51 protein-coding genes, 1 tRNA gene and 1 CRISPR repeat array (1 of these 53 cut by a window edge) are annotated in these 55,927 nt (G+C 70.2%); of the genes, 17 read left to right on the top strand and 35 right to left on the bottom strand.

All coding sequences use genetic code 11. The annotated features are described in order from the left end of the window. Positions 1-240: 240 nt before the first annotated feature. From cas2e to EOE48_RS24185, 14 genes are all read right to left on the bottom strand, one after another. Positions 241-531, bottom strand: a complete 291-nt coding sequence (gene cas2e, locus EOE48_RS24125) for a type I-E CRISPR-associated endoribonuclease Cas2e (RefSeq protein ID WP_127733439.1) — start codon at positions 529-531, stop codon at positions 241-243. Between the two features lie 16 nt (positions 532-547). Beyond that, positions 548-1,504: a type I-E CRISPR-associated endonuclease Cas1e gene (cas1e, locus tag EOE48_RS24130; RefSeq protein WP_127733440.1), complete on the bottom strand. Its 957-nt coding sequence runs from the start codon at positions 1,502-1,504 to the stop codon at positions 548-550. Then, the gene (cas6e, locus tag EOE48_RS24135) at positions 1,501-2,226 is read right to left on the bottom strand and encodes a type I-E CRISPR-associated protein Cas6/Cse3/CasE (RefSeq protein WP_127733441.1); all 726 of its coding nucleotides are present in this window, start codon (positions 2,224-2,226) and stop codon (positions 1,501-1,503) included. Before cas6e ends, cas1e begins: the two co-directional genes overlap by 4 nt. Continuing rightward, positions 2,223-3,011 (bottom strand): type I-E CRISPR-associated protein Cas5/CasD, encoded by a 789-nt coding sequence (gene cas5e / locus EOE48_RS24140; RefSeq protein ID WP_187371526.1) that lies wholly within the window; start codon positions 3,009-3,011, stop codon positions 2,223-2,225. Before cas5e ends, cas6e begins: the two co-directional genes overlap by 4 nt. Positions 3,012-3,040: 29 nt before the next feature. Further along, positions 3,041-4,081 (bottom strand): type I-E CRISPR-associated protein Cas7/Cse4/CasC, encoded by a 1,041-nt coding sequence (gene cas7e, locus EOE48_RS24145; RefSeq protein WP_127733443.1) that lies wholly within the window; start codon positions 4,079-4,081, stop codon positions 3,041-3,043. Between the two features lie 30 nt (positions 4,082-4,111). Further along, entirely contained in the window at positions 4,112-4,723 is a 612-nt protein-coding gene (casB, locus tag EOE48_RS24150) for a type I-E CRISPR-associated protein Cse2/CasB (protein WP_187371527.1), read from the bottom strand. Next, positions 4,720-6,390: a type I-E CRISPR-associated protein Cse1/CasA gene (gene casA, locus EOE48_RS24155; protein WP_210249595.1), complete on the bottom strand. Its 1,671-nt coding sequence runs from the start codon at positions 6,388-6,390 to the stop codon at positions 4,720-4,722. The genes casB and casA overlap by 4 nt, the downstream gene beginning before the upstream one ends. 215 nt (positions 6,391-6,605) lie before the next feature. Further along, positions 6,606-7,794: direct repeats of the CRISPR family, unit length 29 nt; unit sequence CGGTTCATCCCCGCGCCTGCGGGGAACAC. A 134-nt stretch (positions 7,795-7,928) separates the two neighbouring features. Beyond that, a complete protein-coding gene (gene cas3, locus EOE48_RS24160; protein WP_127733445.1) occupies positions 7,929-10,616 on the bottom strand; it encodes a CRISPR-associated helicase Cas3' in 2,688 nt (895 codons plus the stop codon). Positions 10,617-11,045: 429 nt separating this feature from the next. Next, on the bottom strand, positions 11,046-11,561 hold the full coding sequence (locus EOE48_RS24165; protein WP_127733446.1) for a hypothetical protein: 516 nt from the start codon (positions 11,559-11,561) through the stop codon (positions 11,046-11,048). 637 nt (positions 11,562-12,198) lie between these two features. Beyond that, complete coding sequence (locus EOE48_RS24170; protein ID WP_127733447.1) at positions 12,199-12,774, bottom strand: SRPBCC family protein; 576 nt, start codon at positions 12,772-12,774, stop codon at positions 12,199-12,201. A gap of 188 nt (positions 12,775-12,962) precedes the next feature. After that, positions 12,963-13,136, bottom strand: a complete 174-nt coding sequence (locus tag EOE48_RS29350; RefSeq protein WP_187371528.1) for a hypothetical protein — start codon at positions 13,134-13,136, stop codon at positions 12,963-12,965. Between the two features lie 71 nt (positions 13,137-13,207). Further along, positions 13,208-14,416: a PGN_0703 family putative restriction endonuclease gene (locus EOE48_RS24175; protein ID WP_127733448.1), complete on the bottom strand. Its 1,209-nt coding sequence runs from the start codon at positions 14,414-14,416 to the stop codon at positions 13,208-13,210. 643 nt (positions 14,417-15,059) lie between these two features. Next, positions 15,060-15,662, bottom strand: coding sequence for a hypothetical protein (locus tag EOE48_RS24180; RefSeq protein ID WP_127733449.1), 603 nt, complete (start codon positions 15,660-15,662; stop codon positions 15,060-15,062). Positions 15,663-15,789: 127 nt separating this feature from the next. Further along, positions 15,790-16,707, bottom strand: a complete 918-nt coding sequence (locus tag EOE48_RS24185; protein WP_127733450.1) for a WYL domain-containing protein — start codon at positions 16,705-16,707, stop codon at positions 15,790-15,792. Between the two features lie 137 nt (positions 16,708-16,844). Between EOE48_RS24185 and EOE48_RS24190 the strand changes: the two genes are divergently transcribed. From EOE48_RS24190 to EOE48_RS24200, 3 genes are read left to right on the top strand one after another with little or no spacing between them, the layout of a single operon-like run. Then, on the top strand, positions 16,845-17,993 hold the full coding sequence (locus EOE48_RS24190; RefSeq protein ID WP_127733451.1) for a patatin-like phospholipase family protein: 1,149 nt from the start codon (positions 16,845-16,847) through the stop codon (positions 17,991-17,993). A 3-nt stretch (positions 17,994-17,996) separates the two neighbouring features. Beyond that, positions 17,997-19,043, top strand: a complete 1,047-nt coding sequence (locus EOE48_RS24195) for a cyclic GMP-AMP synthase DncV-like nucleotidyltransferase (RefSeq protein WP_127733452.1) — start codon at positions 17,997-17,999, stop codon at positions 19,041-19,043. A gap of 52 nt (positions 19,044-19,095) precedes the next feature. After that, the gene (locus tag EOE48_RS24200) at positions 19,096-20,874 is read left to right on the top strand and encodes a ThiF family adenylyltransferase (RefSeq protein ID WP_210249596.1); all 1,779 of its coding nucleotides are present in this window, start codon (positions 19,096-19,098) and stop codon (positions 20,872-20,874) included. Between the two features lie 548 nt (positions 20,875-21,422). Here EOE48_RS24200 and EOE48_RS24210 read toward each other — a convergent pair. The 6 genes from EOE48_RS24210 to EOE48_RS24235 all read right to left on the bottom strand — a co-directional run bounded on the left by EOE48_RS24210 (position 21,423) and on the right by EOE48_RS24235 (position 25,895). Then, a complete protein-coding gene (locus EOE48_RS24210; protein WP_246154800.1) occupies positions 21,423-21,893 on the bottom strand; it encodes a hypothetical protein in 471 nt (156 codons plus the stop codon). Next, positions 21,890-22,324 (bottom strand): hypothetical protein, encoded by a 435-nt coding sequence (locus EOE48_RS24215; protein ID WP_127733454.1) that lies wholly within the window; start codon positions 22,322-22,324, stop codon positions 21,890-21,892. The genes EOE48_RS24210 and EOE48_RS24215 overlap by 4 nt, the downstream gene beginning before the upstream one ends. 147 nt (positions 22,325-22,471) lie before the next feature. Then, positions 22,472-22,954, bottom strand: a complete 483-nt coding sequence (locus EOE48_RS24220; protein ID WP_127733455.1) for a hypothetical protein — start codon at positions 22,952-22,954, stop codon at positions 22,472-22,474. 80 nt (positions 22,955-23,034) lie between these two features. Further along, positions 23,035-23,490, bottom strand: a complete 456-nt coding sequence (locus EOE48_RS24225) for a hypothetical protein (RefSeq protein ID WP_127733456.1) — start codon at positions 23,488-23,490, stop codon at positions 23,035-23,037. A gap of 114 nt (positions 23,491-23,604) precedes the next feature. Beyond that, positions 23,605-24,648: a hypothetical protein gene (locus tag EOE48_RS24230; protein WP_127733457.1), complete on the bottom strand. Its 1,044-nt coding sequence runs from the start codon at positions 24,646-24,648 to the stop codon at positions 23,605-23,607. Further along, complete coding sequence (locus EOE48_RS24235; protein ID WP_127733458.1) at positions 24,645-25,895, bottom strand: MBL fold metallo-hydrolase; 1,251 nt, start codon at positions 25,893-25,895, stop codon at positions 24,645-24,647. Before EOE48_RS24235 ends, EOE48_RS24230 begins: the two co-directional genes overlap by 4 nt. 110 nt (positions 25,896-26,005) lie before the next feature. Here EOE48_RS24235 and EOE48_RS24240 point away from each other — a divergent pair, with 110 nt between their 5' ends. Continuing rightward, positions 26,006-26,263 carry a helix-turn-helix domain-containing protein gene (locus tag EOE48_RS24240; RefSeq protein ID WP_127733459.1) on the top strand — a complete coding sequence of 86 codons (258 nt, stop codon included), beginning with the start codon at positions 26,006-26,008 and terminating at the stop codon, positions 26,261-26,263. Between the two features lie 74 nt (positions 26,264-26,337). On the opposite strand, the gene EOE48_RS24245 is transcribed toward EOE48_RS24240, so the two are convergent. The 3 genes from EOE48_RS24245 to EOE48_RS24250 all read right to left on the bottom strand — a co-directional run bounded on the left by EOE48_RS24245 (position 26,338) and on the right by EOE48_RS24250 (position 28,286). Next, a complete protein-coding gene (locus tag EOE48_RS24245; RefSeq protein WP_246154803.1) occupies positions 26,338-27,813 on the bottom strand; it encodes a site-specific integrase in 1,476 nt (491 codons plus the stop codon). After that, a complete protein-coding gene (locus EOE48_RS30405) occupies positions 27,813-28,094 on the bottom strand; it encodes a DUF6538 domain-containing protein (RefSeq protein ID WP_342791880.1) in 282 nt (93 codons plus the stop codon). Before EOE48_RS30405 ends, EOE48_RS24245 begins: the two co-directional genes overlap by 1 nt. A gap of 117 nt (positions 28,095-28,211) precedes the next feature. Then, positions 28,212-28,286 (bottom strand) — tRNA-Gln (locus EOE48_RS24250). 240 nt (positions 28,287-28,526) lie between these two features. Here EOE48_RS24250 and uvrA point away from each other — a divergent pair. From uvrA to EOE48_RS24280, 6 genes are all read left to right on the top strand, one after another. After that, on the top strand, positions 28,527-31,445 hold the full coding sequence (gene uvrA / locus EOE48_RS24255; protein WP_187371529.1) for an excinuclease ABC subunit UvrA: 2,919 nt from the start codon (positions 28,527-28,529) through the stop codon (positions 31,443-31,445). 424 nt (positions 31,446-31,869) lie between these two features. Next, positions 31,870-32,832: a transporter family protein gene (locus EOE48_RS24260; protein ID WP_127733460.1), complete on the top strand. Its 963-nt coding sequence runs from the start codon at positions 31,870-31,872 to the stop codon at positions 32,830-32,832. 186 nt (positions 32,833-33,018) lie between these two features. Further along, positions 33,019-33,987, top strand: a complete 969-nt coding sequence (locus EOE48_RS24265; protein ID WP_127733461.1) for a S1C family serine protease — start codon at positions 33,019-33,021, stop codon at positions 33,985-33,987. A gap of 454 nt (positions 33,988-34,441) precedes the next feature. Next, positions 34,442-34,591 carry a DUF1127 domain-containing protein gene (locus EOE48_RS24270; RefSeq protein ID WP_127733462.1) on the top strand — a complete coding sequence of 50 codons (150 nt, stop codon included), beginning with the start codon at positions 34,442-34,444 and terminating at the stop codon, positions 34,589-34,591. Positions 34,592-34,763: 172 nt separating this feature from the next. Next, positions 34,764-36,182 (top strand): methylenetetrahydrofolate--tRNA-(uracil(54)-C(5))-methyltransferase (FADH(2)-oxidizing) TrmFO, encoded by a 1,419-nt coding sequence (trmFO, locus tag EOE48_RS24275; RefSeq protein WP_127733463.1) that lies wholly within the window; start codon positions 34,764-34,766, stop codon positions 36,180-36,182. 27 nt (positions 36,183-36,209) lie between these two features. Further along, positions 36,210-37,412, top strand: coding sequence for a glycosyltransferase family 61 protein (locus EOE48_RS24280; RefSeq protein WP_127733464.1), 1,203 nt, complete (start codon positions 36,210-36,212; stop codon positions 37,410-37,412). 7 nt (positions 37,413-37,419) lie between these two features. Here the strand turns inward: EOE48_RS24280 and EOE48_RS24285 are convergent, their stop codons facing one another. From EOE48_RS24285 to yajC, 5 genes are all read right to left on the bottom strand, one after another. Beyond that, a complete protein-coding gene (locus EOE48_RS24285) occupies positions 37,420-38,298 on the bottom strand; it encodes a phytoene/squalene synthase family protein (RefSeq protein ID WP_127733465.1) in 879 nt (292 codons plus the stop codon). Between the two features lie 10 nt (positions 38,299-38,308). After that, complete coding sequence (locus EOE48_RS24290; protein ID WP_127733466.1) at positions 38,309-38,698, bottom strand: Mth938-like domain-containing protein; 390 nt, start codon at positions 38,696-38,698, stop codon at positions 38,309-38,311. 7 nt (positions 38,699-38,705) lie between these two features. Next, positions 38,706-39,656 carry a protein translocase subunit SecF gene (gene secF / locus EOE48_RS24295; RefSeq protein ID WP_127733467.1) on the bottom strand — a complete coding sequence of 317 codons (951 nt, stop codon included), beginning with the start codon at positions 39,654-39,656 and terminating at the stop codon, positions 38,706-38,708. Positions 39,657-39,740: 84 nt separating this feature from the next. Then, positions 39,741-41,348 carry a protein translocase subunit SecD gene (gene secD / locus EOE48_RS24300; RefSeq protein ID WP_127733468.1) on the bottom strand — a complete coding sequence of 536 codons (1,608 nt, stop codon included), beginning with the start codon at positions 41,346-41,348 and terminating at the stop codon, positions 39,741-39,743. Positions 41,349-41,401: 53 nt separating this feature from the next. Beyond that, a complete protein-coding gene (gene yajC / locus EOE48_RS24305) occupies positions 41,402-41,737 on the bottom strand; it encodes a preprotein translocase subunit YajC (RefSeq protein ID WP_127733469.1) in 336 nt (111 codons plus the stop codon). A 217-nt stretch (positions 41,738-41,954) separates the two neighbouring features. Here yajC and EOE48_RS24310 point away from each other — a divergent pair, with 217 nt between their 5' ends. Next, positions 41,955-42,860 (top strand): ATP-binding protein, encoded by a 906-nt coding sequence (locus EOE48_RS24310; protein WP_127733470.1) that lies wholly within the window; start codon positions 41,955-41,957, stop codon positions 42,858-42,860. Positions 42,861-43,076: 216 nt separating this feature from the next. On the opposite strand, the gene EOE48_RS24315 is transcribed toward EOE48_RS24310, so the two are convergent. The 4 genes from EOE48_RS24315 to EOE48_RS24330 form a co-directional block, all read right to left on the bottom strand. Then, positions 43,077-44,141: a DUF4167 domain-containing protein gene (locus EOE48_RS24315; protein ID WP_127733471.1), complete on the bottom strand. Its 1,065-nt coding sequence runs from the start codon at positions 44,139-44,141 to the stop codon at positions 43,077-43,079. A 447-nt stretch (positions 44,142-44,588) separates the two neighbouring features. Next, the gene (gene prmC, locus EOE48_RS24320) at positions 44,589-45,482 is read right to left on the bottom strand and encodes a peptide chain release factor N(5)-glutamine methyltransferase (RefSeq protein ID WP_127733472.1); all 894 of its coding nucleotides are present in this window, start codon (positions 45,480-45,482) and stop codon (positions 44,589-44,591) included. Beyond that, on the bottom strand, positions 45,479-46,558 hold the full coding sequence (gene prfA, locus EOE48_RS24325) for a peptide chain release factor 1 (RefSeq protein ID WP_127733473.1): 1,080 nt from the start codon (positions 46,556-46,558) through the stop codon (positions 45,479-45,481). Before prfA ends, prmC begins: the two co-directional genes overlap by 4 nt. A gap of 122 nt (positions 46,559-46,680) precedes the next feature. Continuing rightward, positions 46,681-46,860: a hypothetical protein gene (locus EOE48_RS24330; RefSeq protein ID WP_127733474.1), complete on the bottom strand. Its 180-nt coding sequence runs from the start codon at positions 46,858-46,860 to the stop codon at positions 46,681-46,683. Positions 46,861-47,068: 208 nt separating this feature from the next. On the opposite strand from EOE48_RS24330, the gene EOE48_RS24335 reads away from it, so the two are divergent. The 5 genes from EOE48_RS24335 (at position 47,069) to EOE48_RS24355 (ending at position 51,850) form a co-directional block, all read left to right on the top strand. Beyond that, positions 47,069-47,380: a hypothetical protein gene (locus EOE48_RS24335; protein WP_127733475.1), complete on the top strand. Its 312-nt coding sequence runs from the start codon at positions 47,069-47,071 to the stop codon at positions 47,378-47,380. 136 nt (positions 47,381-47,516) lie between these two features. Further along, the gene (locus tag EOE48_RS24340; protein WP_127733476.1) at positions 47,517-48,773 is read left to right on the top strand and encodes a GTP cyclohydrolase II; all 1,257 of its coding nucleotides are present in this window, start codon (positions 47,517-47,519) and stop codon (positions 48,771-48,773) included. 40 nt (positions 48,774-48,813) lie between these two features. Next, positions 48,814-50,061 (top strand): URC4/urg3 family protein, encoded by a 1,248-nt coding sequence (locus tag EOE48_RS24345; protein WP_246154808.1) that lies wholly within the window; start codon positions 48,814-48,816, stop codon positions 50,059-50,061. A gap of 66 nt (positions 50,062-50,127) precedes the next feature. After that, entirely contained in the window at positions 50,128-50,799 is a 672-nt protein-coding gene (gene upp, locus EOE48_RS24350; RefSeq protein WP_127733477.1) for a uracil phosphoribosyltransferase, read from the top strand. Between the two features lie 43 nt (positions 50,800-50,842). Next, on the top strand, positions 50,843-51,850 hold the full coding sequence (locus EOE48_RS24355) for an NAD(P)H-quinone oxidoreductase (protein ID WP_127733478.1): 1,008 nt from the start codon (positions 50,843-50,845) through the stop codon (positions 51,848-51,850). 113 nt (positions 51,851-51,963) lie between these two features. Here EOE48_RS24355 and EOE48_RS24360 read toward each other — a convergent pair whose 3' ends face one another. After that, positions 51,964-53,961, bottom strand: a complete 1,998-nt coding sequence (locus EOE48_RS24360) for a PhoX family protein (protein ID WP_127733479.1) — start codon at positions 53,959-53,961, stop codon at positions 51,964-51,966. Positions 53,962-54,171: 210 nt separating this feature from the next. Here EOE48_RS24360 and EOE48_RS24365 point away from each other — a divergent pair, with 210 nt between their 5' ends. After that, complete coding sequence (locus tag EOE48_RS24365) at positions 54,172-54,489, top strand: hypothetical protein (RefSeq protein WP_127733480.1); 318 nt, start codon at positions 54,172-54,174, stop codon at positions 54,487-54,489. A 73-nt stretch (positions 54,490-54,562) separates the two neighbouring features. Here the strand turns inward: EOE48_RS24365 and EOE48_RS24370 are convergent, their stop codons facing one another. Both EOE48_RS24370 and EOE48_RS24375 read right to left on the bottom strand, forming a co-directional pair. Further along, positions 54,563-55,444, bottom strand: coding sequence for a 3-hydroxybutyryl-CoA dehydrogenase (locus EOE48_RS24370; protein WP_127733481.1), 882 nt, complete (start codon positions 55,442-55,444; stop codon positions 54,563-54,565). Between the two features lie 147 nt (positions 55,445-55,591). Then, positions 55,592-55,927, bottom strand: partial view of an electron transfer flavoprotein subunit alpha/FixB family protein gene (locus EOE48_RS24375; protein ID WP_127733482.1) — the end only. The gene runs 612 nt beyond the window's last position; only the last 336 of its 948 coding nucleotides appear in the window; its start codon lies off the right edge, out of view — the gene reads right to left on this strand; it ends in the stop codon at positions 55,592-55,594.

Consider the following 55,927-nt stretch of genomic DNA (forward strand, 5'->3'; position numbering starts at 1 on the left):
CGCCGAGAAGCAGGACCCGGGCGTGGCACCAGGAGCGGTGGACGAAGAGCGGCGCGAAGGCCAGGATGAGCCCGGCGAAGCGGGCGGGCAGGCCAGGCATGGCGGTGTCTCTTGGTCGAAACAGCGCTAGCCTACCCGTCACGGCCGCTTCGTCACCCCCGCGCCACCAGGGCCTCAGACCCGCCAAAATTGGCCAAAGTCGAGCTCAGGAGGTAAGGGTGTCACGGCTCGCGTGCGGCCTCAGCCTCCGGCCTCGTCGGGATGAAACGCAACCAAAGGCAAGCCATCGTAGTCCACGGGTTCTCGGCGGTTCTTGCCGCAGGTATCAAAAGCGTAGCCGGCATCGGTCTGGGCCGTCCAGGCGATGACCCCATTGCCACCCTCGATCCCGGCGCGCACTTGGTCCCAGATCCGCTCGCGCGTGCGCCGTGAGTAGTGTCCGACATACACGCCGGCTCGAACCTCCACCAGCCAGACGGCGAGGCGGCCGCGGAGTCGCGGCGGTGCGTTCTCGACGATGACGACCATCATCCCCTCGACCTCCGTCTCATCCGCGATGCCCCTCGTCGCCGGTTGGCATCTCGGTGAAAGACGGCGGCTGAGCGTCCGCAGGCTCGCCCGGGGGCGGAAGACCGCCTGCGGTCAGCACATCCTCGATCGTCGGGATGATGCGTTCGAGCAGCCTCGACCGTCGGAAGGCGTCGCGACACTCGCGCCGCACCACGCCTTCGACCGAGCCAGCCAGGTCGCCTCGTGCCGCACGGCCCGCGATGCGAAAGGCCGTCGGAACGACGGACTCGAACTTGAACAGGTCGGCGACGTCGTAGACGAAGGACAGCGCTCGTCCCGAGTGCAGGAAGCCGATGGCAGGCGCATACCCGGCTGCGAGCACGGCAGCCTCCGCGAGGCCATGGAGGCAGGCCGTCGCAGCGTAGAGGCAGCGGTTCGGAATGTCCGCAGCGTCCCAATCGCCGCGATCGTAGGAGCGCCGATGCCACGTCACGCCATTTTGCTGGGCGTGGATCTCGTAGAGCCGACGCACGCGCGCGCCCTCGATGCCGCGAAGCTGGTCGACGGAGCGTCGCTCCGGCGCCTCTTCCTCGAACCGCAGATGGAACATGCGGCGCACCACCTTCAAGCGTGCGGTCTCGTCGAGGGCGAGCTTGGCCTGCCAGAGCAGGCGGTCGGACCGTGCGCCGCCGGGCTGCCCGGCCGCGTAGAGTCGGACGCCCGCTTCACCGACCCAGACGAGAAGGGTGCCGGCCCGCGCCGCCAACGCCACGGCCGCGTGGCTGACCCGCGTGCCGGGCTCCAGCATCAGGCACACGAGGCCGCCGACCGGGATCTGCGTGCGTACGCCGCGCTCGTCGACCACGACGAAGGCACCGTCGAGGACGTCGAGTCGACCTTTCTCGATGAAGATCATCGAGGAGCGGTCCCGGATCGGGATCGGCTTCGGCGGCGGCAGGCCGGGTAGCCCGGCCGGGGGCCTGGTTGGACTCATGGCCGCCGGATCAGCATCAGCCCGCAGCCGAAGGCCTTGGCACGGCCGAAGCCGCGGGCCAGAGCCGCGAGGAACGCGGCCGGATCCTCGACTACGAGTTCGCCCTCGAAATCCAGCGAGGAGAAGCGGACGGGCCTGCCCCCGTCGCGCGGCAGGACGCGCCACGCATCGCCGTCCACCCGCAGGAGCGGCCGCGATCCGCCCTCGCCTTCCGCCTCCTCGGCGAGGCGGAACCCGGCGCCGGCGCCCTGACGCCGGAGCCAGTGGGCGCCGACCGCCTGCGTGACCGCATCGCGCTCCCCTCCCCGCGCCTCCCGGGGCAGGTCGCGCAGCGCCCGGGCCAGGGGGTCGATCCGCTTGCCGCGCTGCCCGTGCGGCCGCATCTCCGAGGCGCCCGGACTGGCGCGGAGCCGGAAGCGCAGCCGCTGGCCCGGCGACAGGGCGGGCGCGAAGACCTTGGGCTCGTCGATCTCGAACAGGCCGCGCAGGTCCTCGGGCGGGCGGGCCGAGAGGACTAGGAACGTGGTGCGCTGCCAACCCGCCCCGCCGTCCTCCCGCCACAGGAAGTCGCGGGAGCGGTCGGGAGCGTCGGCGAACAGCGACCAGATCAGCCGGTGCGCGGCCGCGATGCGGGCATTGTCCTCCGGCGGCATCAGAAGGTGCGCGAGGGCGGCCGTATCGGGGGCGCGGGCCAGGCGGATGCGGCTGAGATACAGGCTCACGAGGCCGGCTCCGGCTCGGACGAGGCGCCAGCGGGTGAGGCCACGATCTCGTCGCGCAGCGTGAAGTGGCGCCGCAGGCGGCTCGCCACGCGGTCGCGGCGGCGCTCGACCCGGTCGATGCGGAAATCGGGGGCCAGCAGCGGCGCGAGGTCGGCGTCCGCGTAGAGCCGCGCTTCGGCGGACCGCCGCATCGACGCGAGTGGAGCGAACGGATCGAACCCGCCCTCCGGTGCGGAGGAAGGAGGCGTGTCGAGGAGCGGGGCGAGGCGGTCGACCGCCTCGGCGCAGCGGGGCGCGGGCGGGCGGCCGAGGGGGCAGGACTTGCGGCCGAGATAGAGCGTGTAGACCGGCCGTCGCAGGGCCTGCGCCAGCACGGCCGGGGCGGGCGCGTCCGACGCGACCCGCACCAGGGCCACGTCCACCCACAGGTCCTCCCGGTAGTCGCGGAACGACAGCAGGGTGTTGAGCCGGTGCGCGGGCCGGTCGAGCGCGTCCCGCCGCGTGGCGTAGGCGGCCTTGCGGTCGGCGGGGGGAGCCTGGACGGTGTGGTAGTCGGTGACCAGGGTGCCGCCGAGCCTGACCCGCTGGGCCAGCCGGTAGCCACGATCGAGGCCCGCATGCCCCGCCTCGTCGGCCCGGTCCAGCCCGAGCGCAGCCCCGACGAGGCCGAGGATCGCCGAGCGGGCCGGCCGGTCGAAGCCGCCGCGCCGTTCGCCCACCGCGAGGTCGCCCAGGGCGGCGAATGGGGCGTAGAGCGTGAAGGCGAGGCCGTCCGGCACGGGCATCGCGCGCTCGTCTGACCGGCGCAGGGCGGTCATCGGGCGGCCAGGGCGATCAGGCCGGCGAGGGTGCCCTGCCCTGCCGGCACGTCCATCTCCGCGGTCTCGGCGTCGCTGCCATAGGCGCGGGCGAACTGGTCCCGCGTCGCCCTCAGCCGGGCGACGGAGTCCTGGAGCACGTCCTCGCCGCCGACCGGCTTGAGGAAGGCCGCGGCGAGGCTGCGGGGGGCCTCCTCGCCGCGCTCGACCAGTCCGTAGCTGGCATAGGCGCGGCTCGCGAAGCTCGCCTGCTTGCCGCGCGGACCCACCGTGGCCGCTGCCTGGACGAGGGCGGCGAGACCGCGGCGGGCGAGCGCCTCGTCGCCGCCGAGGTTGCGGACCAGCAGGTCGCGGTCGATGCACAGGTAGAGATAGAAGGTGCCGGCCCCGAACCCGGCCTCGCCGACGAAGCCCGCCCCGGCATCCTCGGCCGGCGTCTTCAGGTCGTCGACGGCGGTGTAGTAGTCGTCCTCGACGATGGCGCGGTGGGTGGTGACGGCATGGGCGACCTGCACCGCTGCCTCGCGGTTGAAGTCGGGGTCGTCGGCCAGCATGCGCCCGAACATCCCGATGTCGACGGCACCGTCCACCGGCTTGAGGAGCGGCGTCCGCGACAGGTCGACCTCCCCGCCGGCGGCGATCCGCTCGGCCAGCGCCAGGGCGGCCGCACGCTCCTCGGCCGACACGAAGACGAGTTGCTCGATCCGGGCCGGCTTCCGGTCGGTCTCGGGCTTGATCTTGCCGAACACGTCGCCGACGGCGCGCGCCGCCCGGAGCGCCGCGTCGGCCGCGATGCCTTGCCCGACGAGATGCCGCTCGATCTCCTCGCCGAGCCGCTGCGTCCTCTCGCCGAGATGGCCGTGAAGGGCGCTCCGGAAGGCGTCGGAGGTTCGCCATGCCCGCTTGAGGGCCTGCGAGGAGACCCGCAGGCGATCGACGTTGCCGAAGCGGGCCGTCTTCGGCCGCCCGGTATCGTCGCGGTTGAGGTTGGCCGGCGGATAGGCGGTCAGCCAGTGCAACTGCACGAAGATGGTCATGGCGCGGGGGGATCTCGAAAGGGGAAGCCGTCACACGGCCGGGAAGACGGCCTCGGAGGCCGCGCCGGCGGGCCGGCCGGGCGTCGCGTACTCGGCGGCGTAGTAGTCGTAGGCGAAGCGCGAGCGGGCCCGGTCGCCCGCGTCGGGGTCCAGCCAGTCGAGGAGCGTGACCGCGAGGCCGCCGACATCGACCGGCCGGTCGCCGGCCAGGTCGACGGCCCGTCGCATCTGGCGCAGCAGGTCGTCCGGATCGCGGGCCGTCAGCAGGCGCTTGAGCCGCAGCGGCGACAGCAGGGCCTGCGGCCCGTCCTTCGCCCGCCCCAGCACGGAGGCGAGGCCGCGCCCCGGGGCGTCGGTCCGGATGCGGGCGAGCACGCAGGCCGCGACGGCGACCGGGATCAGGGTCCTGTCCGCCCCCTGAGGCCCGAAGCCGAGTTCCCGATGAAGGGCGAACACGACCGGTTCGTCGAGGATGTCGACCGGTCCGTGGGCCCGGCGCAGGCGGGCGCGGCTGCCGCGGTCGAATAGCAGCGGCTCCGGCAGGCCCGCGCGACCGGGCGGCAGCCGCTGCCACCAGCGCCGGGCCAGCGCCCGCCGGTCCCGCGGCACCGTCCCGGTCTCGGGTGGGACCGGCCCGCTCATGCCGCCTTCCTGCGGGTCTTCACGACCTCCGGGACGGCGAGGTCGAGCGCCTTGAACAGGCCCTGGCCGAGCTTGCCCCATCCGTGCATCGCCGTGCCGAGATCGGCCCGTGCCTTGACGCGGGCCCGGATCGCCCGCTCGCCCAGTGCGTCGAGCCCGTCGAGCGGGATCAGGTCGTCGAACAGCGCGGCGGTGGTCCGTTGCAGCACGGCGAGCCACGCCCTGGCCGCCCCCAGCGAGACGAGGTTGGGCGCGGCGTCGCCGGTGCGGAGGTTCTTCGAGAGGTCTTCGAGCGCCTGCCCGAACGCAGTCTCGGTCCGCTCCCAGAACCGCGCCCGGGCGAGGTCCAGCACGCCGCCCTTCTCGACCGACGTCGCCTGCCGGACGAAGAAGCGCAGCAGCCCGTCCGCCTCGCGGGCGCCCGCCACCAGCCGACGCACGGCCCGGTCGTAGGGGGCGAAAAGCTCGCCCGGGACGAGATGGAGCGGCATTTCGCTCTCGATGAACTCGCGGGCCTTCATGTTGTCCATGTCGTAGCCGGCCGCGCGGAGGCGGGTGCCGAGGCGCGCAGAGGCATCGAGGTCGCCCAGGCGCCGTCGGGCCAGCGTGACCGCCTCGGCGGCGAGGCGGTTGTCGCCGTCACCGTCGGCCACGAGCCCGACCCAGTGGCGGTAGCCGACTCGTCCGGGCTGACCATGCAGGGGCAGGAACGGCTCGGTCGGCTTGGCGCGGTAGTGCGGCGAGAGCGGGTGGCGGAACGCGGCGTAGCTCGTACCGTGCGGGCGGGTGCGGTAGACCCGCACCACGCCCGCGTCGATCCGGCCGGTGAGATCGCAGGGGCGGGCTTCCGGGTTCGGCTCGACGACGAGGCGGATGCGCCGCGGCATGCCCCAGAACGCCTGGAGCGGATCGGTGTCCTCGGGCGTGGTCGGGCGGCCCTTGTCCGAGACGCGGGTCGGCCCGAGCCAGGGAAACACGCGCTCCGGCGCCACCGCCTCGCGCCGGTGCGGGACCGCGAGCCACAGGGTGCGCCAGAGCGGGATTGGGGTGCGCCGGTGCGGCATCGGATCGTCGCGCGCCTCGCCGCGCAGGGGCCCGGGCACCAGCAGCGTCGTCAGCGGCCCGCCGCCCCGCACGGAGACGCGGTGGCCGGCCCCCCCCGAGGGCGCGTAGGTCTGGAGCGTGAACAGCGCCATCGCGGCGCCCGCCCGCGACAGGGTTTCGACGCCGCCGCGGCGGACGAAGTGGTCGAGGTTGCGCTTGACGGTGTTCGCGCCCGGCGCCTCGATCAGGAGTTGCATGACCGCCCTCGCCTCGCCTTCGTCCAGCGGGTCGAGATCCTGTCCGAAGCGCGGGCCGTCGCCATCGAGCACGAAGGCCGGCGCGACGGAGGCGAACGCCTCGTCCAGCCTCTCGGGCGGTGGGGGCGAGCGGAACCACGCCTCCCATTCGTCCTCGTCCGCGCGGTGGCCGCAGGTGGTCGCCAGCAACCCGATGAGGAATTCGCAGGTGGCGGCATCGAAATCGGCCCGGCCCCAGGCGGGCGCCACGACGGGATTCGTCGTGAGATCCGCCGTGATGGCCGCCGGCCGGATCAGGTCCTGCGCTCCATCGGCGCGCAGGACGGGGATCCAGGCTTCGGCCAGGAGGGAGAACGGTAGAATCACAGAGCCCCCAGGGCGTCGACTCAAGCGACCTTGTAGCAAGGGTTGCAGACGATCCGCTGGATCACAAGGCCCCTGCGGTAGCCACCGTGCAGTTTCATTCCTGGCATAGCGGAAAACACATCGTCTCCCCGTGAAAAAGTGGCACTGGGCCGGTCGCCCCAGAGAACTGCGAGCATGGATTGCCTCGGTGCAAGACCCGCAGCGGATCCGGTTTGAGGTTCATCCCCGCGCCTGCGGGGAACACGAGGAATGGGCGGAACTGGTCTGGTCGATCAGCGGTTCATCCCCGCGCTTGCAGGGAACACTCCAGCGCAGCAGCTTCCCGCGCGTTCTCCAGCGGTTCATCCCCGCGCCTGCAGGGAACACTCCGAGCGCACCATGCTGATGTAGTTCTGACCCGGTTCATCCCCGCGCCTGCGGGGGACACTGCTCAATCTCGGCGAGGATCGTGGTCAGGGGCGGTTCATCCCCGCGCCTGCGGGGGACACGCGCGAGGGGGGACTCGCCGGAGGCCGAGACCGCGGTTCATCCCCGCGCCTGCGGGGAACACGACGTCGACCGCTGCATCGCCTGCAACATCCCCGGTTCATCCCCGCGCCTGCGGGGAACACTAGGGATCGTCTATGCGGAGGGCTGCCTTGAACGGTTCATCCCCGCGCCTGCGGGGAACACCGCATCGAGGCCGGTCCGAGGACGCCGTCAGCCGGTTCATCCCCGCGCCTGCGGGGAACACGAGAGCGCCGCGAGGAGGCGGTCGCAGTAAGGCGGTTCATCCCCGCGCCTGCGGGGAACACGCGATCTTATCCGCCATCGGCCAGTCCTGCGCCGGTTCATCCCCGCGCCTGCGGGGAACACGACCCGCCTCGCTCCGATGGGACGACCGACGCCGGTTCATCCCCGCGCCTGCGGGGAACACATGGGCGTCACGCCGGACAGCGGGGTCGAGTTCGGTTCATCCCCGCGCCTGCGGGGAACACCTCTCGCACCTTTCGGCGCCGCCCCGGATTTCCGGTTCATCCCCGCGCCTGCGGGGAGCACCGACCGCCCCGCGGATCGCAGACCTGTAGCGCCGGTTCATCCCCGCGCCTGCGGGGAGCACGCCAGCTGCACCTGGGTCGGAAAGCAGCTCCCCGGTTCATCCCCGCGCCTGTGGGGAGCACCTGCTCGGCGGCGCGCTCGGACAGCCCGGTCGCGGTTCATCCCCGCGCCTGCGGGGAGCACAAGCCGAAGGGAGCGCGCGCCATGGGTGCCTACGGTTCATCCCCGCGCCTGCGGGGAGCACGCCCGATCCTTCGCCGTCGGGAAGTACCGGAGCGGTTCATCCCCGCGCCTGCGGGGAGCACAACGACAAGGCCGTGGTCGCCGCGCTCGCCGACGGTTCATCCCCGCGCCTGCGGGGAGCACTCTTCCGGGAAGCTGTTGATGCAGCTCACCTTTCACGATGTCAAAAAACCCACCAACGTTCCGCGTTCGTTCGCGACAGGCGCCGGAGGCTCGATCATGATCCGGATTGGGGACGCAGGCCAGGGGGTTACCCCTCAGAACCGCAGGCCGGTCCGCCCGTCGTAGCGCAGCGTCAGCCGGTCGCCGTCCGCGTCGAGCAGGGTGCCCTGCCATGAACCGTCCTGCTGCGGCTCCAGGGGCAGCAGGATGACGGCGTCCTCGAACCGGCCCCAGCCGGCGCGGGCCGCGTCGGCTGCCTCCCGCCAGCGTGGCTCCGGATTGTCGCGGCCGCGCAGCCGCCGTTCGGGAACCGAGACCTCCGAGAGCGCCCAGGCGAGGCGTGGATCGGGATCGGCGTGCCAGGGCACGAGCCGGTCGCCGTCCGCCCGCGCGAGACGGAGGGTGCGACGCGCCTCGGCGAGACGGGTCGGGGCCGAACCCTCCTCCGGCCAGCCGCGGCCGTCCGGTCGGTAGCCGTCCGGAAAGACCAGGAGGGTCTGTCCGGCCACGCTTCGCTCGGCGCTCGCCCGGCCGATGGCCGCATCGCGGATCGGACGAAGCGGCGGCGGGATGTCGTCCTCCCCGTCGTCGTAGACCGCCTCGATCACGGCCCGCACGTCTTCCGGCACGCGCAGGACCGGCCGGGCGACCAGTTCGCGCGCCGTCCGCCACAGGATGGCATGGTCGGCATAGACATGCGCGGCACGGGGAAAGGCCGTCTTTGCCCAGTCGGCGCCAATGGGTCCGGTGGGATCGGGGGCGACGACGACCAGGGTCGGACCCGGGATCGGCCGGGGCCGGCCCCCGTGCCGCCACAGCCGCCCCGCCCGCTGCAACACCGCATCGACCGGCGCGAGGTCGGTGACGACGAGATCGAAATCGAGGTCGAGCGATTGCTCCACCACCTGGGTGGCGACCAGAACCCGGGCACGGCGCTCCTCGGGGTGCGACGCCTTGCCGAACCGGGCCAGCACCCGCGCCTCGATGGCCAGCCGGTCCGCGACCGCGAATCGGGCGTGGAACAGGTCGGTGTCGAGGCCGGCCGCGCGCAGGGCCGCCGCGCCGTCGAGGGCGTCGTCGACCGTGTTGCGGATCCAGGCGATGCAGGCCCCGGCCTCCGCGGCACGCCGGATGCGGTCGAGCGCGCCGGCCGCGTCCGGCACGCGGTCCACCCCAAGGGGACGGCACAGGTCGGCCCGCGCCGTGAGCCGGGTTTCGGCCGACGTCCCGTCCATCCCGATCAGGGTCGCGAGGGGATAGTTTGTGGCGGCGAGCGGCCGGTCGGGTGCCCCGACCGCGCCGCGCCATGCGGCGACGAGGCGGCGCTTCACGGCGGCAGGCAGGGTGGCCGACAGGACGATCGTCGCGCCGCCGGACGCGGCGTGGAAGGCGACGAGGCGGGAGAGTTCCGCGCTTACATAGGCGTCGTAGCTGTGCGCCTCGTCCACGATCACGACCTTGCCGGCCAGCCCGGCAAGGCGGACGGTGCCGAAGCGGTTGGGCAGCACCGCCAGCACGGCCTGATCGATGGTGCCGACGCCGAGATCGGCGAGGAGCGCCTTGCGGCTCTCGCTCGCGAGCCAGGCCGGTGCGACCGTTGCGGCATCCTCGTCCGACCCCGGTGCCGGGTCCACGAACAATCCCTCGGCCGCGCGGCGGAAGCGCGGATGCAGGCTGGCGCGGCCGTGGGCGAGCGCCAGGGACGGACGGGCGGTGCCGTCGTAGAGCCGGCCTGCGATCTCCTCGATCCGCGCGAACATGGCGTTGGCGGTCGCCATGGTGGGCAAGGCGAGGTAGAGGCCGTCGGCCCGCCCCTCGGCGAGCAGGCGGTGGGCGAGCATCAGGGCGGCCTCCGTCTTGCCGCCGCCGGTGACGTCCTCCACCAGCGCCAACAGCGGCCCCTGCGGCAGCGCCACCGCCCCGGCCCAGGTCTGGGCGTCGGTCGGTGGGTAGGGCAGACCAGTCAGTGCCGCGAAGGAGAGGCGTGGGCCCGGCTGTGCCGGGCGCAGGCCCGCTTCGCCCAGCGCCGCCTCGGCCCGTCGGCAGGATTCGTCCCAATACGCCGCGACGTCCGTGTCCGCAGCGACGTAGGGGAACCAACGCTGGCTGGAGCCGATCCAGTCAGCGAGGGCCGTGAAGCCGGCCAGCGTCCAGCTCGCCTCGGCCATCGCGGCCGTCGAGGGTGGCGCGAGGTCCGGAACCGGCAGGAGCGCGGCGACGGCGCTCCAGTAGCTGCGGGCCGCCGCCTCGGCCACGGGCCCGAACAGGGGGCCTGCATCTTCCGGCTGCCAATCCTCCGGCAGCCGGACCGGGCGGCCGTGATGCCCGAGGATCGGTTGGAGGAGACGGTGGCGCACCCTCCCCGACCAACCTCGTCCCAGGGCTGGTCCATCCCCCTCCTCCTCGAGCCAGCCGCTCAGCAGCAGGAGGCCGGCGGCCGGGTGCCCGGGGTCGTGACGTCCCACCATCGCTTCGGGCAGCGGGGGCAGCGTCGCCGGGTAGAGAAGCGGCACCTTCGCCTGGAACAGAGGCGAGAACTTGCCGATGTCGTGCAGAGCCAGCAGGTGCAGCCAGAGCGCTTCGAGCCCCGCGATGCTCCAGCCAAGCCGGGCCGCGACCGCGTGGAAGGCCCGTGGACGAGAGCGCAGGAGGGCTTTCCCGGCTGCGGCGACGTCGAGGCCGTGCGCCCAGGCCGGGTGGAAGGAGCGACCACGGGCGGCGGGATCGGGGCGCGCCTTCCCCCAGAACGACGCGAACGCCGCCGGCTGTTGTGACGCATGCACGACCGCCCTCCCCTTGCGGCCTCCATCTTCCGCGCAGACCGCTGCGGTGTCGATGGGCAGAGCAGGCCTGTGGGCGGGCAAACCAGGATCCTGCCCAGTTGCGGCAGGAGGCAGCCAACCGCGGCAAAGGCGATCGTGGTTGAGAGGCTGCCCCGTTTCATTTGAGCCGCTATTGTTGAGTGTCCAGCTGCTAGATCAGTCGTCAACCTGGATGAGGGTGCATCCTTAAACAGACCAAACACAGAGTACGGTTGCGCTATATGAAGGCGCCTTCTCGTGGGGTCGAGCTGGAGCACGTCGGGGGCACCGGAGGCGGCATGTGAGCAGAATCCACCTGGCGAGACGTGCCAACTTTCAACGCGTTAGCTGGGCGTGGATGTGGCCGATTTTGCCGATGTGGCCGTGCGGGTGGTCTGGTGGTGCGCGTCGTCAGCGGTGGTGTTCGGCCGACGAATGCTGATGCTCTTCGAGGCGGCGAAGCCAAAGGTCGGCGAGGTCAGTGAGCGCGCCCTCCAGGTGGACGGGCCACCAGGAGGCGGGCACGAAGCGGAAGAACATGCCTACTCGGGTCGCGACGGGCCGCCGTGGACGGATGAGCGGGACCAGAAGGATGTCCAGCGCGAAGACAGGGGCTCTGCTCCCGCCGCGCACGAGTGCTCCGTCTTCCGTCTCGGCTGTCAGGTTCCAGGGTGAGTGGTGCCGCGTGCGGAGTGGCCGGCGCTCGCTGATGCCGGTTTCGGTGCAGGCGATCGTGATTGCACCGCAGCCTTGGTGACGGGGATTGAAGTCGATCGCGACCGTGCGTGGCTCGCGAGAGGCCGCGAGTGACCGGAACAGGTTGGGGCACTGCAGGGAGCGTTCGACGTCGTGAGGCAAAGCTTCGACACAGCGGCTCGTCGTGAGCGTCGTGGCCGTGCGGATTGGATCCGTATGGTGGGTCAGCATAAAGGCGGCGTCCTGGTCGGGGGACGCTGCGCCGAAACAGCCGCAAGAGAGTTGTGAGAGTGTAGGGTAGTGTCGCCTGCGGTGCCAGACGAAGAAGTGCGGGGTGGGTAGTAGTATCTGCGGGGGAGTTCTGGCGCAGCGCCGTCGATCGACAATGGTAATTATAGCACGAGGGCGGTCGTATGGATGCGGTGACCTGTTGAGCGCCGTCGGTTACCTATGAAGCGATTCGTTGTGAAGCTGGATCTACCCGACCGGGTGCTTCGGCTTTTTTGGGCCTCAGGCAGAGGTTGTGGTGACAGGATGGATTTATCGTCAGGCTCGGACGGGGCAGCGTGAACGGAGGTCCGAGTTGTCATAAGGCCGTCTTGCGGCGAGCCGTGATCTACGTAACGTAGGCTGATAGCAGTCTTCGTGGAGAATGTTTTGCGTTCTGTTTCCCCGCTAGACCTCGAAGGTTTTCCAATTTATTGCTGTGGTCGCCTGACACATGATCGTCTGCCGTGCGGGCCCACAGAGCAGTAGCGCATCCCGATTGCTGGAGTGCCGGAACTGTCGATTTGGCTTGCGGATTTGACACGTACGTACTCGCCGGGTGCAGCCCGGCGACGGCGAGCGCCGCCGGGCTGCTTGGCGGTCAGTCAGCTTCGCAGTCGTGCGTCAGCTTCTTCTGTCGTAGCAGGTCCGAGTTGTCCTCGACGAATTGTGCCATTCGCTGGGTCGCCTCAAGCCAGAAGTTGTGCAGGCCTACGTGGCTTGTACAGTGCCAGAGCGACGGGTTATCAAATCCTAGAAGGAGTTCGTAACTGGGGGTGTTGCGATGCACGCCTTGGCGGTTTCTGCCGATGTTGATTTGGAGATGAACTGTTTCCAGGTCGCCCATGCCCGGAACTTGTGAAGTTGAGAATTTGAACTCTATTTGGCGGTTTCGAAAGCGCGTTGCGCAGTTCAGGGTGTACTCGACGCATGTGTCGTCGTCCCCCTCGCCTTTCAGGACAAAGGTTATTATTCCGTCGGGATCGGCGGAGAAATCGACGAGCTGGTGACCTGGGGGTGTGATCCAGCGTTTGAATATCTCCGGGTCCGTCCACGCGCGAGATATGTCGGATTCCCAAGCACGAATGCGCCTCTCAATCATGAACGTGATGACGGGGTCTATGTCAAGATATCTGTCTTCGTCGTGCGGAAGGAGAATTGGTGCGCGATTTTGCATGGTTCGATCTCCAAATACATCGTGGGAGCAGACATGGTGAATGGCGTGGGGTCGCTGCATATTCAGCGGCCTTGTCTGCTCGTGCAATATAGTTTGGAGATGTTGCGCCGTTCGCGCTGAGGTGTCGAGGGATTTGCTTGACCCTCACAGGGAGAGATTTGCTCCAGGGATGCTTGGGGAAATGCGCCCTATTGTTCGCCGTGAATGAATGCCGCGTTGCCCGCATGAACGTGGTCGCTGACGTGATGAAGGGATTTCATCGAAAAGCTGTCTGAGCCGGATTTCTGCGTGGGTGGCGAGTGCTTGGCGCCGCGGTCTGGCGAGCGGCGGCATGCGAGCGCATTCGGGTCGAGGTCAGCCAAGGTGATAGGCTCCGGGGCCGGCCGGCGTGCTGTGTGCCAGCCGGCCCCGGGGGGACCGCGCTGTGATGTGCTTAGGCCGCGCGAGCCGCAGGCCGCGTCATCCGTTGTGTCGCCAGGGACGGATCCCGGGGAGTGGGCAACTTCCGGGTGCGTGTGGGTTTCCTCGCGGTGGAAGATGCCTCGTCCTGTGACGGGATGGTGTCGGAGGTGGCTGCCGCGGCGAGGTCGAGTTCGCCGTCGACGAGCCAAAAGTCGGTGTAGCGGCGATGAAGGGCGCGGGCGTGGTCGGTTAGGCCCGCCGCTGCGAGTGCCGCGAAAGTGTGTTCCAGCGTGAGCGGGATGAAGGGGATGGGGCCGGCCTGCGGGTCCGTGAGGTGGCGTGCGTAGGTCGCTGCAGCCTTGTGCGCCGTGACGTTGGGCGCGGGCGCGAGGAAGACGAATGTTGCCGTGTCGGCGAGCCCGGCTCTGAGCGTGGCCGCGGCGAGGCAGTGCTGGCGGTAAAACTGCTGGCAGACTGAGCGGGTCAGCGTCGGGTCGTTCGGGTCCACGAACAGGCTCGGGGTGGTGTGCGCGATCTGTGCGTGCCGCGGGTGCGGCGGCGGTGCGGGTTCGTGGCCGGACTCGCTGTACTTGATCTCGATGCAGATGAACGCGCGTCCCCCGTTCGGGGAGCGTCCGCGTAGGACGACGTCGTAGGCGGTGCGGTCGGCGGTGAACCGAGCGTCGCCGCGGCCGGGGCTATGTTCGAACAGCACGTCGGTGACCTCCGTCAGTGTCCCCGGCAGCAGTTCGGTGACGAAGCGGGTGGCCTGCGTGAGGTCGCGGGCGAGCAGGCCGAATAGGTTGAAGGCGAGTGGCTGCGAGGAGAGGAGGTTGGTCTTGAGACGATCGACGTCGTAGGCCGCGCCGGGCTCACGGTAGGCGAGCGCGCGGGTGACGACCGGGAGGATGTCGGGATGAAGGAAGTTGGCGCCGAGCGCGCCGGCTGCGGTCGAGATGCGTGAGCCGAGTCGGCGGGGGCGGTGCGGCTCGCGGCAGTTGACGTGGGTGCCGATTGCGAGGCCGCGGTCCTCGCGCCAGAGCGCCTGGAGGAAGCGGGCGGCGGCTTTGAAGCGGTGGTCGGCGGGGATGAAGACGCGGTGGCGGCGGCGGGCGGATTCGGGGATGAGAGGCACGCGGTTGATCGGGCCGAGGCCGGAGGGGTCGAGGATGGCGCGGGCGGCGTCCGCGAAGAGGGTGGGGTTGTCGGCGGCGGGCGGCAGAGGGACGGTGGTGTCCATGGGGTGGTCCTAAGTCACGGCCGCGGGTGTACGGCTGGACCGGGATTCCCGGAGGGGACAGGGAGTTGAACGACGAAGGGGACGGCGCGGCGTGGCTTCCTACCAGGCCGGAGGTGCGCATGGGCTTGGTCCGTCTGGTGCTCCGGCGTGGTCGCCCGTCGAGGTGCCGGTCCGCCAGGGGGCGGTCGCAGCCGTCGTCGTCCACGTCGGCGGCTACGGCAGGCGCGCCGGCGGGTGTCGGCGCAGGGGTGGTAGGCGGCAGGTAGTGCACCGCCGCCGCCCAGCCAGCCGGCCGGCTGCGTGCGCCTCGTCCCTGGTCTGGCTGATGTTTTCGCGAAGATAGCGGGTCGGACAGCCGGGGTGCACTCGCTGCGCTGCGTCAAAGCGCCGTCGCCCTTCCCGAGATGCGCCAAAAGCGGAAACTTGGTGCTCGCTTGGAAGCAGACGCTGGTGTGCGCGCTTGGCTTAGGCCTGTGTTCGACCCTAACCGGACCTTCAGAGCCACAGCCGCCGACGGGTGGCGGGACGCGTCCCGCAGAAGGAAAAGGCGTAGACCGCGAGGCTCGGCCGCAGGGGAAGGTCCATACGGTCTCGACAAACGCTGTCACGCCCTGACCGCACGTCGAGCAGCCTGCTACATACGTTAGGAATAGCCTTTCCGGTTCTTCTCATGCTGCTTCAAGGTCTGCAGCGCCACCTTGTTCGAGGTCGCAACGAAACGGCCTAGGAACACGCTCTTCTCCGCATCGACGAGCAACGACGCTGACGTCGCCTCCGTCTCCAGGAATGAGCGCAAGGCTTGTCGAAGACTGTTGCCGTCCGGCTGGTGATGGCGGGCGTTCAGAAGCTCCCGCGCCGGCTTCGACGGCGTTTGCTGGGCGAGCTGCCGCGGCGCAAAGACCGGCACCCGGCGTTCGGCGCTGCGGGCGATTAAAACCGTTCGAATGCACCATAGCGCTCGCTTGGCGAGCAAGGCCGAAGTCAGCTCGTCGCCGAACCGAACCAAGTACCAGCCAAGGTCGAAGGCCCGCTCGATATCGTCCTGGTAGCTTGAACGGAATTGAAACGCGGATTGAAGGCGCGGAAGATACCCATCCGGATCGACGAGTGGCTTGGCTTCCTGGACAAGATGGCAGGTGAAGAGGTCTCCCGACTGCGCGTCCTCCTCAAGTTGACGCCAAGGATAGATGAATATCGAGAGTTGTCCGACCGAGACATGGCGCGTCTCGTCCTTGAGATTGATCATCAACAGGTCGGTGTCCGACCCTGCCGAATGGTCGGCCCGCGCCAGGCTTCCGAATAGGAGGGTCGCCGCTATTGCCATGTCGGGCGACGGCGCAAGGTCTGACAACGCGGCGAGCGACGGCGAAGAGTCACGATGAAGCGGCGCTCGCCGCGCGCGCCAGCGCTTCGATCGACATCTGGCGCGATAAGGCCCGCGCCTGTGTCACTTCATCCCGGTTCTCCAGCACGATCTGCTGCTTCTCCGGCTTGAGGACGCCTGGTTCAACATCGAGATTGTACTCGCTCATCAGGTAGAAGCTGAGGCTCAGTCGGCAGGGCCGCAACAGCCGCCCATCGGTCATGCCGTGTTCGGCCGCCACCGCGGCTTGCCGTTCCGTCGAGAGTTCAGGGTTCGGCCGGATGTCGAGGTTGATTTTGTGGACCCACTCGAAGTCGAGAGTCGGGTCGATCGTGGCAGGGCGATGATCGCTGACGGTCGCGATCCGATTGAGGTTGTAGTCTCGGAAGTCGTCATGGTCCTTCGACCAGGACCTGACGTACCAGCGCCCGGCGCTGTGCGCGAGAGCGTGGGGGGCTATTGTTCGCGACGGCTGCACCGAACCCGTCAGCGAGGCGTAGCCGATGTCGATTTCCTGCCGCTTGCCAATGGCGTCCAGCACCCTCAGCAGCACAGTCGGATCGGTCGGACGCCGGCCGAGGGTGATCACCTCAACGGGGGGGATGGCGTCGAACCAGGTATCTTCCGGTCGCATCCACCGGTTCTCGATGGCGACCAACTGCAGCAGGTAGCGCTCGATCGTCTCACCGATAAACGCGGGCGCGAAGGCTTCCGTGCGGATGTAGGCCTTCTCGGTGCGATCGTATCGAAGGTTGGCCGACGCGATCTTCTCATACTGTGCGATGTCGGCTGAAGCCTGCTGGGCCGAGATGGCGAAGGCGGCGGAGAGGTCGCTGCGATTGAACCGGCCATCCCAGAACAGCCGAAAGTCGATGAATTCGAGGCGTCGACGGACTCCCCAGCGTAGGCGTTCGCCGCCGTTCTCCATCCCGCCTTCCTCCACAAACACGATTCTCGCGTTCCTATCGCGTCCATTTACTTGACGCGATACTGCGGCGTCCCCACATCCTATGGACGCGACTGGCTTAACAGGCAACGGGGTCGTGGCGGAAGAAAGATGCGCGGATGGCGGAAGGCGAGCAGAATCAACCGGCTGGGCGGCCTTATCGCGTGCTTAGCCTCGACGGCGGGGGGATGCGCGGTATCTACACAGCGGCCTTTCTGGCCCGGCTGACCGATCAGTTCGCCCGCATCCGGGGCGAACAGGCGCTCGACCTCGGGCGCGGCTTCGACCTGATCACCGGGACCAGCACCGGCGCGATCGTCGGGTGCGCGCTGGCGATCGGCCGGCCGATGGCCGAGGTGGTCGGCCTCTATCGTGAGCACGGTCCCAAGATCTTTCCGCACCGGATCGCCGGCAAGCGCAGCGCCATCTACCGCGCGAGCCAGGGCAGCCGGTTCGTGCGCGAAGGGGACGCGGCGTTGCGCTCGGCGCTAAAGGGTGTGCTCGACGACGTGACGATGATTGAGGTCTTCGAGGGCCGCGGCATCTCGCTCGCGATCCCTACCGTGCTGATGAGCGAGCACCGGGCCTGGGTGTTTAAGAAGACGCCCAAGAGTGGCGTGCGCGACGACCATTACCCGCTAGTTGACGTCTGCATGGCGACGAGCGCCGCGCCGATCTACCGCTCGCTCGCCGCCATCAATGATCCCAACGCGCCCGACGGTCCCAAGCAGGTGTTCGCCGACGGCGGCCTCTGGGCCAACAATCCGATCATGGTCGGGCTTGTCGACGCGCTGACGGTGGCCCCGCCCGAACAGCCGATCGAGATCTACTCGCTCGGCACCTGTCCGCGTCCCGAGGGAGATCACCTGGACGCCGAAAGCGCGCACCGCTCGATGCTCGACTGGTCGTTGGGCGCTGACGTCGCGCCGCTGAGCATCTCGGCCCAGGAGTTCGCCTTCGACCACATGGCGCGGCTCCTGACCAACGCGATCAGCAGTTGTGGCCGTTCGATTCGGCGCGTGCGTTTTCCCAACAAGCCCGTGCCGGCGAGCATGATGCCGTACCTCGCGCTCGACGACACCCGGCACGAGGCGATGGACCGGCTGGTCAGCCAGGCCCACACCGACGCCGACCTGACTAAGAGTGCGTGCGACGATCCCAACAGCAGCGACGGCTGCATGATCCGGCGCTTGATGCACGACCTGCCGGCGATGCTGGCGACCGGAGCCGTCTGGCGGCCCGCCTCCGCCAAGAACCAGAAGGAATAGGTGATGTTCGACTGCTCCAAAGACGTGCGTGCGTATCACGATCAGGATGTGACCCTGCCCAAGAGCGAACAAAACGCCATGCGCGACCGGCGCAACTCCAACCGGACGCGGCTGCGGAACGGCCTGGAGAAGGCCGGCAAGCCCAAGCCGATCGAGTTCGTCAAGCAGGGCAGCTACGCCATGAAGACGATGTGCCGTGACCCCGGCAACGACTACGACATCGACGACGGCGTCTACTTCGAGAAGGACGATCTGGTGGGGGATCGCGGCGCCGAGATGACGTCGCTACAGGCGCGTCAGATGGTGCGTGACGCGGTGGATGACGGCAAGTTCAAGCGCGCGCCGGAGGTGCGCTCCAACTGCGTCAGAGTCTCCTATGAGAAGGGCTACCATGTCGACCTGCCGGTCTACCGGCGCGTCGTCACCGACACCGTCTTCGGCGAGGAGGTGTACTATGAACTGGCTGCGAGAAGCGGTTGGAAGCGTTCGGATGCCCGCGATGTGTCGGACTGGTACGAGGACGAGCGCGCCGCCTCGGTCAACGGCCTTCAGCTGCGCCGCATCAACCGCGATCTCAAGAAGTATGCACGCAGCCGCTACAGCTGGCGCGGCGCGATCCTGAGCGGCTTCGGCATCTCGGTGCTGACGACGGCAAAGTTCCGGGAAAACGACCGCGAGGACCGGGCGCTCTACGACACGATGGTCGCGATCCGGAACCGGCTGAACTCGAACCTCGTCGTCGCTCACCCCGTGACGCCGGGCGACACCATCACCAGCGGCTCCGATGACGCCAAGGCACGCTCCTTCCGCGAGAAGCTGACCGAGGCAATCGACACGCTGGCGCCGCTGTTCGACACCGACTGCACGCGCGAGAAGGCGCTCAAGTGTTGGGACAAGGTGTTCGCGACGACCTTCTTCAGCGAACGCCTGGAGGACGAACAGCGCGCATCAGTAGCCGCCCCGGCAATCATCGGCTCGGCCGCCTTGTTGACCGCGACGGCCGCGGCGGCGAGCGCGGTCAGCAGCGCCGGCGGCGGCCGCCATGCATAGTGAGGCCTTACCGCTAGGCTGGCGACATGCGGCGCTCCGTCTGGAAGCGACCTTGCGCGAGCGTGCGGGACAGGTACCCGAGCGTCTAGACGCGGCGACGATTGCCTCCGACTATCCTACCCGCGACTGGATCGCGGCTGGCTGGCGGATCAGCGTCGCCTTCTCCGACGGCGTGACGCGGCGCCTCGATCTCCTGGCGGGAAGGCATTTTCCGACGACGCCGGTACGAACGGCGCTGGTCGATCACCCTGAAGCAATGACTTGGCCGCATGTCGAGAGCGACGGCGTCCTCTGTCTACTCCCCAACACAGCTGAGTGGGATCCTGATCATCCGTCGGCGGTCGCATTGGGCCTCCTTCATCGCTCAATCACCCTGATCGAGGAACTGCTAGAAGGCGGCATTATCGAACGCGACTTTCGCGAGGAATTCGTAACCTACTGGGGCTACAAGGCGCATTCCGAGGGCAAGACCCTGTTTAGCCTGATCGCGCCCACTCCGCCCTCGCGGCTGGTGCGGGTCTGGCGCAGCAAAGGTCTTGAGGTCATCGGAGAGGACCAGGAGTCGCTGGCCGCCTGGGTTTATCATCGCTTCGGCGACAAGACGCCGGTCAACACCGAGGCGGCGGCCTTCCTCTGGCTGGATACGCCGCCCTTGCCCGCCGACTATCCGGAGACCGCGGCCGATCTCCATCGGATGGCCGAGCGGATTGGCGAAGACGCCAAGACCGCTCTCGAAGAGGTGGCAGGCCACGAGCCCGATGAGGTATTGACGCTGTTGGGCGCGATCGGGCGTGGCGGCGCGGCGCTGATCGGCGTGAAGGCGCCCAACCCGAAGCGACGCAAGAGTCGGCCGTGCGCGCCCGACGAACCGCTGTCGGCCGGATTCCGGCCGCGCCACACGCCGCATCCGCTCCTTCAAAGACGCTTCTTCGGCGCGCTGGCGGTCGTGCGGACCCAGGTGCAACGCGCGGACGCCGAATGGGTGCACGGGCGGGGCCAGGATCCTCGCACGCGCCGTCTGCTGGGCGCGACCGTTGTCATCGTCGGATGCGGTTCGGTCGGTGCGCCCGTCGCTTGCGCGCTGGTCCAAGCGGGGGTTGGGCGGACCGTGCTGGTCGATCCAGAGACGTTGGGTTGGCCGAACGTCGGTCGTCACCCGCTCGGTGCGGCGGATGTCGGCCGCAATAAGGCTGAGGCTTTGGCGGAGCGGCTTCGGACTGACTATCCGCACCTGACTGTCGAGCATCGCTCGTACAGCCTCCACCAAATGATTGCGACAGAGGGGGATCTGCTCGCCGCCGCCGATCTGATCGTCGCCGCGACCGGCAATTGGGTCGCCGAGAGCACCCTCAACCGGTGGCATGTCGCGCAAGGCCGCGAGAAGCCCGTTCTCTATGGATGGACCGAAGCCCATGCCTGCGCCGGCCATGCGGTCGCGATCGGCGGCGAGGACGGTTGCCTGCAATGCCACATCGGAAGGACTGGGGCGCCGGACCTGACGGTGATCGCCTGGCCGGAAGGCGGCGACGCCAGGCTGGAGGAGCCGGCCTGCGGGGCGCACTATCAGCCCTACGGGCCGGTGGAACTGGCCTATGTAACGGCGATGATCGCAGACGCGGCGATGGATTGCCTCCTCGATCCACCTGCGCGATCTTTCAGTCGCGTATCGGTCGCTTCGCCGCGCCGAATTGCTGCGCTTGGCGGACAGCTGACCGAGGGCTGGCTCTCCGCTTTTGGCGAAGTTGAAGAGGGCGGTCGTACCGTCGATCGATCCTGGCCTTCTGTTTCTTGCACGGCTTGCAAGCCTGAGCGTATCGATGAATCTGCCTGACCTTTGCAAGGATCGATCGAAGCCAGAGTTGTCAGTAGGGCCGAAGATCGCCTGCTGCCGCTCGGTTGGTCGGCCGGGAAGCGGACGCGCCGTAGGGCGGCACCAGAGCCAGAGCAGATGCTCCCCGCTCGCGAGACGGGCCGAGATACCAAACCACGGGCGGGTGATCGCCTTGCCCAGCAGCCGCACCTCGGTCGCGCCGGTGCCGGGCCGTAGCGTCAGGGTGACAGGCCGTAGGCACAACTGCGGGTCCATGTGCGTCACGAACCGAGCCCGCGTCGCCTGCACAAGCTTCGCGGCGTGCTCGCACCTGTCTGGGTCGAGGTCGGCGACGATCTCGATGTCGCCGACGAAGCGGGCTTGCTCGTGCAGGGTCAAGGCGATGCGGCCGACCACGGCGTAAGGGAGTCCGGCCGCGTCGAGCCGTCCGACGATGTCACGAAAGATCGCCGGCAGCATCCCCGGCGTCGGGTTGTCCGGGTTGGTGACGTCGACCAGCAGTGCCTTGGTATCGGCCGAGCTGCCGCCCTTAGTGCGTGTACTCTGGGTCAGGAGAGCGTGCGGTAGTGCGCGTCCGAGCGCACCGTGTGTGTCTGCCCGTTCAGGCCAAACAACTGGAGGATGTCGGCGATCGTCTCCGGCCGCTGCAGGCGCCGGTCGGCGTAGAGGGTGAACAGCGCCGGTTCGCGCATGTACACCACTCGTCCGCGCGGGAACGCCTCGTACTCGTGGCTCACAATGGCCGGTGGCAGGCCGCAGCGGCGTAGTGCCGTCGCTCCGAGCTTACGCCACGCTTCCCAGACCTCGTGGTGTCCGCGCGGATGAGTGAGGCAGTCGCCGTAAACTTCCGCCTCCGTCAAGGGCGTGTGGTCGGTGACCAGCACCGTGCGTCCGCCGTCCGGCACGCCCCAGAAGATGCCGACCGACGGTTCAATTACTTCCGTCCGGTCGAGGGATGCCGGCCCGCCATCCTCCCCTCCCTGCATGGACTCTTGTTGTGGAGGGACGGGCGTGCTCATGGCTTCAGAATATCCTCGGGCTGTGTGACCGGCTTGTCCTCTGGTCCTTCCTCTTCCCTCTCCGGATAGCCGAAGCGGCGAGCGAGATCAGTGATAGCTTCACGATTGCCGGCGCCGATCGCGTGGCAGGCGGCAAAGTAGATCGTTGTCGCAGTCTCCTGCGCACCCGGCGGCCCGAACTCGGAATTGATCGGCAGGTACTCAGCCGCCCAGCGTCCCTGCACATCGCGGTTGATCAGCGCTGGCTTCGTTTTCGAGCAGAACGTGTAGCTGGTTTTCGCCTGCCCACCCTTTCGGGGTGTCTTGCGGGCATAGTTGCCGTCCGGGTGATGCGACTGCCAGTGTTTCATCACGATCTTGAACAATGCCCCCGCCTTCGAGGTGCCGGTGAGATCCTTTTCTTCGATGCTGAACCAGTCGCAGTACTCCATGTGGCACCGTCCAGGGATCAGCTTGGCCGCGTAAGTCGTGGTGGGTGCCAGAGCTAGGCAGGTGAAGAGAGCCGCGAGCTCTCGTATCCTCAGCTTATGCATGTGGGTGCTCCGCTCAAGGTAGAGGGGTCGTTCGTGTGGCGTCGCTTAGAACACGAACTTCCAGTCGATCCGCCGTACCGGTGCGCTCGCGTCGGCGAGCGTCGCGGAGCACATCGCGACGATGTCCTGTCGGATAAGCTTAGCGGCAACCCGCACTGGGTTCGGCTTGACCAGGAAGCATAGGCCGGCGGCTTTCCACACTCGCTCAGTGTGTGGTTTGTCGTAGGTCATCAGCGTTATGCTCGTTAGGCGCAGCGCGTAGCCGTAGGCGTTCTCCATGTCTGGCGTCTGGGCGGTGAACAGCGCCAGCACCGTCTTCGGTGCACCCCTGCCGTCGCCATAGCCCGTGACGAAGCTGACCTCGCCCTGCCCGTCGTCGATGAGGCGGAAGTCGTGATTGCAGGGGGTGGGTCGATCGTCGATCTTGAGTTCGAGGCAGCCGCCGGACTTGATTTCGTCGACCGGCTGTTTTGCCCAAGCCGGGAGGATGGCGAGCACGAGGGCCAGCGGCAGGATCGCGCGCATCATGGAGGTGGTCCGTCGAGAGGGCGAGAGAAGAAGCTACGCGGTCCGGGCGCGCGGAGGCGGCGGACCGACATGGCTTGCGGTCAGCGGCGGGTCAGCGCGCCATCGAAGGCACAGGCAGGGCCGTGAAAATCGCTGCAGCCCTGCTCCTCCATGCGTACCCGCTTACGGTCAGTGCCGAAGCGCAGGGTGATCTCGCAGGCTGCCTCGTCTCCCGGCAGGCTGAGCCGTAATGTGTTGGTGTCGATCTGACGGGCGACGCCTGAGACGGTGCCCGAACATGCGTTGGGGATGCCGGTGAAGGCGTCGACCGCGTAGGTGGGCGCCGATCCTGCCTTGCCGCGCGGGGATACTTTGAGGGTGAGGCGACCTTCGCCTCGCCCCTGGTAGCGCCCTTCGAAGGACGGATTCGCCTGTGCGGGTGCCGCGGAAATCGCGAAGAGCATGCCGAGGCTCAGCAAGGTCGAGGTCGGATGCGCCAGCCGGTGAAGGTGCGGCATACGGCGGATCGAGATGGGACGATTGGACGGGCAGAACATGACGAAGGGGTCTCTCGGACGCTCCGGGGAGCGATGAGAGGGATTCCCGTAGACCCCCCCGCGAATTTACAGCTGGACGCTGATTTCTGGTGCGGCTGGCAGTCGCACCCCCGATTAGGTCGCGTCAGATTGCAGGTCGCTCGGACGGCGGAAGGCGGGCGTGCCCTTTACCGGCCGGCCGACGGCATAGACTCGAAGCCCGTGCGTGCCGGACAGGTCCTGGGTGATCGCCTGTACTGACTTGTCCCGCTGATCCGCGTCGAAGCCGAACACGACGAGCCGCGGTTCGGTGTCGATCCGCAGAATGCGCCTGCCTGAGGCCACGTCATTGATGAGGGGATCGCGCTGCAGCAGGTCCGAAACGTCGAGCCCACGGTCAGTGCGTGCCTTTCGACGCAAAGCCTCTAGGCTGACGAGGTCCCGGCACAGGGCTGGATAGCTCGCAGTGAGGCGTTCGGCCTCCTGCTTCAGGGTGGCACGGTAACGCTTCATCTGCTCGACGATGGCAGGCGTCGTCCGCGACCGCAGGGCAGGGTTGGTCGCGAGCTTCGCCTCGTGGAAGACGAGCCAGGCCTCGCCTGCCACTCCGCGCTCCTCCAAGCTCGCCACGTCGAGCCGGTCCTGGCGAAGACGTGCCGTCGTGGTCGTCTCGGAGGCGAGTTGCGCCGCCTCGATCTCCGAGCCGTCCGGCTCCGCTGCCGCGTCGGTGACCGGTGCGCCCGCGAGCGCGATCTCGACGTCGACGACGTTCGGGCTGGTCTGCACGAGCACGTGCAGGCCGGTCTTCTCCAGGCCGGCAAGCGGGACGGCGGCACGCTTCATCTCGGCGAGCGTTGCTGGCCCTTCGTAGCGGTCCCAGACCGCCTGTGACGGCGCACTCCCGAAGCTGCCGTCCTGGCCGAGCCGGGTCAGCACCTGACGCTGGCGCACGAGGTACTTTACGTGCGTCTCGGCCGCGACACCGCCGCCGGCCGGCGTGATGCGGAAGAGTGAGGCGCCACGGTAATAAACGTTGAGCGAGCGGTCCCGCACTGCCAGCAGCAGCTCGGGGTCGCCGAGGACGTCGGCCCACCAGCCGCCATGCGGCGCGGTCGCGAGGGCTTCGAGCGCCGCGAGGAAAGGCTCGCCCAGGGCCCGATAGGGTGTTGTCTCACTCATGCCGTCGTGTCCCACCACTGTCCGTCCTCCTTGATGTCGACGCTGGCGCCGAACAGCGCTGGGAAGCGCTGCGGCTCGAAGGTGTGAATGGGCACGAGCCGCCGGGGCGCGATCGCCGCCACCAGACGCTTGAGGTCCGGGATGCTGGCATGGCCCGAGGTGTGGGCGTGGGTCAGCGGGATGTCGCGGGCGGCAAGGTCCGCAGCGAGCGCCTGCCCGCGGGGCTGCCGGAGGTAGCCGTCCCACTGCGACCAGACCACCTCGGCGCCTGCAAGGCAGCTGGCCCGGTCGAGGTCCGGCAGCAGCGAGTGTCGGAACAGCAGCGTCGCCCGGGGCGCGAGCGCCGCGAGGTGTTCCGCGTGGATGCGCTGGCGGCCGTGCCGTTCGAGCAGGTCGAAGCGGCCGGTGCGCTTGATGCGCACCCGCTGGTGGTGCGGGACGAAGACCGCCACGCGCGGCCAGTCGGATTGCGGGATGCTGGGGTGGCCGGTCGCGGCCAGGATCTCGGCGGCGTAGAGGTCGAGAATCAGGGTACGGTCGGTGCGCTTGCAGGCACGGTAGAGCGAGACGACGCGATCGATGTTCTGGGCGGAGGCCGCGACGAGGGCCAGACCGGACATCTCGCGGAACCGCGCGACGAAGCGGTCTTCGATCTCCGTCTCTGTCGGGAAATTCCGCTCGTCGTCGAGGCGGCCGAGGCTCGATCCTTCCATGAGCAGGGCGTCGATGTCGCGCGGCGGGCTGCGGACCAGACGCTCGAAGAGGGCGCCCTTGCGCCCGTGCGCGCGCAGGTCGCCGGAATAGAGCAGCCGCTGCCCGCCGGCTTCCACGAGGAGCGCGTAGGCGTCGAAGGCGGAGTGGTCGACGAGGATCGGCGTGATCGTGAACGGGCCGAAGGTGAGCGACTGCCCGTGGCCGAAGGTCACCGTGTTCGGCGGTACCCAGGTCTCGGGAACGAAGGCGGCGGCGGCCTGAAGGATGTGAAGGGTCGCCGCGCCGAGCGCGACTGGCAGGTCGGGTCCGGTGAGGTGGCTCAGCCCGACATGGTCGCGGTGGCCGTGGCTGAGGATGAGCGCGAGGAGGTCACCGCCGCCGTCGAGGCCTTCGACCGGTGGATGACAGGTCACGTCGTCCGCTGCGGCGTCGAGGGGGAGCCCGAGGTCGAGGAGGAGCCGGGCGCCATCTTGGGCGAGTTCGACGCAGGTGCCGCCGATCTCGCGCGTGCCGCGGTGAATGCGCACCCGCATCGTGAACCTGCTTGCCCCGCGCGGCCTTCCTCGCAGCGAGACAACCGTAGCCGTTCCCTGTGGCTATAGCCAGTGGTTTGATAGCCCTAGCTGGCTGCTGGTCCTCGTCCATGAAGGGACGAGCTTTGGTCGCGTGGAACCTGCGCCGCGTACGCGTGGCGCAAGGGCTCAGCCAGGAGCGACTGGCTGCCGATGCGGGCGTGGACCGCGCGTATCTTGGCGGCATGGAGCGGCAGGTCGAGAACCCGACGGTCGACCTGCTCGACAAGATTGCCGAGGCGCTCTCTATACCCATGAGCGAGTTGTTCGTCACCCCCGCCGATGATGAGGCACCGCCTAAACCGCTGCGTGGTGGGCGCAGAGGCTAACGTAGAGCGAGGCGATTTCTTTGAGGGAGCAGTGGTCTTGAAGAGATTGCTGCGCCGAGATGGCAGGATATTTCTTACGCAGATTTTGTCATGTGAAGCTGCGTAAGGTCGACTCCGATGGCGATCGACTCTATTGCCGCTTGCAATTGGGATAGCGACGAGCGTTTGGTGTAGCGCGCGGTCTCGCCCGGCGTGACGTGTCCAGTGACGTGATCGATGACGGCGGTCGCTGTGCCGGCTTGGTGCATCAGCGTCGTCGCTGTGTGCCGAAACGAGTGGAAGTCGAGCCCCTGCCGGTAGAGCTTCACGTCGCGTCGATAGCGGGTGAACCACTTGGTGAAGGCGTGACCCAGTCGACCGTCAGCCCCTCCGGGTTCGAGAGTGGGAAAGATGCGGTCTTGCCGGCGGCGGCGCTGCGCTTCGACATGCGCGAGGAAGCCCAGGCGGATCAGCTGCGGGTGGATCGGTACGCGCCGGACCGCCGTCGCGTTCTTGAGTTTCCGCGGGGGCCGGTCGTTGATGTCGATGAACCAGATGCCCTCGTCCTGCCGGATGTCCTCGACATGCAGCTGACAGATTTCCTCCTGGCGCATGCCGGAGAACACGGCGATCAGAGGCAGCCAGAATTTTTCGTCGCGCAGGATGAGGCTGCCCGGTGCGGTTCGCCGGCCGGGGGAGGCGCAGCCTGTCCAGATTGGTGTTGCGAAGAGACGGGCGAGCTCGTCCCGCTCCCACATGGCGCGTTGTTCGCTTGCCTTGCGGGTGTTGCTGAAGCGGAAGCCCAGGAAGATGTTCGCCGCCGCTTCGTCTCTCGCGACCGCCGCCGTCCAGAGCGCCGACAGGGCCGAGAAGTGCCGCTTCACGGTCCGCTGGGTGATCGGCTGTGCGCGCTGTTTGTCAGGCAGCGCCTCGTGTGCAGCCAGGATCTCGTCCACCGTGAGGTTTCGGTAGCGAGGATGTTTGCCGTAGTCGTTCGGTAGCCGCTCGACGAGGCTACGGAAGTGGCCGGCGTCCTTGCGGGTGTAGGCGGCGAGGGGGCGGTCTCCGCAGCTGTCGACGAACAGGCGGAAGGTCGCCCCCGCTTGGGACGCAGTCTGGTTGTCCCAGGTGTTGGTGGCGGCCTGCGTGTTCCGGAACACGGCGGCGACTACCGAAAAAAGCTCAGGCGCGTGCGGCGGCACCGCCTCCCTTTCGGCTGGGCGGGATGCCGCAGTGTTCTCCGTGGGCGGTGCTTTCGGAGCCTCGTCGAGCGCCGCCAGCTGCATCTTGAGCCGTCGGTCGCGGGGCTCGAAGTTGAAGTCGCCCTCGTAACGGGCCTTGATCGCTTCGGCGACATCGATGCCCGCCCGCAGCATCGCCTGCCGGGCCTGCGCAACGGCACGCGGTTCGAGGTCGGCTGACGCGATGCCCTGCTTGCGGAGCATGGCGATCGTGACGAAGCTCGCCTCGTCCAGACGGTTACAGGCGAGAGCGTCGCGTGCGCGCGCAGCCATTGTCTCGTATTGAGTGACGAGTCGCTCCCGCACGTCGGCCGTGATCGCTCCGCGCATCAGTCGCCCGTGCTCATCCCCGTCGAGGATCGTTTTGTAGAATCCTGCACGAGGCGGGCGAGTTGGTCGTCGGTCAGCATCGGCGTCGCGTACAGAGCCGTGAAAAGGCTTTCCGAGGCGAGGTATACCCGACAGGCTCTCGCCTTGGCAGTGCGAAGGTCGGTGGTCGCGAGGCTGCACACGAGTTCCTTCAGGCGCAGCCTTGGTCTCAGCGCGTCCGGCACGCGGCGCCGGAAATGAAAGATTCGTCCCCGGAGGACGACGTTGGCGATGGATCCCACTCCGCTCCCTCGCCGCCCGGGCGGGCGGCCTGTGTAGCAGCGGAATGTAGCAACCGGCTCACTCCGCAGGGCGGTTGCGCGAGAAAGTGTGCGTTCTGAATGGGTTAGGTAAAAAGGTGGCTGGGGCGCCAGGATTCGAACCTGGGAATGGCGGTACCAAAAACCGCTGCCTTACCGCTTGGCGACGCCCCACCGTGCGGATGGCGCTTCCATAGCGGCGCGGGGGCGGCGTGGCAACCGCTCGCGCGGCCGCCGCCCTTGCGGGCCCGCCCTGCCCGCGCCAGATGGCACGCAGCGGGCGCACACCTGGCGCGCCACCGCGTGCGGTTGAGGCTGTACGCATTTTGTTCTAGCACGGCGACGGTGCGGATCCGCGATCCCGCCCTGCCCGCCCCGTCGACCCCGCCCGCCTGCCGGCCCGGAGCCTCCTGCATGGCCCCTCTCGATTCCCTGTTCGACCGTGCGGCGGAGGCCCGCGTCATCGCCGTGCGCGGCGCCCGCGAGCACAACCTGAAGAACGTCGACCTCGTGATCCCGCGCGACAGGCTCGTGGTGTTCACCGGTCTGTCGGGCTCCGGCAAGTCGTCGCTCGCCTTCGACACCATCTACGCCGAGGGCCAGCGCCGCTACGTCGAGTCGCTCTCGGCCTATGCCCGCCAGTTCCTCGAGATGATGTCGAAGCCCGACGTCGACCAGATCGACGGGCTGTCGCCGGCGATCTCGATCGAGCAGAAGACCACCTCGAAGAACCCGCGCTCCACCGTCGGCACCGTCACCGAGATCTACGACTACATGCGCCTGCTGTGGGCGCGGATCGGCATCCCGTACTCGCCGGCCACCGGCCTGCCGATCGAGAGCCAGACCGTGAGCCAGATGGTCGACCGGGTGCTGGCGCTGCCCGAGAAGACCCGGCTCTACCTGCTGGCGCCCGTGGTGCGCGGCCGCAAGGGCGAGTACCGCAAGGAGATCGCCGAGTTCCAGAAGAAGGGCTTCCAGCGCCTGCGCATCGACGGCGACTACTACCCCATCGACGACGTGCCGAAGCTCGACAAGAAGCTCAAGCACGACATCGACGTGGTGGTCGACCGCATCGTGGTGCGGGCCGACATGGCCTCGCGGCTGGCCGACTCGTTCGAGACCGCGCTGGACCTCGCCGACGGCATCGCGGTGGTCGAGATGGCGGACGCCGCCGAGGGCCGGGAGCCCGAGCGCATCACCTTCTCGTCGCGCTTCGCCTGCCCGGTCTCGGGCTTCACCATCCCCGAGATCGAGCCGCGGCTCTTTTCGTTCAACAACCCGTTCGGCGCCTGCCCGACCTGCGGCGGCATCGGCCACGAGATGCGGATCGACCCGGCGCTGGTCGTCGCCGACGAGACGACGAGTCTCGACAAGGGCGCCATCGCCCCCTGGGCCAAGTCGACCTCGCCCTATTACGGCCAGACCCTGGCGGCGCTCGCCGCGCATTACCGCTTCCGCACCGACGTGCCGTGGGGAAAGCTCACCGCGGCGGCCCGGCAGGTGATCCTGTACGGGTCGGACACCGACGTGATCCGCTTCGCCTATCACGACGGCCTGCGCGCCTACGAGGTCGCCAAGCCCTTCGAGGGCGTGATCCCGAACCTCGAGCGGCGCTACCGCGAGACCGAGAGCGACGCCGCCCGCGAGGACATCGCGCGCTTCATGGCCGAGACGCCCTGCCACGCCTGCGGCGGCAAGCGGCTCAAGCCCGAGGCGCTCGCCGTGAAGGTGACCGACCGCGACGTCGCCGAGGCCGCCGCGCTCTCGGTGCGCGAGGCCCACCGCTGGTTCGGCGACCTGCCCGGCCAGCTCAGCCCGAAGCAGAACGAGATCGCGGTCCGCATCCTCAAGGAGATCCGCGACCGGCTCACCTTCCTGGTCGATGTCGGGCTCGACTACCTGACACTGGCCCGCGGCTCCGGCTCGCTGTCGGGCGGCGAGAGCCAGCGCATCCGCCTCGCCTCGCAGATCGGCTCGGGGCTGACCGGCGTGCTCTACGTCCTCGACGAGCCGTCGATCGGCCTGCACCAGCGCGACAACGAGCGGCTGCTCGGGACCCTCAAGCGCCTGCGCGACCTCGGCAACTCGGTGATCGTGGTCGAGCACGACGAGGACGCGATCCTCCAGGCCGACCACGTCGTCGATGTCGGGCCGGGCGCGGGCATCCACGGCGGCGAGATCGTCGCCCAGGGTACGCCGCAGGAGGTGCTGGCCAACCCCGCCTCGCTCACCGGGCGCTACCTCACCGGCGAACTCTCGGTGCGGATGCCGGCCGCCCGGCGCAAGGGCCGGAAGGGGCGCAGCCTCACGCTCGTCGGAGCCAGGGGCAACAACCTCAAGGGCGTCACCGCCGAGATCCCGCTCGGCACCTTCACCTGCGTCACCGGCGTCTCGGGCGGCGGCAAGTCGACCCTCGTCATCGACACGCTCTACAAGGCGGTGGCGCGCAAGCTCAACGGCGCCCTCGCCCATCCGGCGCCGTTCGAGCGCATCGAGGGGCTGGAGCACCTCGACAAGGTCATCGACATCGACCAGTCGCCGATCGGCCGCACCCCGCGCTCGAACCCGGCGACCTATATCGGCGCCTTCACGCCGATCCGCGACTGGTTCGCCGGCCTGCCCGAGGCCAAGGCCCGCGGCTACCAGCCCGGCCGGTTCTCGTTCAACGTCAAGGGCGGGCGCTGCGAGGCGTGCTCGGGCGACGGCGTCATCAAGATCGAGATGCACTTCCTGCCCGACGTCTACGTGACCTGCGACGTCTGCAAGGGCCGGCGCTACGACCGCGAGACCCTCGAGGTGAAGTACCGCGAGAACTCGATCGCCGACGTGCTCGACATGACCGTCGAGGAGGCCGCCGACCTGTTCAAGGCGGTGCCGTCGATCCGCGAGAAGATGGAGACGCTGGCCCGGGTCGGCCTCGGCTACGTCCGGGTCGGCCAGCAGGCCACGACGCTGTCGGGCGGCGAGGCCCAGCGGGTGAAGCTGTCGAAGGAGCTGTCGAAGCGGGCCACCGGCCGCACCCTCTACATCCTCGACGAGCCGACCACCGGCCTGCATTTCCACGACGTCGCCAAGCTGATGGAGGTGCTGCACGAGCTCGTCGACCAGGGCAACACCGTGGTGGTGATCGAGCACAACCTCGAGGTCATCAAGACCGCCGACTGGGTGATCGACATGGGGCCAGAGGGCGGCGACGGCGGCGGCACCATCGTGGCCGAGGGCACGCCCGAGGCGATCGCCAAGGCCAAGGCGAGCCATACCGGGCGCTTCCTGCGCGAGGTGCTGGCCCGGCGCCCGCTCACCGCGCCGCGGCGCAAGCAGGCGGCCGAGTAGCGGACCGCACCTGTCGACAACGTTCTGGCGGGCCGGCGAGCGGGGAAGCGGAGCCGGCCCGGGCTTTTCCCCCGGAATGGAGGGGAAGCGCGTCGATGCGATCCCCGACTGCCCAAGTTGCAGTGCACAAAGTCGCCGTTCCAGCAGGATTTTCGACAGTCAACGGCCGTATTACCTAAGGTCATATAGTGCCCGGCTAGCTGCGGCTTTTCGGCAACAATCGTACTGTGTCTGTCCAACATGCGGGCAGGATGCTGGCAATTCGAGCGTGGCTGTAGAACAGTGGCGAGGTTCGGCTTGTGCCGGCGCCGGAGAGCGAATCAAGACAGTTGCGATGAACATCCGCAGCAAAAGCGGGTGACGTCGAGACTTGCTCGACATTCGAAATCTACCGGCAAGTGCCGGCGGGAAGGAAACCTCATCAATGCGCAAGTACTGGCTGGCCGCGGGGGCGGCTGCTCTGTCCTTCGGAGTTTCGGCGACCGCTGCCTTCGCGCAGACCACGACGGTGCCGGGCGAGCAGGTCGGCCTCGCCGTCGGCGCGCCGCTGCCCGAGGGCATCTACGCGATCGACACCTTCACGTTCCGCAGCCCGGACGGGCCCAACGCCACCTCGATCGACACCGCGGTCAACGTCCCGGTCCTGGTCTGGTCGACCCCGTTGAAGGTCCTCGGCGCCCGGATCGAACTCCTCGTCGCGCCGCCGACCATCTTCACCTTCGACCGCGCCGCTGGCGGCCGCAACACCAGCATCAACGTCGGCACCTTCGTCGGCGGCATCTTCGCCTGGGATCTCGGCGGCAACGTCGGCGCGAGCTATCTCTTCGGTGCGTACCTGAACGACCTCAACGGCGGCCGCGGCGGTGGCCTCGGCGGTGCCAGCATCCTGGCCTCCAACACCTACCGCCAGGGCTTCGCCCTCAGCTACACCGGCGACGGCTGGAACGTCACCGCCAACCTGACCCACAACTTCTACGACGTGCCAGCCCGCTTCGAGGGCCGCAACGGCATCCCGTCCTTCTACGGACCGCAATACCCCTCCGACGGCCTCAACCTCGACCTGACGGCGACGAAGAAGTTCGGCAACTTCGAGATCGGCGCCATCGGGTACGGCACCGTCAACCTGCCCAACCGGCAGGCGCCGGGGCTCAACGGCCAGGGCCGCTTCGCCCTCGGTGGCCTGATCGGCTACGATTTCGGCAAGTTCTCGGTCCAGGCCTACGTCGCCCGCGACGTCGTGACGACCGCCCGGCAGGTCGACCCGGTCTTCGGCCCGACCCGGCGCGAGGCCTACTCGACCGAGGGCTGGTTCCGCGTCGTGGCGCCGCTCTACACCGTGGCCGCCGCCCCGCCCCCGGAGCCGGTGGCGATCGTGCGCAAGTACTGATCCGATCCGGCTCTCCGACCGGGATCCGTCCGCCGCCCGGCCCCGTGCCGGGCGGCGTTTTCGTGGGCGCGGCCGGCCGCGGGCGGGATCGGCCCGGCTCGGGTGTCGGGGCCGCGGCGGCGACCTATAACGGAGGATCGGGGACGGTGCCGCGGACGGGCCGTGCCGCGCGGACAGGAGGCCGGCATGGCATCGCTCGGAGACTGGAAGATCCCCTCGGCGGTGCAGCCCCGTCCCGCCAACTACGCCTACGACCTCGATCAGGCCCTCACCGCGGTGGTCGCCCTCTCGGCCAGGGCGCCGGACAACGCCTTCACGGCCCAGGCGCTTGGCACCGAGCGGGCCGGCAACGGCGTGGCGATCGGGGGCGAGGGGCTCGTGCTCACCATCGGCTACCTCGTCACCGAGGCCGAGACCGTGTGGCTGACCACCCATGACGGGCGCAGCCTGCCCGGCCACGTCGTCGGGTTCGATGCCGCCACCGGGTTCGGGCTGGTCCAGGCCCTCGGCCGCCTCGACGTCACCCCCCTGCCGGTCGGCTCCTCGGCCGGGCTGAAGACCGGCGACGCGGTGGTGATGGCCGGGGCCGGCGGGCGCCACCGCGCCGTGGCGGCGCGCATCGTCGCCCGGCAGGAATTCGCCGGCTACTGGGAATACGTCCTCGACGACGCCCTGTTCACCGCCCCGCCGCATCCGCACTGGGGCGGGACGGCGCTGATCGGGCCGGCGGGCGACCTCGTCGGGATCGGCTCGCTGCAACTGCAGCAGGGCGAGGGCGACGGCGCGATCAACATGGTGGTGCCGATCGACCTGCTGAAGCCGGTCCTGAGCGACCTCACCCGGCGCGGCCGCCCGGCGACGCCGCCGCGGCCGTGGCTCGGCCTCTACGCCACCGAGATGGAGGACGGCGTGGTGGTGATGGGGCTGGCGACCGGCGGTCCCGCCGAGGCCGCCGACCTGCGCGCCGGCGACGCCATCCTGGCGGTGGGCGACACCCGGGTGAAGGATCTGGCCCAGTGCTTCCGCAGCGTCTGGGCGCTCGGCGATGCCGGCGTCCCCGTGCCGCTGACGCTGCGCCGGGACGGCAAGACCCTCTCGGTCACGATCGCCTCGGCCGACCGGGACCGCTTCCTGGTGGCGCCGCAGCTGCACTGAGCGCGGGCGCGGGGCGCCCCACCGGCCGCCCGACCGTCCGGCGCCAACGACCGGGTGTCCTGCATCGAGGTCCCCGCCGGCGCCGGCCGGCGCAGCCGGGCCAAGGCGCCCGGATTCCGACCTGATCCAGCACCGGGCCCATCAGCCCCGCGCCCCGGCACGCGGAGGCCCCGCCCCTCCCCGGCCACGCTTCGGATCCCGATCCGGCTTCGCACCTGCAACATCGTGCCGGAATTCGGGAAATCCCGCCGAAACGGCACGGAAGTGCTGCCGAAGACGCATGCAGCGCAGCTTGGTTGACGAAGTCCTATGCGGAGCATGCCGCTCTCGCATGGCTGGCTTACGCCGGTCGGACTCCACACCGGAGGCCCAAAACCCATATGGTGCATTGCAACAGAAACGGGCAGCGATGCCGCAGATTTCGGCTTTGGCTGCCCGTCACGAGGTCACTTCCATGTTCGTCTCCGTCATCCTCAGCAAGATCCGTTCGTACCTCCGGTACCGCGAGACCGTCACCGAGCTGTCGCGCCTGTCCGACCGCGAGCTCGACGATCTCGGCATCAACCGCTACGAGATCCCGGGCATCGCCCGCAGCCACGCCTGATCGCTCGGTCGCACCTGATCGCACGATCGGTCCATCTCCGGGTCCGCCCGGCGACTCGCGCGCCCGCCCTTCGGCGGGCGTTCGCACGTCCAGGCGGGCGTTCGCACATCCGGGGCCCGGCTTCGTCCCGGCGGCCGTTGATCTCGACCCGCCCGATCCGATATGCCGCCTCATGTCCGGATCCGATCCCATCCACGTCGTCGGCGGCGGCCTCGCCGGCTCGGAGGCCGCCTGGCAGATCGCGCAGAGCGGCCTGCCCGTCGTGCTGCACGAGATGCGCCCGGTGCGCGCCACCGAGGCCCACCAGACCGACGGCCTCGCCGAGCTGGTCTGCTCGAACTCGTTCCGCTCCGACGACGCCGATCTCAATGCGGTCGGCCTGCTGCACCAGGAGATGCGCCGCCTCGGCTCGCTGGTCATGCGGGCGGGCGACGCGCATCAGGTGCCGGCGGGCGGCGCGCTCGCGGTGGACCGCGAGGGCTTCTCACGCGCCGTCACCGCGGCGCTCGAGGCCCATCCCCTGGTGAGAATCGTCCGCGAGGAGGTCGAGGGCCTGCCGCCGGAGGAATGGGGCAGCGTCGTCGTCGCCACCGGTCCGCTCACCGCGCCGGGACTGGCCGAGGCGATCCGCGGCCTCACCGGCGCCGAGTCCCTCGCCTTCTTCGACGCCATCGCGCCGATCGTCCACCGCGACTCGATCGACATGGGCACGGCGTGGTTCCAGTCGCGCTACGACAAGGCCGGACCGGGCGGCACCGGGGCCGACTACATCAACTGCCCGCTCGACCGCGAGCAATACGTCGCCTTCATCGCCGCGCTGGTCGCGGGCGAGAAGACCTCGTTCAAGCAGTGGGAGGCGAGCACGCCATACTTCGACGGCTGCCTGCCGATCGAGGTGATGGCCGAGCGCGGCCCCGAGACCCTGCGCCACGGCCCGATGAAGCCGTTCGGCCTCACCAACCCGCACAACCCGACCGTGAAGGCCTACGCCATCGTCCAGTTGCGCCAGGACAACGCGCTGGGCACGCTCTACAACATGGTCGGGTTCCAGACGAAGCTGACCTACGGCGAGCAGGTGCGGATCTTCCGTACCATTCCGGGTCTGGAAAAGGCCGAGTTCGCCCGGCTCGGCGGCCTGCACCGCAACACCTACCTCGACTCGCCGCGCCTGCTCGACGCGACCCTGCGCCTGAGGGCGGCGCCGCGGCTGCGCTTCGCCGGCCAGATCACCGGCTGCGAGGGCTACGTCGAGAGCGCCGCGGTCGGGCTGATGGCCGGCCGCTTCGCCGCCGCCGAGCGCCTCGGCCACACGCTCGCGCCGCTGCCCCCGACCACGGCGCTCGGGGCGCTGATCGGGCACATCACCGGCGGCCATCTCAGCGCCGAGGACGAGGGCGCGCCGCGCTCGTTCCAGCCGATGAACGTCAATTTCGGGCTGTTTCCGCCGCTGGAGCGCGCCCCGAAGGCGCCGGACGGCCGCCGCCTGCGCGGGCCCGAGAAGGCGCAGGCGAAGAAGCGCGCGCTGACCGACCGGGCCCGGGGCGACCTCGCCGCGTGGCTCGGCGAGCCGTCGCTGGCGGCGGCGGAATAGCCCGCGAGCCGCCATGGTGCTCGCTCCATGACCCTCGCCGCCGAGCGGCTCGCCTCGTGCGACGCCGCGATCCTGTATGCCGGGGCCGGCCTCGACGCCGCGGTGCCCGAGCGCGCCCACCTGATGCGCACGGCGCCGGCCGGCCGCCTCGTCGCGCCGCTGTTCCCGCCCTACGCCTATCCCCGCCCGGCGCCGGAATGGCTGCGCGGCGACGATCCCGTCGCGGCCGTGGCCCTGGAGGCCGAGTTCGCGGCGATCGACCGCCGGCATCCCGGCGGGCCGCCCTGCGGGCTGTTCGTCCTCGACGACGCGACCTTGCGCGACAACGTGCTCCATGCCGGCGGCCGCATCGTCTACGAGACCTACCGCCCGCCGGACCGGCCCGGCCTGACTCTGGCGGAAGACGGCGACCTCGCGCGGGCCGAGCCGCACGGCGCCGAGGTCGCGTTCTTCTTCAGCTCGTCGGGCTCGTTCAACTACGGGCACTGGCTCGTCGACGACCTGCCCCGCCTCGCCGGGTTCCGCACCCTGCGGCGGCTGCACCCGGATCGGCGTATCACCCTGGTCCTGACCGGCTACGGTGCGGCGAGCGACGAGATCCGGCGGCGCACGATCCGGCTGTTCCTCGGCGACGCGGCCGGGGCCGACACCGTGTTCCTGCCCCGCGACGCGGCGTTCCGCTTCCCGCGGCTGTACTACGCCACCCCGGTCTCGGTTCACCCGGCGAGCAAGTCGCCGGAGGCGCTGCGCTTCGTGCGCGACCACCTGCTGCGGCAGGCCGGCGAGGTGCGCCGCAAGCTCGCGCGAGAGGCGTGGCGCGGCGGCGATCCGGATGCGGGCCGGCGGATCTACGTCGATCGTGCCCCGCAATGGGACCGCGCCCTCATCAACCGCGATGCGGTTCTCGACCTCGTGCGCGCGCGCGGCTTCACGGTGGTCGATCCCGAGCCGCTGTCGTTCAGCCGGCAGGTCGCGACCTTCGCCCGCGCCCGCGCGGTCGTCGGGCCGATGGGGGCGGCGATGACCAGCACCCTGTTCTGCCCGCCGCACGCCACCGTGCTGCACCTCGCGGCGGAGGGCTGGACCGACCCGTTCTTCTGGGACCTCGCCGCGGCGCTCGGGCACCGCTACCGGGCGCTGCACGGCGCCAGCCCGACGCCGCGGCCGCCCCCGAACCGCGAGCCCTACCGGATCGATCTCGACCGCCTCGACGCGATGCTGCCGCGCTGAGGAGGAATCAGCGGAAGCGCCGCGACGCGCGCCAGAGCCGGAACACCCGGCGCCAGCGCGGCAGGTCGATCGCGCTGCGCAGCGGGTCGGTGCCCGGCCGCTCCATCGCCGCGAGGTAGTCCGGCACCAGGGCGACCGGCAGGTAGGCGGCGCCGGCGGCCGGCGAGATCGTGGCGCGGGCGCCCTCGAAGGCGTCGAGATGGCGCCGCGCCAGGGCGCGCAGGTCGGCGCAGGCGCCGGCGAGGCCGGGGCCGCCCCGCCCGCTGACCACGTCCTCGCGGGTGACGCCGTGGGCGGCGAGCACGTCCGCCGGCAGGTAGACCTGACCGCGGCGGGCGTGCCAGGGGAGCGCCCGCAAAAGCCCGGTCACCGCCTGGGCGACGCCGGCATGGCCGGCCGCGGCGGCGCCGCCGGGCTCGCCGCCCTCGGCCAGGATCAGCCCCCCGAGGCGGATCAGGACCGAGGCGGTCTCGCCGCAATAGCCCTCCAGATCGCGCACCGAGGGCATCGGGTCGTCGTAGAGGTCGAACACCCGGGCGTCGACGAGGTCGACCAGGGGCTGGCGCGGCAGGCGCCGGCGCACGATGGTGTCGTCGAGGGCCGCCGCCACCGGGTTGGCCCGCACGTCGCCGCGCGCCTCGCCCTGGAGCGCGTCGCGCCACCATTGCAGGCGGATCTCGCCGGGCATCGGGCTCGACACTGCGTCGCGCACCCGCGCCACCTCCAGGCTGAAGGCGGCGAGCGCGAACAGGTGCGGGCGGTGGGCGGCCGGGGCGAACAGCGTCGCGAAGTAGCGGTCGGGATCGCCGTCGCGGACCAGCGCCTCGCAATGGGCGTAGGCCCAGTCGGTGCCGTGGCCGGAGGCCGGGTTGCCGCCCTCGCTCATCGCGGGTCCCTCACGGCACCGCGATCAGGGCGGCGGCGACCTTGCGGTTCTCGCCCGCCAGGATGTTGTAGGTCTTGGCCGCGGCGCCGGTCTGCATCACGTCGAGGCCGATGCCGGCGGCCTTGAGGTGGCGCCGCAGCGCCTCGGGCAGGAACGCGATCTCGGCTCCCGTCCCGATCAGCAGCAGGCCGACCTCGCCGCCCTCGGCCAGCACCGGCGCGAGGCTCGCCGCGGTAATCCCCGCCGGCCCGGTCACGTCCCAGGCGCGGATGCCGGAGGGCAGCGCCAGGATCGAGCCGCGATGCGACATGTCGGCGAAGCGGAAGCCGCCGTTGCCGTAGGAATCGATCGGGTGGCGGCCCGGGACGAAGCCGTCGTGGAGGCGCCCGCTCTCGGCCATGCCGCCGCTACTCCGCCGCATGCTTCAGGGCGGCGTCCTCGTCGCGGCCGGGGCTGCGGTTGCTGTGGCCCTGGAGGCCGATATAGATCAGGAACGGCGTCGAGATGAAGATCGCCGAGTAGGTGCACAGCACCACGCCGACCAGCATCACAACCGAGAAGCCCTTGATCGCCTCGCCGCCGAACAGCACCAGGGCGACGAGCGACAGGGCGGTCGAGGTCGCGGTCATCACGGTGCGCGACATCGTGGAGTTGATCGACAGGTTGAGCAATTCGACCGTCGGCATGGTCTTGTAGCGACGCATCAGCTCGCGGGTGCGGTCGAACACCACCACCGTCTCGTTCAGCGAGTAGCCGACGATGGTGAGGATCGCGGCGATCGAGGTCATGTTGAACTCGATCCGGGTGATGACGAACAGGCCGACGGTGAGCACGATGTCGTGCAGGGTGCCGACGATGGCGCCGAGCGCCAGCTCGCGCTCGAACCGGAACCACAGGTACATCAGCACCGCGACGACCGAGAGCACGACGCCGATCGTGCCCGACTGCACCAGCTCGCCCGAGACGCGCGGACCGACGGTCTCGACCCGCTCGAAGGTGTAGTCGGCGTCGAAGGCGGCGTGGGCCTTCTGCATCACGAGGGTCTGGCCGGTCTCGCCGCCGGCCTGGAGCGGGAAGCGGACCGAGACCGAGCCCTGGCCGTATTCCTGCACCTCGGTCTCGCCGAAGCCGAACCCGTTGGCGGTGTGGCGCACCGCGCCGACATCGGCGGTGGCGCCGGCCTTCGGCCGCAGCTCGACCAGGGTGCCGCCCTTGAAGTCGATGCCGAAATTGAGGCCGATGGTCACGAACAGGACCACCGTCGCGATCGACAGAGCCGCCGAGAGCGGGAAGCTGAAGCGCCGCAGGCGCATGAAGTCGAAGTGGGATTCGTCGGGCCAGAGGCGGAGGAGGCGCATCGTACTCGGTCCAGGATTCGGGCGGCGCGGGCGGATCGCGATCCGCCCCGGCGGGCGCCGCCCACCCGGGCGGCACGAGGGTCGTCAGATCGGCAGCACCTTCGGCCGGAAGCGCTGGTACCAGAGCGCGATCATCATCCGGGTGAGCGTCACGGCGGTGATGACGGTGGTCAGGATGCCGAGGATGAACACGACCGCGAAGCCGCGCACCGGGCCCGACCCCATGAAGAACAGGATGATCGCGGCGATCGCCATGGTCGAGTTCGAGTCGACGATGGTGGCGAAGGCGCGGTCGAACCCGGCCTGGAGCGCGGACGGAATCGAGCGTCCGGCCCGCACCTCCTCGCGCACGCGCTCGTAGATCAGCACGTTCGAGTCCACCGCCGTGCCGATGGTGAGCACGATGCCGGCGATGCCCGGCAGGGTCATGGTCGCCTCCAGCACCGACATCAGGCCGAGGATCAGCCCGACATGGACGAGGAGCGCGATGTTGGCGAACAGGCCGAACACGCCGTAGGTCGCGAACATCAGCACTACGACCAGCACCGTCGCCACGATGGTGGCGTTCTTGCCGGCCTCGATCGAGTCGCGGCCGAGGCCCGGGCCGACGGTGCGGCGCTCGATGATGGTGAGCTTGGCCGGAAGGGCGCCGGCGCGCAGCAGCACCGACAGGTCGTTGGCCTGCTGCACCGTGAACCGGCCCGAGATCTGGCCCTGGCCGCCGGTGATCGGCTGGAGGATGCGCGGCGCCGACACGACCTCGTTGTCGAGGACGATCGCCATCGGCCGGCCGACATTCTCGCTCGTCGCCTGCCCGAAGCGCTGGGCGCCGCGCAGGTTGAACTTGAAGTTGACGATCGGCTCATTCGACTTCGAGTCGAAGCCCGGCTGGGCGTCGGTGAGGTCGGCGCCGTCGGCCATCACCCGGCGCTCGACCGGCACCCGCTGGCCGTTGGAATCGCGCGACGGCAGCATGTCGACGTCGCCGGACGGGCTGTCGGCGAGCATGCGGAATTCGAGCTTGGCGGTCTTGCCGAGCTGCTCCTCGAGCCGCTGCGGGTCCTGGAGGCCCGGCACCTGGACGAGGATGCGGTCGGCGCCTTGCTGCTGGATCGACGGCTCGGTGGTGCCGCCGAGATCGACGCGGCGGCGCACCACCTCGATCGCCTGGGTCACCGCCCGGCGGACCCGGGCGTTGAGGCCGGCATCGGTGAAGTCGAGCCGGATCGTGCCGTTGGGATCTTCCTTGACGTCGAGGGTGTTGGCGCCGGTCTGGCCCAGCACCGCATCGGTGACCGGCTGCGACAGCGCCCGCAGCTTCGGAAGCGCCCGGGCACGGGCGGCGGCATCGGCGATGCGCAGTTGCACGCCGCGGGGGGTGAGCTGGATGCCGCCGTCGGCCTGGATCGACTCGGCCCGCAGCGCCCCGCGCACGTCGTCGCGCAATTGCTGCGCCATGGTGCGGGTGAGGTCGTTGCGGTCGACCTCGAGCACGATCTGCGACCCGCCCTGGAGGTCGAGGCCGAGCACGATGGCGCGGGTGGGCACGATCCAGGTCGGGAACCAGCCCGGCAGGGACGAGACGAAGGCCTTGCGCTGGTCGGCCGAGAAGAAGCTCGGCACCGCCAGCGTCAGGCCGATCAGGATCACGGCGAGCGTCGAGACGATCTTCGCGGTGGAGAAACGGAGCATCGGCGGTCCCGACGTGAGTGCGTGAGGCGGGGGCCGCGCGGCCCCCGGCTGGATCAGGCGGCCTTGACCGGCTCGCCCTTGGCGCGGACCTCGGCGATCATCCCGCGGACGACCTTCACCCGCACGCCCTCGGCGATCTCGACCTCGATCTCGCTCGCCTCGTCGGTCACCTTCGACACCCGGCCGAGGATGCCGCCGTTGGTCACCACGGTGTCGCCGCGGCGCACGTTGCGGACCATGTCCTGATGCTGCTTGGCCTTGCGCTGCTGCGGCCGCAGGATCAGGAAATACATGATGACGAAGATGAGAACGAACGGGACCACCTGCAAGATGACGTCCGTGCCGCTGGCGGCGGCGCCAGCTCCCTGCGCGAAGGCGGGCGTGATCACTCGTGGGTCTCCCGGAAATGCGAGGACGGGCCGCCCGGGGGCCGGGCCGCCTGTCGTGAAAGCGCGCGGACTATAGCCAGGGGCGACCCGAAAGCAACGGCGACACCGCCGCCGCATGGCGGGGGCGCACCGGGACCGCTCGCGCGCGCCGGACGCCCGGATTAAGACGCCCGCGAGCCCGTAAACGTCCGAGACCGGATTCCGACGCCGAGCCGCCATGACCGAGCCCCCTGCCCCGACCCCTTCCCCGACCCCTGCCCCGACCGATGACGGCCTGATGCCGGTGCTGCTGCGCATCGCCGCCGCCCTGGAGCGCGCGGCGCCGCCGGCGACGCCGCGGCCGGACCTCGCCGCCGCCGACGCCTTCGTGTGGCTCGCCGAGGGCCGGCTGCAGCCGGTCCCGAAGGTCAACCGGGTCGAGATCGGCCTCCTGCACGGCATCGACCGGATGCGCGACATCCTGTTCGACAACACCGAGCGCTTCGCCCGCGGCCTGCCGGCGAACAACGCCCTGCTGTGGGGCGCCCGCGGCATGGGCAAGTCGTCGCTGGTCAAGGCGGTCCATGCCGAGATCAACGCCCGGCGCGAGGGCGGCGCGCGGCCCCTGAAGCTGGTCGAGATCCACCGCGAGGACATCGAGGGCCTGCCGGCGCTGATGGGGCTGCTGCGGCCCGACCCGCACCGCTTCGTGGTGTTCTGCGACGACCTGTCCTTCGACGCCGAGGACACCTCGTACAAGTCGCTGAAGGCGGCGCTCGACGGCGGCATCGAGGGACGGCCCGACAACGTGCTGTTCTACGCCACCTCGAACCGGCGCCACCTGCTCGCCCGCGAGATGGTCGAGAACGAGCGCTCGACGGCGATCAATCCGGGCGAGGCAGTCGAGGAGAAGGTGTCGCTGTCCGACCGGTTCGGCCTGTGGCTCGGCTTCCACAAGTGCAGCCAGGACGAGTACTTGGCGATGGTCGACGCCTACGTCGCCCGCCACGGCCTCGCGGTCGAGCCGGCGCGGCTGCGGGCCGAGGCGCTGGAATGGGCGACCACCCGCGGCGCCCGCTCCGGCCGCACGGCGTTCCAGTTCATCCAGGACCTCGCCGGGCGGCTGGGGCAGCGGCTGGAGTGAAGCTAGTATGCGGGGCCAACCCTCCCCCCTTTGCGGGGGAGGGTGGCGAACGCAGTGAGTGCAGCGGGACGGAGTCCCGCCGAGAGGGGACGCCGCCTCCGGAAATGGCGCGACCCCGGTGACGAGCGCCAACTGAATCAGCGTCGCGATCCCGTCTCCCGCCCGGCCTCCGCCGGGCACCCTTCCCCGCAGCGGGGGAGGGTTCGGACGTGCCGATCAGGACTCGCCGGCGGCCTTCGGGAACAGGTCGGTGCCGGGCGTCTCGGTGCCTTCCGGCGCGGCGCCCTCGTAGCGGGTGCGGCGGCGGCGGCGCGGCCGGGGGGCTTCCTCAGCGGCGGCCTCGGGCTCGGCCGGCGGCGGCGGCGGGGGCGCCTCCTCGACCGGGGCAGGGGCCGGCGCGCGGGCCGGGGTGGTCAGGAAGGCCGGCAGGCCGACCGGCTCCTCGGCGACCGGCTCGGGACGGGGCTCCTCGCGGCGGCGCTCGCGCCGGTACTCGGAACGACCACCCTCGCGGGGGGGAGCATCGGCGCGGGGCGCGTCGCGATAGGCGTCCTGGCGCGGCGGCTCGCCGCGGGCGGCGTAATCCTGCCGATCGCCGCGATCGGAACGGTCGCCGCGATCGGAACGGTCGCCGCGATCGGAACGGTCGCCGCGATCGGGACGGTCGCCGCGATCCTGTCGCTCGGCGCGGTCCTGTTGGCGGTCCTGGCGCGGCGGGCGGTCCTGGCGGTTCTGGAACCGCTCGCGGCGGTCGCCGCGATCGGGCCGATCCGCACGATCGGGGCGGTCACCGCGATCGGGACGGTCGCCGCGGTCCTGCTGGCGGTCCTGGCGCTCGGGACGCTCCTGCTGGCGGTCGAAGCGGGCAGGGCGCGCATCGGGCTCGCCGTAGGGCTGCGGCTGCTGGGCCGGATCGCCGTAATCGTCGCCGGGGCCGTAGGCGGCGTAGCCGCGGGCATCGCTCTGTGCGGCGTAGCCGTTCGGCTCGCCCTCGTCGCCCTCGTCGCCCTCGTCGTCGAAGGACTGGCGGCCGTAGGTGCCGCCGTATTGCTGGCGGTACTGCTCGTTGGCGGCGGCGATGATGCGGTAATAGTGCTCGCCGTGCTGGAAATAGTTTTCCGCCATCACCGGGTCGCCGCTCGCCTGGGCGTCGCGGGCGAGCTGGGCGTACTTGTCGGCGATGTGCTGGGCCGTGCCGCGGATTTTGACGTCGGGGCCGTTCGACTCATAGGAACGGGTGAGCGGGTTGGGGCCTTTGTTGCTGCGATTGCGGCCACGCATACGCCGGTTCTGGTTTGGTCTCATCGGTCTCGACTGACCCTCGTTCGACTCGCTGGCAGGACGCGCGCTGGACGGACCGGCCGCGTTCTCGTGCGGGCCCTGCCGGGCCGCCCCATGCCGCGACGATGTCCGTGTGCTGTGGTCAACCGCGGGCGCTCGCGTGTCCGGTCGGCCCGACGCTTGCCAGTTGCGGATGACCGGGCAGACCGTTCGCACGCCCCTGGAAATGCCCGGTGTGACGATCGCCCGAGGTCCGCACCCGGTTCGTGGCCCGCGCCTGCGAGCCGGGCCGCCTGACCGGACCGTTCACGATCTGTCGTCCTATATTAGCGACGCGATCGGACGGCGCCAAGTGGAATCGCGCGGAGAAATTCTGGAATCGCGCAAGGAACGGCGAAATCGCGTGCGCGAACGCACCAACGACATCAGGAACTTGGGTCCGCCGCCTCACCCTGGGTCCGCGGCGCGCATCGCCACCACCCGGGGATGCCCGGCGAGGTCGCGGCGCACCGCCTCGACGCGCAGGCCCGAGGCCGGCGCCAGGGCGCGCAGGGCCGCCTCCTGATCGTAGCCGATCTCGACCAGCAGCGCCCCGCCCGGCGCCAGCAGGCCGGGAGCCTGGGCCAGGATCGTCCGGTAGGCGTCGAGCCCGTCGACGCCGCCGTCGAGGGCGAGGCGCGGATCGTGGTCGCGCACCTCCGGGTCGAGCCCCTCGACGGTCCGGGTCGCGATGTAGGGCGGGTTCGACACCACGACGTCGAACCGGCCGCCGAGGGCGGCGCCCCAGTCGCCGGCGACGAAGCCGGCGCGGCCGCCGACGCCGTTGCGCCGGGCGTTGTCGCGGGCGAGACGCAGGGCCGGCGCGGAGCGGTCGGTCCCGAGGCCGGTCGCGCCGGGCCACTCGCTCAGCAGCGCCACCAGCAGGCAGCCCGAGCCGGTGCCGAGGTCGAGGAGCCGCACGCCGTCGCCCGGCGGCGGATGGAGCGCCAGGGCCGCCTCGACCACGGTCTCGGTGTCCGGGCGCGGCACCAGGGTGTCGGGGCCGAGGCGGAACGGCAGGCCCCAGAACTCCCAGGCGCCGAGGATGCGGGCGACCGGCTCGCCGGACGCGCGCCGGGCGAGAGCCGCGTTGAGCGCCGCCGCCCCGGCCTCGCCGACCGGCACCTCGCCGGCGAGCGCGAGGTCGGCGGCGGTGAGCCCGAGGAGATCGAGGGTGAGGATCCGGGCGTCGAGGGCGGCGGTCGCGATGCCGCGCCCGGCGAGCCACAGGGCGGCGCGGCGGCCCGCCTCGGCCCGGCCTGTGGCGCCGGCGACGACCGCCTCCGCCGCGGCCTCGCTCACGCCAGCCCCTCGGCGGCGAGCAGGGCGGCCTGATGCTCGGCCGAGAGCGCGTCGACCAGCTCGTCGAGGGCGGTGCCGGCCAGCACCTCCTCCAGCTTGTAGAGCGTCAGGTTGATGCGGTGGTCGGTGACCCGCGCCTGCGGGAAGTTGTAGGTGCGGATGCGCTCGGAGCGGTCGCCGCTGCCGACCTGGGACTTGCGGTCGGCGGCGCGGGCGGCGTCCTTCTGGGTCCGCTCCTGCTCGTAGAGGCGCGCGCGCAGCACCGCCATGGCGCGAGCGCGGTTCTTGTGCTGCGAGCGCTCCTCCTGAACGAACACCACAATGCCGCTCGGGACGTGGGTGATGCGGATCGCCGATTCGGTCTTGTTGACGTGCTGGCCGCCGGCGCCCTGCGCCCGCATGGTGTCGATCTTCAGGTCGGCGTCGTTGACCTGGACGTCGACCTCCTCGGCCTCCGGCAGCACCGCCACGGTGGCGGCGGAGGTGTGGATGCGCCCCTGCGTCTCGGTCTCGGGCACGCGCTGGACCCGATGCGCCCCGCTCTCGAACTTCAGCTTCGCGAACACGCCGCGGCCCTTCACCTCGGCGACGACCTCGCGGTAGCCGCCGACGGTGCCGGGGCTCTCGGAGACGACCTCGACCCGCCAGCCCTTGAGGTCGGCGTAGCGGGCATACATGCGGAAGAGGTCGCCGGCGAACAGGGCGGCCTCGTCGCCCCCGGTGCCGGCGCGGACCTCGAGGATCGCGCTCTTCTCGTCGGCGGCGTCCTTGGGCAGGAGCAGGAGCTGGAGCGCGCGGCCGGCGGCGTCACGGGCGGCCTCGGCCTCGGGCTTCTCCTCAAAGGCCAGCGCCCGCATCTCCGGGTCGCCCTCGCTCAGCATCGCCTCGACCCCTTCCAGGTCCGCCTCGGCGGCCCGGAAGGCGCGGATCGCCGCGACCACGTCGTCGAGTTCGGCGAGTTCGCGCGAGAGCTGGACGAAGCTCTCGGCCTCGCTCTCGCCGGCACTCAGGGTCGCGGTGACGATCTCGTGACGGGCCAGGATGGCGTCGAGGCGGTCGGAGGGAATGACGATCATGGCGCGGGATATGGGCTCGGTCCGGGCCGGCTTCAGCCGGGGGCGGCGACGGATCTCGCGCCGCGCAATCGGGCCCGCGTATAGCAGGTCCGCCGGTCATGGCGAGTCGGGCGCCCCGTCCGTCACGGCCCGCCGGCGACCGCGCCCTCGATCGCCATGATGAGCGCGTCGATGTCGATGCGCCCGGCGATGACGGCGTAGCCGGTCTCGCTGGTATCGACCTTCGGCGCGTCCGGCTCCGGCCCGGCCTGACGATTCAGCTCGGCCACGATCGCGTCGCGGATGGTCTTCTGGAGGTCCATGGCTCCCTCGCTCGCCGGGCGTGCTCCGTCTCGTGGCCGAGCCGCCACCGTGACTTGGCTATAGATGCCTGCCTAAGAGCGTATTCGTGCCCCGGGTTCCATGATGAGCCGGCATTAAATTTGGCACGGCCGCGCTTGCATCGTGCGGAGCGCGGCACATTTTCTTGCGCCTCCGCGGCGGATCCGCCGCCTGTTCGAGGACGACGCCATGGCCAATGCCAGCAAGAACAACATGGGTCCCGGTGCGCAGGGCAAGCGGTCGGGAACCGGGGCGATGACCGAGCTGCCCGAGGGCGTGCTGCCGGAGAACATGGTGCTGAGCAACCGCGACAAGGCCCAGCACAGCCAGGAGCGCGGCCTCGACAGCCGCAACATCCAGACCGAGCAGTACCAGGACCACGCCGGCAACCGCCGCAACTTCGACGAGCAGGCCCGCCGCGACGACAACACCAGCGGCCTCGGCGGCCCGATGACCGACGTGTCGGGCGACGACAGCAGCCTCGATCGCCAGCAGGGTTGAAACGGTCGCGCTGCACTGCGGTGCGGGCCCAAACTTGACCGCTCCGCCCGGTTGCGCCACCTTCGATGAGGTCAAGCCCTGAAGGCTCCCCGCCGTCGCGGGGAGCCTTCTCCGTTGAGGAAGCAGGCGTGGCCGCATGACGACTTCGAATCGCTCGACGCATATCCGCCTGACCTCGCACCCGGAGCCGGGCTCGGCCCGCTGGCCGATCCGCTGGGGCGCGGCCGACCCGAAGCAGCGCGGCCCGGTGATCGGCACGGTCACCAACCCGGCCGACCGCAACGTGATCGGGGCGAGCGGCGGCGCCTACTCGCTGTATCGCGCCCTGGCGATCGCCGGACGCGCCCTCAACCCGCTGGCCCGGCCCGACCTGACCAACACCCACCCGGTGGTCGGCATCGGCCCGCACCCGCAATGGTCGGACCCAGGAAAAATCGTCTCCCTCGATCCGTGGGGCCACCTGCCCGGCGAGGTCTTCGCCGACGAGATCGCCACCGGCACCGACATCCGCCCGACCATCGCGGTGACCAAAGCCCGGCTGTCGCTGCCGGAGATTTTGGCGGCGATGGGCGCGCACCGGCTGGCCGCCGACGGCACCGTGCTGCACAAGACCGGCGACATCTCGGTGACCAAGGTCGCGGTCGACCCGGTCTGGTACCTGCCCGGGGTCGCGGCCCGGTTCGGCACCGGCGAGACGGCCCTCCGCCGCACGCTGTTCGAGCAGACCGGCGGCATGTTCCCGGAGCTCGTCACCCGGCCCGACCTTCAGGTGTTCCTGCCGCCGATCGGCGGCTGCACCGTCTACGTGATGGGCGAGGTGGAGAAGCTCTCCGGCCGCTCGACCCGCATCGCCTGCCGGGTCCACGACGAGTGCAACGGCTCGGACGTGTTCGGCTCCGACATCTGCACCTGCCGGCCCTACCTCACCCACGGCATCGAGGAATGCGTACGCGAGGCCCAGACCGGCGGCGTCGGCGTCATCGTCTACAACCGCAAGGAGGGGCGCGCCCTCGGCGAGGTGACCAAGTTCCTCGTCTACAACGCCCGCAAGCGCCAGGAGGGGGGCGATTCCGCCGCCACCTACTTCGAGCGCACCGAATGCGTCGCCGGCGTGCAGGACGCCCGCTTCCAGCAACTGATGCCCGACGTGCTGCACTGGCTCGGCATCACCCGCATCGACCGGCTGATGTCGATGTCGAACATGAAGTACGACGCCATCACCGGGTCGGGGATCGAGGTCGGCGAGCGGGTGCCGATCCCGCCCGAGCTGATCCCGCCCGACGCCTCGGTCGAGATCGAGGCCAAGAAGGCGGCCGGCTACTACACCCCCGAGGGCGGGCCCGAAGCCCGCGACCTCGACGCCGTCAAGGGTCGCGACCTCGACCGGTTCTGACGCGTCCCCCCTACCCGAAGCCTGTACCGGAGTCCTGCCCGTGAGCGATGGTGCGTCCGTGATCGACCCGAACGACCCGCGCAGCCTGCTCTCGGCGGCGGCGGTGCGCGAGCGGGCCGAGGCCCTGCTGGCGCAGGGCCTCGCCGGACGGCTGCCGCACTTCGCGGTCGATCCCGGGCGCCTCGGCGCCTGCGCCGACGCGGTGGTCGAGACGATTCGGGCGAACTACCCGGACCTCGCCATCCCCTACCACGCCCGCTGGCGCCACTTCGCCGTCGGCGGGTTCGAGCGCTGGGGCTCCCTCGTCCACGCGGCGCCGTGGGAGGATGCGGCGGCCCGCGCGCGGGCGGCGTTCGACCTCGTGATCGTCAGCGTGCTGCTCGATGCCGGCGCCGGCCCGACCTGGCGCTACGAGGAGGGACGGACCGGCGAGACCTACGCCCGCTCCGAGGGGCTCGCGGTGGCGAGCTTCGACATGTTCATCTCGGGCCTGTTCTCGGCCGAGCCGGAGGACCCGTTCCGGGTCGACGCCCGGGCGCTGGCGAGCCTCACCGAGGCCGAACTGGCCCAGGGCTTCCAGGCCGGCCCGGCCAACCCGCTGGTCGGGCTCCCGGGCCGCACCGCGCTGATGAACCGCCTCGGGCAGGTGGTGGCGGCCGACCCCGAGGGGTTCGGGACGGAGGCGCGTCCCGGCGGGCTGTTCGACCGCCTCGCCGCCCGGGCTCGCGACGGCGCCCTGCCGGCCGCCGCGATCCTCGACACCCTGCTCGCCCATCTCGGCCCGATCTGGCCCGGGCGCATCGTCGTCGAGGGGGTCGATCTCGGCGACACCTGGCGCCACCCCCTCGCCGGCGGGGCGGGCGAGACCGCCGGGCTGGTGCCGTTCCACAAGCTGTCGCAGTGGCTCGCCTATTCGCTGCTCGAACCGCTGGAGGAGGCCGGCATCGCCGTGACCGGGCTCGACGCCCTCACGGGCCTGCCGGAATACCGCAACGGCGGCCTCTTCCTCGATACCGGCGTGCTGGCGCTCAAGGACCCGGCCGAGGCGGGCCGGCCGCACCCCGTCGAGTCGCCGCTGGTGGTCGAGTGGCGGGCGCTCACCGTCGCGCTCCTCGACCGGATCGCCCCTCTGGTGCGCGAGCGGCTCGGCATCGCCGAACCGGACGACCTGCCGCTCGCCAAGGTGCTGGAGGGCGGGACCTGGGCCACCGGCCGGCGCCTCGCCCGCGCCCTGCGCCCGGACGGGGCGCCGCCGCTCGCGATCGAGAGCGACGGGACGGTGTTCTGAGGCGCGCACACCTTCTACACTGACGGGAGCCGTCGAGGCGGCCGGACGAGCGAGGGGATCACGGGAATGCAGGGTGCGAGCGCGCGGGCCGAAGCAGGGCTCGCCGGGGGTGCGGCGGTGACGGTGGTCGACCATCCGCTGGTGCAGCACAAGCTGACGCTGCTGCGCGACAAGGCGCGCTCGACCAAGGGCTTCCGCCAGCTCCTCAACGAGATCGGCACGCTGCTCGCCTACGAGGTGACCCGCGACCTGCCGCTGGAGCCGGTCGAGATCGAGACCCCGCTGGTGACGATGCAGGGGGTGCAGATCGCCGGCAAGAAGCTCGTCCTGGCGCCGATCCTGCGCGCCGGCATCGGCTTCCTCGACGGGATGCTGTCGCTGCTGCCCTCGGCCCGCGTCGCCCATGTCGGGCTCTACCGCGATCCCGACTCGCTCGAGGCGGTCGAGTACTACTTCAAGGCGCCGTCCGACCTCGCCGACCGCACCGTGCTGGTCCTCGACCCGATGCTCGCCACGGCGAACTCGGCGGTGGCGGCGGTGGACCGGCTGAAGGAGCGCGGCGCCCGCGACCTGCGCTTCGTCTGCCTGCTGGCCTCGCCGGAGGGGCTGACGAAGTTCCAGGGCGCCCATCCCGACGTGCCGATCTGGACCGCCTCGATCGACAGCCACCTCAACGAGCACGGCTACATCCTGCCGGGGCTGGGCGACGCCGGCGACCGGATGTACGGAACGCGCTGAGCCGCGCGCTCACGCACACAAGAAAAACCTCGGAGACAACGCCATGCCGTCACTGCCCGCCACCATGCGCCAGGTCCGCTTCAACGGGGCCGGCGGTCCGGAGGTGATCGGCCTGGAGACCGCCCCGGTCCCGACGCCCGGACCCGGACAGGTCCTGATCGAGGTCGTGGCCGCCGGGGTGAACCGACCCGACTGCCAGCAGCGCGCCGGCAAGTACCCGCCGCCGCCCGGCGCCACCGCGGTGCCGGGCCTGGAGGTCGCCGGCCGCGTCGTCGCCCTCGGCGACGGCGTGGGCGACCTGCGCGTCGGCGACGAGGTCTGCGCGCTGACGATCAGCGGCGGCTACGCCGAGTACGCGGTCGCCGACGCGGCCCTGTGCCTGCCCCGTCCCGCCCCGCTGTCGCTGCTCGAAGCCGCGGGCCTGCCGGAGAACTACTACACGGTCTGGACCAACGTGTTCGAGCGCGGGCGCCTACAGGCGGGCGAGCGCATCCTGATCCACGGCGGGTCGAGCGGCATCGGCTCGACGGCGATCCAGCTCGCCAAGCATTTCGGCGCCACGGTCTACGCCACCGCGGGCTCGGCGGAGAAATGCGCGTTCTGCGAACAGCTCGGGGCGGATGCCGGCATCAACTACCGCGAGGCCGACTTCGTCGCGGAGGTGAAGCGCCTCACCGACGGCAAGGGCGTCGACGTGATCCTCGACATGGTCGGGGCCGGCTATTTCGAGCAGAACATCGCCTCCCTCGCCCTCGACGGCCGCCTCGTCATCATCGCGTTCCTGCAGGGCTTCCAGCTCGACGGCTTCAACCTGACCCCGGTGATGATCCGGCGCCTCACCGTCACCGGCTCGACCCTGCGCCCGCGCACCGTTGCCCAGAAGGCGGCGATTGCCGAGGGCCTGCGCCGGGAGGTGTGGCCGCTGCTCGACGCCGGCACGGTCAAGCCGATCATCCACGCGACCTTCCCGCTGGAAGAGGCCCGCGAGGCGCATGCCCTGATGGAATCGAGCGCCCATCTCGGCAAGATCATGCTGACGACCGGGCGTTGACCGGCGCGGCGCGTGTCCCGGCGTTGCCGGCGCGTGCCTGAAGAACCGCATGTCGGCCCTCCCCCCTCTGCGGGGGGCGGGCGTCCTGTTTCGTCCGAACGCGACCGGCCCGATCAGGTCCCGACCCGCCCTCCCCCGCGCCGGGTGATCGCCACCACCGAGGGGCGCGGCGGCGTGCCGGGCTCGAAGTCCGGCCAGCGGGTCGCCGGCTGCTCGAAGGTCGCCGGGGCGGCGTTCGGGTCCTCCTCGTCGGCCTCGCCCGGGTGCTGGACGGCGACGAAGAAGGTGGTGTCGTCGGGGGTGAAGTACGGCCCGCACATCTCGGCCCCGACCGGGACCTGGAAGAAGTGCTTGCCCGTGCCGCGGCGCTCGCCCTCCGTCTCCATCGCCCAGATGCCGTCGGCGCGGCCGGTCTTGCCCCGCGAGTTGCCGTCGGTGGAGACCCAGAGCCGGCCCTGGCCGTCGACCGCGCAATTGTCGGGCATGCCGAACCAGCCGTCCTTCGTCGTCGCCGACGAGAAGGTGGCGCCGACCGCCGCCACCGACGGGTCGCCGCAGCGCACCAGCACCTCCCAGGCGAAGGCGTTCGCCGCGAAGTCGCCGCCCTCCGGGCTCATCTCGACGATGTGGCCGAAGCGGTTGTCCGGCCGCGGGTTGGCCGCGTCGACCGCATCGGCCTTGCGGCTCTTGTTGTTGGTCAGCATCACGTAGACCTTGCCGGTCTTCGGATTGGCCTCGACGTCCTCCGGCCGGTCCATCCGGGTGGCGCCGAGGAGGTCGGCGGCGCGCCGGGTCTCGACCAGCACGTCGGCCTGATCGCGAAACCCGTTCTCCGGCGTCAGCGGCCCCTGGCCGAACACCAGCGGCAGCCACGCGCCGCGCCCATCGGCGTCGAAGCGCGCGGCCGAGAGCGTGCCGCGGTCGAGGATGTCGCGGTTGGCGGCGCGGTTGGCGGTATCGACGGCGGCCTCGGTGACGAAGCGGTACACGTAGTCGAAGCGCTCGTCGTCGCCCTGGAACACGACGTAGCGGCCGTCCCTGGCCAGCGCCCCGGCGGCGCCCTCGTGCTTGAACCGGCCCATCGCGGTGCGCTTGACCGGCACCGAGGCGGGATCGAACGGGTCGATCTCGACCACCCAGCCGAAGCGGTTCGGCTCGTTGGGCTCGCGGCCGAGGTCGAAGCGGTCGTGGAAGCGGCCCCAGGCGTAGAGGTTGCCGGGCAGGCCGAGGCGCTTGTGGTTGCGCGCCTCCGGCGAGCCCTCCGGCAGCCGGCCCCGGAAGTAGTAGTTGATGTTCTCCTCGCAGGAGAGCCAGGTGCCCCACGGCGTCACGCCGCCGGCGCAGTTGTTGATCATCCCGAGCGGGTGGCGCCCCTCCGGGTCGGCGGCGGTGCGCAGGCGCTCAGTGCCGGCGGCGGGGCCGGAGAGCCGCATCGGCGTCGTGGCGGTGATGCGGCGGGCAAAGCCTGAGTCCGGAACCACCCGCCAGCGGCCGTCGACCTTCCTCACCTCGATCACCGAACCGCCATGGGCCGCCATCTCGATGTCGACGAGGTCGCGGGTCATGCCCGCGAAGGCGGCCTTGCCCTCCTGCCTGCCGAGGCCGGGGAACATCAGTTCCTCGTTGGTGTATTCGTGGTTGACCACCAGCAGGCCGTGCGCGGCCGGGTCGGCGGCGCCCGGCATCGGGAAGTAGCCGAGGAAGTCGTTGTTGTAGCCGAACTGCATCGCCTGGGCCGCGGCGGTCTGGGCGCGCGGGTCGAAGGCCGGCGCGCCGGGCAGCACCGGGTCGCCCCAGCGGATCAGGATCTCGGCGTCGTGCCCGTCGGCGACGTGGTGGCGCTCGTCGGCGCCGGCCGGCAATTCGCGGAACGGGAAGGTCTCGGCGGCCGGCGCGCTCGCCTGCGTGGTGCTGGCCGCCGTGCCGGCGGCCGCGAGGGCGCGCGGCGCCACCACGGCCGAGATCGCGCCGACCGCCAGGGCGCCGAGCAGGCCGCGCCGGTCGAAGCGGTGGGCCACGACCTCGCCGAGGCTCGGGTTGGCGCTGGCGTTCGAGCCGACGTCCTCGGCGGCCTCGGCCTGCTGCGAACGGCTGGAGATCGGCTGTGTCATGACGCCTCGGGTCGTGATCGGTCGGACGTGTCGCAGGGTAATCGCCCGAGATGGCAACAGGATGACGCGCTGTTCCGGCAGCGGGCCGGCGCCCGGACGGCGAGGAACCTTGGCCTGCGGGCCGACGTTGCCCGCCCAGACACGACCCCGAGGCCATGGCCCCGCCGGCCTTCGCCGACGGGACCGGCCGCAGCGGCAGCGAGGAACCCCATGGACAAGACCAATCGGACGATCGAGACCCCGACCGAGGCCCGCCACGGCACAAGGGGCCGGCCCGTGCTCTACGTGCTGCTCGGCAGCCTCGCCCTGCTGGCGGTGGCGATGGTCGGCCTGCTCGGCTGGAACGGCAGCAACGCGCCGAAGGACTATGCCAGCCAGAGCCAGGACGCCTCGCGCCAGCAGATCACCGGCTCGGCCAGCGGCCAGGGCGGCCCGGCCTCCTCGAACAGCGCCGGCGTCCCGGCCGGCAACCCGTCCTATCCGTCGCCGGCCCAGCCCTCGACCACCGGCTCGACCAACGCCCGCTGAGCCGCGGGCGACACCCCGACGACGAAGGCCGGCCTCCCGCGGGGCCGGCCTTCGTGGCGTCGGGTCCGCAATCTCAGCGGGTCGGAACCGGGACGTCGCCGCGGTAGTCGTAGAAGCCGCGCTTGGCCTTGCGGCCGAGCCAGCCGGCCTCGACGTACTTCACCAGCAGCGGGCACGGCCGGTACTTCGAGTCGGCGAGCCCCTCGTACAGCACCTGCATGATCGACAGGCAGGTATCGAGACCGATGAAGTCGGCGAGCTGGAGCGGCCCCATCGGGTGGTTGGCGCCGAGCTTCATCGCGGTGTCGATCGAATCGACCGAGCCGACGCCCTCGTAGAGGGTGTAGATCGCCTCGTTGATCATCGGCAGCAGGATGCGGTTGACGATGAAGGCGGGGAAATCCTCCGACACCGTCACGGTCTTGCCGAGCTTGCCGATGAACGCCTTCGCCGCCTCGTAGGTCGGATCCTCGGTGGCGATGCCGCGGATCAGCTCGACGAGCTGCATGATCGGCACCGGGTTCATGAAGTGGATGCCGATGAACCGCTCGGGCCGGTCGGTCGAGGCGGCGAGCCGGGTGATCGAGATCGACGAGGTGTTGGTCGCCACCATCGTCTCGGGCCGCAGCGACGGGCAGAGCGCGCTGAAGATCTGGCGCTTGACGACCTCGTCCTCGGTCGCGGCCTCGATCACGATGTCGCAGGGACCGAAATCGTCGAAGCTGTCCACCGGCACGATGCGCTCGATGGTGGCGCGGCGCTCGTCCTCGCTGATCGTCCCCTTGACGACCTGACGCTGGAGGTTGCCGTTGACGGTGGCGAGGCTGTTGCGCAGCCGGTCGGTGTCGCGGTCGTTGATCCGCACCGACAGGCCCGACAGGGCACAGACATGGGCGATGCCGCTGCCCATCTGGCCGGCGCCGACGATGCCGATGGTCTTGATGTCGATACCCATCACGTCCTGCCTCGAGCCGATCGTGCCCGGTCGCCGCCGCCGGGTCCGGCCGATCCTACCTGCAAACCGCCGGGAGGGGACCCCTCCCGCACGAAAAGACCCGGAGCCGGCCGCGCCCCGGGTCCCGCCGCAGCTCCCGCGCCGCCGTCAGCCCTTGGCCTTGGCGATTTCCTGCTGGAGTTCCGGCACGACCTGGAACAGGTCGCCGACGAGGCCGTAATCGGCGACCTGGAAGATCGGCGCCTCCTCGTCCTTGTTGATCGCGACGATGACCTTCGAGTCCTTCATGCCGGCGAGGTGCTGGATCGCCCCCGAGATGCCGACCGCGACGTAGAGGTCGGGCGCCACGACCTTTCCGGTCTGGCCGACCTGCCAGTCGTTCGGCGCGTAGCCGGCATCCACCGCCGCGCGCGAGGCGCCCACCGCGGCCCCGAGGGTATCGGCGAGCGGCTCGATCAGCTCCTTGAACTTGTCGGCCGAGCC

Origin of the sequence: Methylobacterium oryzihabitans, from assembly GCF_004004555.2 — a bacterium.
Classification (GTDB): domain Bacteria; phylum Pseudomonadota; class Alphaproteobacteria; order Rhizobiales; family Beijerinckiaceae; genus Methylobacterium; species Methylobacterium oryzihabitans.

What these genes read in the sequence shown, in the direction of transcription:
- cas1e (WP_127733440.1), bottom strand. Translation starts at nt 1,504, where the DNA reads ATGAGTCCAACCAGGCCCCCGGCCGGGCTACCCGGCCTGCCGCCGCCG.
- EOE48_RS24280 (WP_127733464.1), top strand. Translation starts at nt 36,210, where the DNA reads ATGACCCTCGCCGCCGAGCGGCTCGCCTCGTGCGACGCCGCGATCCTG.
- EOE48_RS24270 (WP_127733462.1), top strand. Translation starts at nt 34,442, where the DNA reads ATGTTCGTCTCCGTCATCCTCAGCAAGATCCGTTCGTACCTCCGGTAC.
- EOE48_RS24230 (WP_127733457.1), bottom strand. Translation starts at nt 24,648, where the DNA reads ATGAGTGAGACAACACCCTATCGGGCCCTGGGCGAGCCTTTCCTCGCG.
- EOE48_RS24165 (WP_127733446.1), bottom strand. Translation starts at nt 11,561, where the DNA reads ATGCTGACCCACCATACGGATCCAATCCGCACGGCCACGACGCTCACG.
- secF (WP_127733467.1), bottom strand. Translation starts at nt 39,656, where the DNA reads ATGCGCCTCCTCCGCCTCTGGCCCGACGAATCCCACTTCGACTTCATG.
- EOE48_RS24315 (WP_127733471.1), bottom strand. Translation starts at nt 44,141, where the DNA reads ATGCGTGGCCGCAATCGCAGCAACAAAGGCCCCAACCCGCTCACCCGT.
- EOE48_RS24285 (WP_127733465.1), bottom strand. Translation starts at nt 38,298, where the DNA reads ATGAGCGAGGGCGGCAACCCGGCCTCCGGCCACGGCACCGACTGGGCC.
- EOE48_RS24215 (WP_127733454.1), bottom strand. Translation starts at nt 22,324, where the DNA reads ATGGAGTACTGCGACTGGTTCAGCATCGAAGAAAAGGATCTCACCGGC.
- EOE48_RS24225 (WP_127733456.1), bottom strand. Translation starts at nt 23,490, where the DNA reads ATGTTCTGCCCGTCCAATCGTCCCATCTCGATCCGCCGTATGCCGCAC.
- EOE48_RS24365 (WP_127733480.1), top strand. Translation starts at nt 54,172, where the DNA reads ATGGACAAGACCAATCGGACGATCGAGACCCCGACCGAGGCCCGCCAC.
- secD (WP_127733468.1), bottom strand. Translation starts at nt 41,348, where the DNA reads ATGCTCCGTTTCTCCACCGCGAAGATCGTCTCGACGCTCGCCGTGATC.
- uvrA (WP_187371529.1), top strand. Translation starts at nt 28,527, where the DNA reads ATGGCCCCTCTCGATTCCCTGTTCGACCGTGCGGCGGAGGCCCGCGTC.
- cas7e (WP_127733443.1), bottom strand. Translation starts at nt 4,081, where the DNA reads ATGACCATCTTCGTGCAGTTGCACTGGCTGACCGCCTATCCGCCGGCC.
- EOE48_RS24265 (WP_127733461.1), top strand. Translation starts at nt 33,019, where the DNA reads ATGGCATCGCTCGGAGACTGGAAGATCCCCTCGGCGGTGCAGCCCCGT.
- casB (WP_187371527.1), bottom strand. Translation starts at nt 4,723, where the DNA reads ATGAGCGGGCCGGTCCCACCCGAGACCGGGACGGTGCCGCGGGACCGG.
- EOE48_RS24180 (WP_127733449.1), bottom strand. Translation starts at nt 15,662, where the DNA reads ATGATCAATCTCAAGGACGAGACGCGCCATGTCTCGGTCGGACAACTC.
- EOE48_RS24175 (WP_127733448.1), bottom strand. Translation starts at nt 14,416, where the DNA reads ATGGACACCACCGTCCCTCTGCCGCCCGCCGCCGACAACCCCACCCTC.
- EOE48_RS24245 (WP_246154803.1), bottom strand. Translation starts at nt 27,813, where the DNA reads ATGCGCGGAGCGATCACGGCCGACGTGCGGGAGCGACTCGTCACTCAA.
- EOE48_RS24195 (WP_127733452.1), top strand. Translation starts at nt 17,997, where the DNA reads ATGTTCGACTGCTCCAAAGACGTGCGTGCGTATCACGATCAGGATGTG.
- EOE48_RS24185 (WP_127733450.1), bottom strand. Translation starts at nt 16,707, where the DNA reads ATGGAGAACGGCGGCGAACGCCTACGCTGGGGAGTCCGTCGACGCCTC.
- cas2e (WP_127733439.1), bottom strand. Translation starts at nt 531, where the DNA reads ATGATGGTCGTCATCGTCGAGAACGCACCGCCGCGACTCCGCGGCCGC.
- EOE48_RS24355 (WP_127733478.1), top strand. Translation starts at nt 50,843, where the DNA reads ATGCCGTCACTGCCCGCCACCATGCGCCAGGTCCGCTTCAACGGGGCC.
- EOE48_RS24335 (WP_127733475.1), top strand. Translation starts at nt 47,069, where the DNA reads ATGGCCAATGCCAGCAAGAACAACATGGGTCCCGGTGCGCAGGGCAAG.
- prfA (WP_127733473.1), bottom strand. Translation starts at nt 46,558, where the DNA reads ATGATCGTCATTCCCTCCGACCGCCTCGACGCCATCCTGGCCCGTCAC.
- upp (WP_127733477.1), top strand. Translation starts at nt 50,128, where the DNA reads ATGCAGGGTGCGAGCGCGCGGGCCGAAGCAGGGCTCGCCGGGGGTGCG.
- cas5e (WP_187371526.1), bottom strand. Translation starts at nt 3,011, where the DNA reads ATGCCCGTGCCGGACGGCCTCGCCTTCACGCTCTACGCCCCATTCGCC.
- EOE48_RS24190 (WP_127733451.1), top strand. Translation starts at nt 16,845, where the DNA reads ATGGCGGAAGGCGAGCAGAATCAACCGGCTGGGCGGCCTTATCGCGTG.
- EOE48_RS24310 (WP_127733470.1), top strand. Translation starts at nt 41,955, where the DNA reads ATGACCGAGCCCCCTGCCCCGACCCCTTCCCCGACCCCTGCCCCGACC.
- EOE48_RS24260 (WP_127733460.1), top strand. Translation starts at nt 31,870, where the DNA reads ATGCGCAAGTACTGGCTGGCCGCGGGGGCGGCTGCTCTGTCCTTCGGA.
- EOE48_RS24340 (WP_127733476.1), top strand. Translation starts at nt 47,517, where the DNA reads ATGACGACTTCGAATCGCTCGACGCATATCCGCCTGACCTCGCACCCG.
- EOE48_RS24235 (WP_127733458.1), bottom strand. Translation starts at nt 25,895, where the DNA reads ATGCGGGTGCGCATTCACCGCGGCACGCGCGAGATCGGCGGCACCTGC.
- EOE48_RS24170 (WP_127733447.1), bottom strand. Translation starts at nt 12,774, where the DNA reads ATGCAAAATCGCGCACCAATTCTCCTTCCGCACGACGAAGACAGATAT.
- EOE48_RS24240 (WP_127733459.1), top strand. Translation starts at nt 26,006, where the DNA reads ATGAAGGGACGAGCTTTGGTCGCGTGGAACCTGCGCCGCGTACGCGTG.
- EOE48_RS24220 (WP_127733455.1), bottom strand. Translation starts at nt 22,954, where the DNA reads ATGATGCGCGCGATCCTGCCGCTGGCCCTCGTGCTCGCCATCCTCCCG.
- EOE48_RS24290 (WP_127733466.1), bottom strand. Translation starts at nt 38,698, where the DNA reads ATGGCCGAGAGCGGGCGCCTCCACGACGGCTTCGTCCCGGGCCGCCAC.
- EOE48_RS24370 (WP_127733481.1), bottom strand. Translation starts at nt 55,444, where the DNA reads ATGGGTATCGACATCAAGACCATCGGCATCGTCGGCGCCGGCCAGATG.
- EOE48_RS24360 (WP_127733479.1), bottom strand. Translation starts at nt 53,961, where the DNA reads ATGACACAGCCGATCTCCAGCCGTTCGCAGCAGGCCGAGGCCGCCGAG.
- EOE48_RS24330 (WP_127733474.1), bottom strand. Translation starts at nt 46,860, where the DNA reads ATGGACCTCCAGAAGACCATCCGCGACGCGATCGTGGCCGAGCTGAAT.
- trmFO (WP_127733463.1), top strand. Translation starts at nt 34,764, where the DNA reads ATGTCCGGATCCGATCCCATCCACGTCGTCGGCGGCGGCCTCGCCGGC.
- EOE48_RS24210 (WP_246154800.1), bottom strand. Translation starts at nt 21,893, where the DNA reads ATGAGCACGCCCGTCCCTCCACAACAAGAGTCCATGCAGGGAGGGGAG.